15 protein-coding genes, 2 tRNA genes and 2 pseudogenes (2 of these 19 cut by a window edge) are annotated in these 57,671 nt (G+C 73.8%); 10 read left to right on the top strand and 9 right to left on the bottom strand.

Annotated features, from left to right (window positions below):
- From J2847_RS11485 to J2847_RS11460, 6 genes are all read left to right on the top strand, one after another.
- Positions 1 to 769 carry the 3' portion of an AAA family ATPase gene (locus J2847_RS11485; protein WP_209779159.1) on the top strand. 197 nt of this gene lie to the left of the window's left edge, so only the last 769 of its 966 coding nucleotides appear in the window; the start codon falls outside the window, past its left edge; it ends in the stop codon at positions 767 to 769.
- Between the two features lie 18 nt (positions 770 to 787).
- Entirely contained in the window at positions 788 to 1,690 is a 903-nt protein-coding gene (locus J2847_RS11480) for a DUF58 domain-containing protein (RefSeq protein WP_209779101.1), read from the top strand.
- Between the two features lie 92 nt (positions 1,691 to 1,782).
- Positions 1,783 to 4,521, top strand: a complete 2,739-nt coding sequence (locus J2847_RS11475) for a DUF4159 domain-containing protein (RefSeq protein WP_209779100.1) — start codon at positions 1,783 to 1,785, stop codon at positions 4,519 to 4,521.
- Entirely contained in the window at positions 4,522 to 6,630 is a 2,109-nt protein-coding gene (locus J2847_RS11470; protein ID WP_209779099.1) for a hypothetical protein, read from the top strand.
- A 92-nt stretch (positions 6,631 to 6,722) separates the two neighbouring features.
- Positions 6,723 to 6,797, top strand: a tRNA-Gln gene (locus tag J2847_RS11465).
- Positions 6,798 to 7,472: 675 nt separating this feature from the next.
- On the top strand, positions 7,473 to 9,281 hold the full coding sequence (locus J2847_RS11460) for an ABC transporter ATP-binding protein (protein ID WP_209779098.1): 1,809 nt from the start codon (positions 7,473 to 7,475) through the stop codon (positions 9,279 to 9,281).
- A 68-nt stretch (positions 9,282 to 9,349) separates the two neighbouring features.
- On the opposite strand, the gene J2847_RS11455 is transcribed toward J2847_RS11460, so the two are convergent.
- The 9 genes and pseudogenes from J2847_RS11455 to J2847_RS11415 form a co-directional block, all read right to left on the bottom strand.
- On the bottom strand, positions 9,350 to 18,046 hold the full coding sequence (locus tag J2847_RS11455; protein WP_209779097.1) for a non-ribosomal peptide synthetase/type I polyketide synthase: 8,697 nt from the start codon (positions 18,044 to 18,046) through the stop codon (positions 9,350 to 9,352).
- Positions 18,043 to 28,026 (bottom strand): non-ribosomal peptide synthetase, encoded by a 9,984-nt coding sequence (locus tag J2847_RS11450; RefSeq protein ID WP_209779096.1) that lies wholly within the window; start codon positions 28,024 to 28,026, stop codon positions 18,043 to 18,045. Before J2847_RS11450 ends, J2847_RS11455 begins: the two co-directional genes overlap by 4 nt.
- Positions 28,023 to 32,873 (bottom strand): SDR family NAD(P)-dependent oxidoreductase, encoded by a 4,851-nt coding sequence (locus J2847_RS11445; RefSeq protein ID WP_209779095.1) that lies wholly within the window; start codon positions 32,871 to 32,873, stop codon positions 28,023 to 28,025. Before J2847_RS11445 ends, J2847_RS11450 begins: the two co-directional genes overlap by 4 nt.
- The gene (locus J2847_RS11440) at positions 32,870 to 45,235 is read right to left on the bottom strand and encodes a non-ribosomal peptide synthetase/type I polyketide synthase (protein WP_209779094.1); all 12,366 of its coding nucleotides are present in this window, start codon (positions 45,233 to 45,235) and stop codon (positions 32,870 to 32,872) included. The genes J2847_RS11445 and J2847_RS11440 overlap by 4 nt, the downstream gene beginning before the upstream one ends.
- A 13-nt stretch (positions 45,236 to 45,248) precedes the next feature.
- Positions 45,249 to 52,199, bottom strand: a complete 6,951-nt coding sequence (locus tag J2847_RS11435) for a type I polyketide synthase (RefSeq protein ID WP_209779093.1) — start codon at positions 52,197 to 52,199, stop codon at positions 45,249 to 45,251.
- Between the two features lie 367 nt (positions 52,200 to 52,566).
- A pseudogene (locus J2847_RS11430) lies at positions 52,567 to 52,995 on the bottom strand (transposase); the annotation flags it as partial.
- Positions 52,992 to 53,177: pseudogene (locus J2847_RS11425) on the bottom strand (transposase); the annotation flags it as partial. The pseudogenes J2847_RS11430 and J2847_RS11425, both read right to left, overlap by 4 nt.
- 354 nt (positions 53,178 to 53,531) lie before the next feature.
- Positions 53,532 to 53,605 (bottom strand) — tRNA-Gly (locus tag J2847_RS11420).
- A 79-nt stretch (positions 53,606 to 53,684) separates the two neighbouring features.
- Entirely contained in the window at positions 53,685 to 54,242 is a 558-nt protein-coding gene (locus tag J2847_RS11415) for a gamma carbonic anhydrase family protein (RefSeq protein ID WP_233474467.1), read from the bottom strand.
- Positions 54,243 to 54,515: 273 nt separating this feature from the next.
- Between J2847_RS11415 and hppD the strand changes: the two genes are divergently transcribed.
- The 4 genes from hppD to J2847_RS11395 form a co-directional block, all read left to right on the top strand.
- Positions 54,516 to 55,643, top strand: a complete 1,128-nt coding sequence (gene hppD / locus J2847_RS11410; protein ID WP_209779091.1) for a 4-hydroxyphenylpyruvate dioxygenase — start codon at positions 54,516 to 54,518, stop codon at positions 55,641 to 55,643.
- Positions 55,644 to 55,660: 17 nt separating this feature from the next.
- A complete protein-coding gene (locus tag J2847_RS11405) occupies positions 55,661 to 56,062 on the top strand; it encodes a Rieske (2Fe-2S) protein (protein ID WP_209779090.1) in 402 nt (133 codons plus the stop codon).
- Positions 56,059 to 57,375 (top strand): homogentisate 1,2-dioxygenase, encoded by a 1,317-nt coding sequence (hmgA, locus tag J2847_RS11400; protein ID WP_209779089.1) that lies wholly within the window; start codon positions 56,059 to 56,061, stop codon positions 57,373 to 57,375. The genes J2847_RS11405 and hmgA overlap by 4 nt, the downstream gene beginning before the upstream one ends.
- Before the next feature lie 90 nt (positions 57,376 to 57,465).
- Positions 57,466 to 57,671: the 5' end (the start) of a lytic transglycosylase domain-containing protein gene (locus J2847_RS11395; RefSeq protein ID WP_209779088.1), read on the top strand. 316 nt of this gene lie beyond the right edge of the window; 206 of the gene's 522 nt are visible here — the first part of the coding sequence; the start codon lies at positions 57,466 to 57,468; the stop codon falls past the right edge of the window.

Here is a 57,671-nt window from a genome sequence, read left to right as displayed (position 1 = left end):
CGAAAAGCGCATCCAGTGCACGCCCGACCTGATGCCCGCCGACATCCTGGGGTCGGAGGTGCTGGAGGAGGGCGAGAACGGCCGCCGTTCCTTCCGCTTCCTGCCCGGCCCGGTGTTCAGCCAGCTGCTGATGGCCGACGAGATCAACCGCGCCAGCCCGCGCACCCAGTCGGCGCTGTTGCAGGCGATGCAGGAGCACCGCGTCTCGGTCGCCGGCCAGTACCACCCGCTGCCGCAGCCCTTCCACGTGCTGGCCACCCAGAATCCGCTGGAGCAGGAGGGCACCTACCCGCTGCCCGAGGCGCAGCTCGACCGCTTCCTGATGCAGATCGACGTCGACTACCCCGACCGCGAGGCCGAGCGCCGGATGATGATCGCCACCACCGGCGCCGCCGACGAACGCGCGGTGACGGTGCTGTCCGCCGCCGACCTCCAGGTGGCCCAGCGGCTGGTCCGCCGCGTGCCGGTGGGCGAGAGCGTGGTCGACGGCATCCTCGACCTCGTGCGGCGCGGCCGTCCCGACAGCTCCGATCTGGTCGAGGTGCGGCGCCACGTCGCCTGGGGGCCGGGGCCGCGCGCCAGCCAGGCGCTGATGCTCGCCGCCCGCGCCCGCGCCGTGCTCGACGGCCGGCTGGCGCCCTCGCTCGACGACGTGGTGGCGCTGGCCAAGCCGATCCTCAAGCACCGCATGGCGCTGAACTTCGCCGCGCGGGCCGACGGGGTGACGCTGGACGACGTCATCGACCGCCTCTGCGCGCCGCTCGCTTAACCTTCCACTGGACAGCCGATGCCGCGAAGCCCCGCCCCGCAAACCACGACGCTGCTGGCCCGCCACCGGGCGGAGGAGCTGGCCTCCGCCCTGCCGCCGTTGCTGGTCGCGGCGGAGCGGGTGGCGGCGACGGTGGCCCAGGGCGTCCACGGCCGGCGCCGGGTGGGCTTGGGCGAGACCTTCTGGCAGTTCCGCCGCTACCAGCCGGGCGACGCCCCGTCGATGATCGACTGGCGCCAGTCGGCCAAGACCCAGCCGGTCTATGTCCGCGAGAACGAGTGGGAGGCGGCGCAGAGCGTCTGGCTGTGGCGCGACCGCTCGGCCTCGATGGATTTCCGTTCGGCCGCCGGCCTGCCGACCAAGCGCGAGCGCGCCGACCTGCTGACGCTCGCCACCGCCGTGCTGCTGGCGCGCGGCGGCGAGCGGGTGGCGCTGCTCAACAGCGGGACGCGGCCCGACCACGGCAGATCGGCGGTCGACCGGCTGGCCCGCCTGATGACCGATCCGCAGGCCGCCGTGGCGCCGGAGCCGCTGCCGCGGGTCGAGCCGCTGCCGCGCCACGCCCAGGTCGTGCTGATCGGCGACCTGCTGTCGCCGCTTCCCGAGATTCACGCCGCCGTCGCCGGTCTGGCCGGGCGGGGGCTGCGCGGCCATCTGGTCCAGGTGCTCGATCCCGCCGAGGAAACCCTGCCCTACGACGGCCGAGTCGCCTTCGAGGGGCTGGAGAACGAGGCGGGTCTGCTGGTTCCCCGCGTCGAGGCGGTGCGCGAGGCCTACCGCGAGCGCTTGCAGGCGCAGCGCGACGGGCTGTCGGCGCTGGCCCGCACCACCGGCTGGAGCTTCGCCACCCACCGCACCGACCGTCCGCCGCAGACCGCCCTGCTCGCCCTGTGGGGCGCGCTGGCGCAGGAGCCGGTGTGAGCGGCGCGGCGGCCCTTGCCCCCACCCCGACCCTCCCCCGCCGGGTGGGGGAGGGAAGAACTGGTCCCCACCCCAGGTAAGAACCGCCGCCAATGCTGGGCTTCGCACCGATCGCTTTCGCCGCCCCCTGGGTCCTGACCGCGCTGGCCGCCCTGCCGGTGCTGTGGTGGCTGCTGCGCGTCACGCCGCCGGCTCCGCGCACGGTGCGCTTCCCCGCCATCCGCCTGCTGCGTGACCTGACGGCACCGGAGGAGACGCCGGCCCGCACCCCCTGGTGGCTGCTGCTGCTGCGCCTGATCGTCGCCGCCCTGGTCATCCTCGCCCTGTCCGGCCCGCTGTTGAACCCGCGCGCGGCGCTGCCCGGCGGTGGGCCGCTGCTGCTGGTCGTCGACAACGGCTGGGCCTCCGGCCGCGACTGGCCGGCCCGCAAGCGCGCGATGGACGAGCTGATCGCCCAGGCCGACCGCCAGACCCGCCCGGTCGTCCTGCTGACCACCGCCCCGCCGGCCGGCGGCGAGAAGCCGCAGCCGTCGCCGGTCCTGCCGGCGCCCGAGGCGCGGCGTCTTGCCCAGGCGCTGGAACCGCGGCCCTGGCCGACCGACCGCGCCGCCGCGCTGGAGTCCGTGCGCGCCCTCGCCAGCCAGCGCGCCCTCCAGGGCTCGGTCCACGCGGTCTGGCTGAGCGACGGGCTGGGCGACCCCTCCGCCCGCGCGTTGGCCGAGGCGCTGCAACGGCTTGGCTCCGCCGAGATCCTCGACGATTCCGCCGAGAAGCCGCCGCATCTGCTGCTGCCGCCGTCGACCGAGGGCACCGCGCTGACCGCCCGCGTCACCCGCGCCGATCCGTCCCGCCCCGAACCCGTCACGGTGCGGCTGAGCGCCGCAGACGGCCGGCTGCTGACCCGCCAGACCGTGGCCTTCGAGCCCGGCCAGACGACCCGCGAGGTCCGGCTCGACGTGCCGACCGAGCTGCGCAACGACGCCGCCAGCCTGCGCGTCGAGGGCGACACCACCGCCGGGGCCACCGTGCTGCTCGACGAGCGCTGGCGCCGACGCCCGGTCGGTCTCGTCTCCGGCCGGCCGGAAGGGGAGAGCCAGCCGCTCCTCTCCGACCTCTATTACCTCGACCGCGCCCTGTCGCCCTTCAACGAGGTGCGGCGCGGCAGCACGCTCGACCTGCTCAAGCGCGACCTCGCCGTGCTGATCCTGTCGGACATCGGCGCCCTGACCGCCGGCGAGGCGCAGGGCGTCGAGGAGTGGGTGCGCAAGGGCAACGTCCTGCTGCGCTTCGCCGGCCCGCGTCTGGCCCAGCACGCCGACCAGCTGGTGCCGGTGCGGCTGCGCATCGGCGACCGCGCGCTGGGCGGGGCGCTGTCCTGGTCGGAGCCGGCCAAGCTCCAGCCCTTCCCGCCCAAGACCCCGTTCGAGGGGCTGGCGATCCCCCCCGACGTCCAGGTCAACCGGCAGGTGCTGGCCGAGCCGGCGCTCGATCTGGCCGAGCGCACCTGGGCGCGGCTGGCCGATGGCACGCCGCTGGTGACGTCGGAGAAGCGCGGCGACGGCTGGATCGTGCTGGTCCACACCACCGCCAGCCCGGACTGGTCGAACCTGCCGCTGTCCGGCCTGTTCGTCGACATGCTGCGCCGGCTGGTGGCGCTCAGCGGCGGCGTCACCGGTGCGGCGCCGACGGCGTCGCTCGACCCGGTGGAACTGCTCGACGGCACCGGCCGCCTCGTGCCGCCGCCGCCGACCGCCTTCCCGATCCCCGGCAACGCGACCGCCTCGGTGATCGGCCCGCGCCACCCGCCGGGCTTCTACGGGACCGACGATGCCCGACGCGCGTTGAACCTGTCGTCCGCCGTCACGAGGATCGAGCCGCTGGGCGCCTTGCCCGGTGGAGTCGCCCGGTCCGGCTATGGCGGCCGGGGGGAGGTGCCGTTGAAACCGACTCTGCTGGGCGTCGCGCTGGCGCTGCTGACCGTCGACCTGCTGATCGCGCTGGCCCTGCGCGGCCTGCTCGGCCGCCCGACCCTGCGCCCGACCGCGCGAGGGGCGGGCGGGGCGACCGCCGCCGGCCTGCTGCTGGCCGTGGTGCTCGCGTCGGCTCCCGTCGGCACCGCCCGTGCCGCCGACGACGAGCAGTCCGTCAAGGTCACGGCGGAAACCTACCTTGCCTACGTTCAGACCGGGGACGGAACGGTCGACGACACCGCCCGCGCCGGGCTGGAGGGGCTGGTCGGCGTGCTGAACCTGCGCACGGCGGTCGAGACGATGGGCGCCGTCGGCGTCGATCCCGAACGCGACGAGCTGGCCTTCTTCCCGCTGCTCTACTGGCCCGTTTCGGACCAGCAACGGCCGCTCACCGATCAGGCGCGCACCCGCGTCAACGCCTATCTGCGCGGCGGCGGCACCATCCTGTTCGACACCCGCGACCAGTCGCCCGGCGGCGGCCCGGCGGTGCTGCAACGGCTGGTCGAGGGGCTCGACATCCCGCCGCTGGCCCCGGTGCCGCCCGACCATGTGCTGCGCAAGTCCTTTTACCTGATGGCGGATTTCCCCGGCCGCTCGGCCGGTGGCGAGCTGTGGATCGAGGCGCGCGAGGGGCCGGCCAACGACGGCGTCTCGCCGGTGGTGATCGGCGGCAACGACTGGGCCGCCGCCTGGGCGGTCGGCCGCACCGGCCAGCCGCTGTTCGCCGTCGTTCCGGGCGGCGAGCGGCAGCGGGAGATGGCCTATCGTTTCGGGATCAATCTGGTGATGTACGCGCTGACCGGCAATTACAAGGCCGATCAGGTCCATGTCCCCGCCATCCTGGAAAGGCTTGGACAGTAGATGCCCGTCGATCTGTTCTCCGGCACCTCCGTCGCGCTGGCGCCGCTGCTGCCCTGGGCCCTGCTCGGCCCGCTGCTCGGCGTGGCGCTGCTGGTGGTGCTGGTCGCGGCCGTCCGCCGGGCGCGCGGCGTGGCGCTGCGGCTGCTGGCCGTGCTGGTGCTGGCTCTGGCGCTGATCAACCCCTCGCTGGTCCAGGAGAAGCGCGAGCCGATCAAGGACGTCGCGGTCATCGTCGTCGACGATTCACCGAGCCAGGCCATCGGCGACCGCCGGGCGCGCGCCGAACAGGCGCTGGCCGGGCTGACCGAGCGGCTGAAGGCGTTCAATGACCTGGAGGTGCGCGTCGTGCGCGCCGGCGACGGGGCGGGCGACGCCACCGCCATCAACGAGACGCATCTGTTCGACGCGCTGAACCGCGCGATGGCCGACGTGCCGCGCCGCCGCATGGCTGGCGCCGTGCTGATCACCGACGGCCAGATCCACGACGTTCCGGAAAACGTCGCCAAGCTGGCTGAGATCGGTCCGATCCACACGCTGCTGACCGGCGACCGCGACGAGGGCGACCGCCGCATCGCCATCGTCCAGGCGCCGAGCTATGGCCTCGTCGGCAAGCCGGTCGATTTGACGATCCGCGTCGACGACATGCCGGGCCGCCAGTCCGCCGACGCGGCGGTGACGCTGCGCCAGGATGGTGGCGCCCCGCGCAGCATCCGCGTGCCGGTCGGCCGCGACATCCGCATCGATCTGCCGGTCACCCACGGCGGCCAGAATGTGCTGGAGCTGGAAGTCGAGGCCGCGCGGCAGGAACTGACGCTGGCGAACAACCGCGCCGCCGTGGTGGTCAACGGGGTGCGCGACCGGTTGCGGGTGCTGCTGGTCTCCGGCGAGCCGCACGCCGGCGAGCGGACGTGGCGCAACCTGCTGAAGGCCGACCCCTCGGTCGATCTGGTGCATTTCACCATCCTGCGCCCGCCCGAGAAGCAGGACGGCACGCCGATCCGCGAGCTGTCGCTGATCGCCTTCCCGATCCGCGAGCTGTTCGAGGTCAAGCTCGACGAGTTCGACCTGATCATCTTCGACCGTTACCGCCGGCGCGGCGTGCTGCCGCAGATGTATCTGGAGAACATCGCCGAATATGTCCGCAAGGGCGGCGCCCTGCTGGAGGCTTCCGGCCAGGGCTACGCGACGCCGCTGTCGCTCTACCGCACGCCGCTCGGCTCGATCCTGCCGGCGGCCCCGACCGGCCAGACCATCGACCGCCCCTTTCTGCCGAGCGTGACCGAGACCGGCCGTCGCCACCCGGTGACCGCCGGCCTGCCCGGCGATCGCGGCGCCGACTCCGCGCCGCAATGGGGCCGCTGGTTCCATCAGGTGGAGGTGACGCCGAACGGCGGCGCGGTGGTGATGCAGGGCGCCGACGAACGGCCGCTGCTGGTGCTCGACCGTGTCGGCAAGGGCCGGGTGGCGCAGCTCGCCTCCGACCAGATCTGGCTGTGGAGCCGCGGCTTCGAGGGTGGCGGCCCGCAGGCCGAGCTGCTGCGCCGCCTCGCCCACTGGCTGATGAAGGAGCCGGAGCTTGAGGAGAACGACCTGCGCGCGCGGGTCGACGGCAACCGCATCACGGTCGAGCGCCGCTCGCTGGAGCCCGACCCACGCCCCGTGACGCTGACCACGCCATCGGACGAGACCAGCCCCCTGACCCTGACCGACGACCGGACCGGCCGCGCCGTCGCCACGGTGACGGCGAGCGCTCCCGGCATCTACCGCATCTCCGACGGCGAGCGGACGGCGCTGGCGGTGGTGGGGGCGGTGAACCCGCCCGAACTGGCCGACGTCCGCACCACCGGCGACCGCATGGCCCCGGTGACCGAGGCGACCGGCGGCGGTGTCCATTGGATCACCGATACCGTGACCGGCCCGCGTCCGGGCGTGGAGATCCGCCGCACCCGTCCCGACCGCGACCAGACCGGATCGGGCTGGATCGGTCTGCGCGCCAACGGCGACTTCACGGTGACGGGGGTGACCGACATGCCTCTGCTGCCGGTCGGCGCGGTGCTGGCCCTGGTCCTGGGGGCGATGCTGATGGCGTGGCGGCGGGAGGGACGCTGAGCGTGAAATTTTTCGTTCGCAGCCTGTTGCGCTCGGCGGCCTCTCCGTCTATGGTGCCGCTCCTTCCGGCGATGACCGATCGCCGTGACGGTTGGGGCGTCGCCAAGCGGTAAGGCAGCGGTTTTTGGTACCGCCATTCCCAGGTTCGAATCCTGGCGCCCCAGCCAATTTCCAGATCCCTAGAAAATTTAAAGCTGAAACAACGGCTTGGGTTTCGTCGCCATTGCCATGATGGTCGTTCGAATGGACGGCTGGCGGGCAGCCTGGAGGCTGCTCGGTCGCATCGGAGCCGTGGAAGGCGAGGGCAAGGCGGCCGAACCTTTTTCACCACCGAATCAAAAACATGACGGAGCGGGTGTCCACTGCCTGCCGGGATGCCCGCGCAAACGGGTCGATTCACACCCACGCCCCAAGGGCCGGACTTCAAGGCAATTCCCGGTTGAGGCCCTGTCGGGCGAGACGGTCTGTGCGGCGCCGCCGGGGCCTCTCCCATCAAGCGCGTGAAAACGGATTTCCAGTAATCCGGAACCCATCGGTGGGGCGCTCGCCTATTACAAAAGGCGTATTGGCGCGAGCGGCCAACCCTGCTAAGCAAACAATCCGGTTTTCTTTTGGAAGTTGGGGGGCTGCATGCGTTCGAAATGCCTGCTGAAATCTCCCACACCGGCCAACCGTTAGGTCGTCCGACCGCAAGGTCCGACCGCGGGCTGCTTGAGCCCGGCAACGGTCATCGATATTCCCATTCATTGGACGGTGCCGACCGGCCCTGAACGCGCCATGGCCATGGCCGCGTCCCGGCCGGTCCGCCGTGGAGACGGCGCGTCGTCGCGCCGGACGTGATCATGGCTGTCTTGAAAAAATCCGGCCGGACGGATGCGATCCGTGCCGTTCTCGCCTTCACCTTTCAACACTGGCGCCGTCAGGTGCCGCTGGTGACCTGGATCGCCGGCACCATCGCCCTGGCGACGCTGGCCGACGTCTTCATGCCGCTGTTCGCCGGACGTCTGGTCGACGCCCTGGCGCTGCTGTCCGCCGATCGGGAGACGGCGCGCGACGCCGCCCTGAGCGCCTTCGCCGCCATGGTGGCGCTCGGTGCCGGCATGGTCGTGCTGCGTCACGTCGCCTGGAGCGGCGTCATCCCGCTGACCCTGCGCATCATGGCCGACGTCGGCCAGGACAGCTTCCACCGGGTCCAGCGCTTCTCGACCGACTGGCACGCCAACAGCTTCGCCGGTTCCATCGTCCGCAAGATCACGCGCGGCATGTGGGCGCTCGACACGCTGAACGACACGCTGCTGCTGGCGCTGTGGCCGTCGCTGGTCGTGCTGGCCGGGACGATGGTGCTGCTCGGCCTGCAATGGCCGGTGATGGGGCTCGTCATCGCGCTGGGGACGGCGGTCTACATCGGGCTGACCGTCGTCTTCGCCACCCTCTACATCGCCCCGGCGGCGCGGCTGTCCAACGCCTGGGATACCCGGCTGGGCGGCACGCTGGCCGACGCCATCGGCTGCAACGCGGTGGTCAAGGCGTTCGGCGCCGAGCCGCGCGAGGACGACCGGCTGGCCCGGATCGTCGGCAAATGGAGCCGCCGGACCAACCGCACCTGGACGCGCCACACCCGCCACAGCACCGCCCAGCTCGCCATCCTGCTGCTGATCCGCACCGCCGTGGTGGCCACCGCCCTGTGGCTGTGGTGGCGCGGGCAGGCGACGCCGGGCGACGTCGCCTATGTGCTGACGACCTATTTCGTCGTGCACGGCTATCTGCGCGACATCGGCATGCACATCAACCACCTCCAGCGCTCGATCAACGAGATGGAGGAACTGGTGGCCATCCACGCCGAGCCGCTGGGGGTGGAGGACCGGCCGGGCGCCGTGCCGCTCCGCATCACGGCCGGCGAGGTGCGCTTCGACCGCGTCACCTTCCGTTACGGAGGCCATGCGACGCCGCTCTACCACGACCTCTCGGTGACGATCCGCGCCGGCGAGCGGGTCGGGCTGGTCGGACCGTCGGGATCGGGCAAGACCACCTTCGTGAAGCTGATCCAGCGGCTGTACGACGTGACCGGGGGGCAGGTCCGCATCGACGGGCAGGACGTGGCGGGGGCGACCCAGCATTCGCTGCGCTCGCAGATCGCCATCGTCCCGCAGGAGCCGATCCTCTTCCACCGCTCCCTGGCCGAGAACATCGCCTACGGCCGTCCCGGCGCGACGCTGGCGGAGATCGAGCGCGCCGCAAGGCTGGCCAACGCCCATGATTTCATCGTGCGCCTGCCGAAAGGCTACGCCACGCTGGTCGGCGAGCGCGGCGTCAAGCTGTCCGGCGGCGAGCGCCAGCGGGTGGCGCTGGCCCGCGCCTTCCTGGCCGACGCGCCGGTCCTGATCCTGGACGAGGCGACCTCCAGCCTGGATTCGGAATCGGAGGCGCTGATCCAGGAGGCGATGGAGCGCCTGATGCAGGGGCGCACGGCCATCATCATCGCCCACCGCCTGTCCACCGTGCGCACCCTGGACCGCATCCTGGTCTTCAAGCAGGGCCGGGTGGTGGAGGAAGGGACCCACGCCGCCCTGCTTCACCGCCCGTCCGGCCTCTACCGCCGCCTGTTCGAACAGCAGTCGGCGCTGGAGCCGGGCCGACGGGTCGGCGGCTGAGGCAAGACCGGCGCCCGCGCTTCCGGGGCACCGGCCGGGAAGCAAGGCAGGGGCCGGAGCCGCCGGGGTCATTCCCCGGCGTCGCAGAACCCTTCCACCGCCAGCTCCTCCCAATGGCCGGCGATGAGCCGGGCCGAGGGATCGGCCAGGATCGAGAAATGGTCGCCCGGCAGCGTGCGGGCGGCCAGCGGGCCGTCGCTGTAGCGGCTCCATCCCAGATCGTCCCCGGCCAGCGCGGCCGGCAGGCGGTCGCGGTCCGGCCGCGCCAGCGTGTCCGCCGCCCGCAGCAGCAGCAGGCGGACCGGCCGGGCGTCGGCGGGGGCGTAGTCCATCGCGGCGCAGCTCCGCATGACCTGGAGCATCCCCCGCAGAGGCGCCCGGCCGATCGCGGGCATACCATGCTCCCGCATCACCGCCAGCGCCCGGTCGAGGGCGTCGTCGGCGCCCAGCCCGGCGAAGCGGTCGCGGTCGGCCGCCAGCGGCCGGCCGGCGGTGGCGGCCAGCTCCTCCACCAGCGCGGCCAGCCAGTCCGCCTCCCCGAGGGCGTCGGCGCCGGCCAGGGGGTTGGGGCCGGGGGCGTAGCCGTCGATGACGGTCAGCCGCTCGACCGTCTCGCCGTCGCGCAGCAGGCGCTGGGCGACGGCGAAGGCCACCTTGGCCCCGAAGGAGTGGCCGCCCAGCCAGTAGGGGCCGTGGGGCTGGACCGCGCGGATCGCCCGCAGCGCGCGATCGGCCATGGCGTCCATGTCGGGATCGGGCGGGACGAGACCGTCGAGCCCGACGGGTTGCAGGCCGTAGACCGCCCGTCCGCCGCCCAGATGCCGGGCCAGCGGGGCGAAGGCCATGACGCTGCCGCCGGCGCCGGGAATCCAGAAGCAGGGGGGAGTGTCCCGGCTTCCATCCCCGTCGGCCAACGGGACCAGCGGCGACCGGACCTCGTCCTCCCCGGCACCGTTGCCCTCCCCGACGCGGTGGCCGTCGCGGCGCAGCAGGGTGGCGAGCGCGCCGACCGTCGGATGCCGGAACAGGGCGGCGAGCGGCAGGGCGACACCGAACTCCCGCTCGATCCGCGCGATCATCTCCACCGCCAGCAGCGAGGTGCCGCCGGCGTTGAAGAAGCTGGTGGCCGTCCCGATGCGTGGGATGCCCAGCACCGCTTCCCACAGGGCGCAGAGGGCGGTCTCGACCGCGTCGAGCGGGGGGCGGTGTTCGTCGTCGGCGAAGACGCCGCGCGGGTCGGGCAGCCGGTCCCGGTCGAGCTTGCCGCTGGCGTTCAGCGGCAGGGCGTCCAGCGTCACGAAGAAGCCGGGGACCATGTAGTCGGGCAGCACCGCCGACAGGTCGGCGCGCAGCCGGGCGGACAGCCCGTCGGCCGGCACGCCGGGGCTCGGCACCAGATAGGCGGCGAGGTCGCCGGGTTCGTGGCGCGGATGGCCGACCACCGCCGCCTGGGCGATTGCCGGATGCCGTCGGAGATGGGCCTCGATCTCGCCCGGCTCGACGCGGAAGCCACGGACCTTGATCTGCTCGTCGATGCGGCCGAGGAACTCGATGGAGGCCGGGGCGCCGTCCTCCCTCCGCCGGAACGCCACCCGGTCGCCGGTGGCGTAGAGCCGTTCACCGGCCAGGGGGTGAAGGGCGAAGCGCTCGGCGGTCAGCTCGGGGCGCTCCCAATAGCCGCGCGCCAGACCGGCCCCGCCGATGTGCAGCTCTCCCGCGACACCGGCCGGAACCGGGTTGCCGGCGGGATCGAGGACGAAGACCGACCAGCCGGCGAGCGGGCGGCCGATCAGCGGCTTCCGCCCCTCCGTTCCGCAAGGGGCGAGCGTGGCGCAGACCGTGGTCTCGGTCGGGCCGTAGGCGTTGACGACGACGCGCCCCTCCGCCTCCCACCGGCTGGCGAGGTCGGTGGGCAGGGCGGCCCCGGCGGAGACCAGCAGGCGCAGGGCGGGCAGCGGCCGGTGCGGCAGGGCGGCCAGCGCCGAGGGGGTGATGGTCAGGTGGGTGACGGCCTGTTCGTCGAGAAGCCGGGCCAGCCCGGGTCCGGGCATCAGCGCCTCGGCCGGGGCCATCACCAGCTCGGCCCCCGCCCCCAGCGCCATGGCGAATTCCCACACCGAGGCGTCGAAGCCGCTGCTGGCCATTTGCAGCACCCGGTCGCCCGGTCGCGCGCCGAACAGCCGGCGCTGTTCCAACGCAAGGGCGAGCAGCCCGCCATGGGTCAGCATCGCCCCCTTCGGCCGTCCGGTCGAGCCGGAGGTGTGGATGATGTAGGCGAGTGCGTCGGGCGCCGGACCCGCCATGGCCGCCGTCGCCGCCATCGGGGCGGAAGGCGGCGGGGCGGACAGGATCGCGGCGACCAGATCGGCGGTCAGGGTCGGGGGGTGGCGCAGATCCTCCCGGATGCCCTCCAGCCGGGCGGCCGGCGCCGCCGGATCGAGCGGGGCGTAGACCTTGCCGGCCTTGAGGATGCCGAGGAAGGCGATCACCAGCTCCGGCGCGCGCGGCATCGCCACGCAGACCGGAGCCTCGTCGGGCAGGCCGAGGCCGTCGAGATGGGCGGCCACCCGCTCGGCGCTCCGCTTCAACTCGGCGTAGGTCAGGCGGCGTTCGCCGAAGCGGACGGCCACCGCATCGGGCTGGCCGGCGGCGATGCCGTCGAACAGGTCGATGATGTTGCCGTGTGGAGCGGCGGGGGGAGGCGGCGGGACGACACCCGCCGGGATGGGGGCCGGGTCGCGGCTCCAGCGCTCCAGAATGTCCCGCAGCTCGTCGGCGGGAAGCAGGGGCAGCCGGGCGAGCGGCGTGTCGGGAGCGTCGACCGCGCCGTCCAGCAGGGTGCGGTACTGCGCGGCCATCCGCTCGACGCTGTCCTGGCGGAACAGCTCGGTCGCGTATTCCAGGCTGAGGACGAGGTCGCCCCCCGCCCCGCTGCCCGCTTCCGTGGCCACCTCGGTGATTGAGCAGAGCAGGTCGAAGGGGCAGCCGTTCTTGCTCGCCTCGACGAAGCCGATCTCCAGCCCGTCCGGCGAACGGCTCTCGTAGGGCAGATTCTGTAGGACGAAGCCGATCTGGGCCAGCGGGTGCTGGTCGGGCCGCCGTCGCGGCCGCAGGGCCTCCACCACCGTCTCGAAGGGGACGTCCTGGTTGGCGTAGGCCTCCAGCGCGGTCCTGCGGACGTCGTCGAGCAGGGCGCGGAAACCGGTGTCGGGCCGGGGCCGCGCCCGCAGCACCAGCAAGTTGACGAAGAAGCCGAAGATCTCCTCCTGCCAGTGCCGGGTGCGGTTGGCGACGCTGATCGCCACCGCCTGGTCGTCGATGCCGGTGTGGCGGAACAGCAGGCTGTGGAAGGCCGCCAGCAGGACCATGAAGGGGGTCGCCCCCTCGGCCTGGGCGAAGGCGCGGACCCGGCGGGCGAGGTCGGACCCCAGCGGCAGGGTCACGGTGGCGGAGCGGAACGCGCGCTCCGCCGGCAGGGGAAAGTCGCCGAGCAGCCCGTGGCGCTCGGGCAGCCCGTCCAGCCGCTCCCGCCAGTAGGCCGACTGCCGCGCCAGGGTGCCGGCGTCCAGCCCGCCGCGCTGCCAATGGGCGAAGTCGGCGTATTGCGCGGCGGGCTCGGGCAGCGGCGAGGGACGGTCTTGCGCGAAGGCCTCGTAGAGCGCGACCAGTTCCTTCATGAGCAGGCTGATCGACCAGCCGTCGGTGGCGATGTGGTGCATCACCAGCAGCAGCACATGGTCATCGGCCCCGCTTTCCAGCAGGAGGGCGCGGATCGGCGGCCCGTTCTCAAGATCGAAGGGGCGGGAGGATTCGGCGTCCAGCGCCCGCCGCTCGGCCTCCGCCAGGGCGGCGCCGGCGAGAGGACGCAGGGACAGCACGGGCAGGGGCAGCGGGGCCGGCGCCAGGATCTCCTGACGCGGGGCGGAGTCGTGGACGGGGAAGCGGGTGCGCAGCGCCTCGTGGCGGCGGACGATCTCGTCCAGCGTCCGGCCGAGCGCGTCGCGATCCAGCCGCCCGCTCAGCCGCAGCGCCAGCGGCACGTTGTAGGCGGCGCTGCCGGGGGCGAGCCGTCCGGCGACCCAGAGCTGGCGTTGGCCCCAGGACAGGGGCACCGCTTCCCCGGCCGGCCGGCGGGGAGGCTCGGCGGTGTCGGCGGCGGCCGTGCCTGTGCCCGTGCCCGTGCCCGCCCGCGCCGCCTCCACGGCTTCGGCCATGGCGCGCACGGTGGGCGTGCGGAACAGGACGCTCATCGGCAGGGCGACGCCGAAGCGGTGGCGGATCTGGGAAAGGATCTGGGTCGCCAGCAGCGAATGGCCGCCGAGGTCGAAAAAATTGTCGTCCGGCCCGATCCGCTCGTGGCCGAGCAGCGTGCGCCACACCGCGGCGATGCCGCTTTGGACGTCGCCGCCGCCGGCTTCCGGGGCGGTGGGAGTCGTTTCCGTGGCGGCCGCTTCCTCGCGCGGCGGCAGGTCGACCCACTGCCGCAGGCGCGGCTCCAGGTCGCCGCGGGTGACGATGGTCTGCGCCGCCGTGCCGTGATGGAGAACCCGCAGGAAGGCGTCCAGCCCCTCCGCCGCCGACATCTCCAGCGCGCGCAGAAGCTGGCCCGGCCCGCGCCCGTCGTCGCCACGCACCTGCCAGCTGTCCCAGTTCATGGCGATCCAGCGGCCGGGGTCCCGCTGCCCGGCCTGCTGGGCGGCGGTGTCGAGCGCGGCGTTGGCGGCGGCGTAGGCGGCGAAGCCCAACCCGCCCAGCACCGACGCCATCGAGGACATCAGCACGCAGAAATCCACCGCGCGGCCGTCGGACGCGCGGTCGGCCAGCAGCCGGTCGAGCACCCGCACGCCGTCCAGCTTCGGGGCGAACTGCTCGGCGCATTGCGCCGGGTCGTGCTCGTCGAGCGGCTGGTGCATCCGTGTGCCGACGGCCCCGGCGGCGTGGACCACCCCGTGGACCGCTCCCCATTCCGCCTCGGTCGCGGCGAACACCGCCGCCATCGCCTCCAGCCGGCCGGCGTCGGCGCCATGCAGGCGGATCTCGGCCCCCGCCGCCTCGAACGTCAGCAACCGTTCGAGCAGCTTGCGGGTGGGGTCGTCGGGGCCGTGCGTGGCGATCCAGCCCTCCCAGTCGGCGCGGGCCGGCTGGACGCTGCGGCCGACCAGCACCAGCCGGGCCTGGACCGTGCGCGCCAGATGGCCGGCGATCTCCAGCCCGAGCCCGCCCAGACCCCCGGTGATCAGATAGACCCCGCGCGGGCGCAGCGCCCGGCACCGCGGGCCGGCGGCGTCGAGCCGCTGGGGCGCGAAATCGGGCAGCCAGCGGTGGGCGCCGCGCAGGCAGAGCCGCGCCGGCCGTTCGGCGGCGCGCAGCTCCTGGCGGATGAGGTCGGCCAGCGCCGCGGTCGCGGCGCGCGGGCCGCCGGCCTCGGGCGGCACGAGGTCGATCAGGTGGGTGCGCAGGCTGGGGTATTCCTGCGGGATGACCAGGGCCGGCCCGGCGATCAGGCTCTTGTCCGGGCACAGGATCTCGTCGCCGGTCACGTCGAACAGGCCCGCCGTCAGCACGGTGACGTCGTGCGGAGCCCCGCCTCCAAGCGCGCGGCCGAGCAGGGACAGGCTGTGGAAGCCGAGCCGCCGCTCGGCCGCCGACTCCGCGTCGCCCATCGCTTTCGGCGGCTGGATCAGCGACCAGGCGTGGACGATGGTCCGGGGGACCGGGCCGATGTCGGCCAGCAGGCGGCGGTGGTCCTCGGGGCTGTCGGGGCGCAGGGTGGCGGCGCCGTCGGCCGGGGGGGCGTAGGCGTCGCCGGGACGCACGCGGAGGACGGCGCAGCCGTCGGCCTCCAGCCGGGCGGCCAGCGCTTCGTCCAGCCCTTCTGCGTCGGCGCCGCCGGGGCCGGCGAACAGCAGGACCCGGTCCGGCCCGCCGCCGGTCGCGGCGGGCGGTGGGCTGCGGCGCCAGACCGGGGCGAGGAACCAGTCGGCCGGATCGTCCTTGCGGCGGACCCCGCCGGGCGCGCGGGCCGTGGCGCTTGGGGCGGCGCCGGGAAGGGCGGGCGTTTCCGGCGGGTCGATCCAGCAGCGGCGGCGCTGGAACGGGTAGGTCGGCAGCGGCACCTTGCGCCGCGCCGCGCCGGCCCCGCTGCCGCTCCAATCGACGGCGACCCCGGCCTGCCACAGCCGGGCGAGGGACTGGGCGATGACGGCATCCTCCTCCACCCCCTCCTGCCGCTGCTGGGGGTGGGGAAGCGAGGCCACCACCGGCCGCGCCGGATCGAAGCCCGGATGGGCGCGGGCGAAGGTGCCGAGCGCGTTGCCGGGGCCGACCTCCAGCAGCGCCGTGTCGGACTCCGCCAGCACCGTGCCGATGCCGTCGGCGAAGCGCACCGCGTCGCGCAGGTGCCGCACCCAGTAGTCGGGCCGCGAGACCAGCGCCGCGTCCGCCCGCCCGCCGGTCGTGCCGGAGACGTAGGGAATGCGCGGCGGGTGGTAGGCGACGGCGCCCGCCGCCTCGGCGAAGGCCGCCAGGATGCTGTCCATGGTGCAGGAGTGGGCTCCCCGCGACACCTGGAGCCGGCGCGCCTCCACGCCGATTCCGGCGAGCCGGGCCTGGAACGCCTCCAGCGCGTCCTCATGGCCGGACACCACGCACAGGTCGTGGGCGTTGACCACCGCCAGCGACAGCCGGTCGTTGAGGAAGGGGCGGATCTCGCTCTCGCTGTTGCGCAGCGCCACCATGCCGCCGGGGGCGGTCTCGTCCATCAGCCGGCCGCGCGCGGCGACCAGCGTCAGGGCGTCCTCCTCCGCCAGGATGCCGGCGAGGCAGGCGGCGGCGTATTCGCCGCTGCTGTGGCCGATCACCCCCTGGGGCTCGATCCCCCACGACGCCCACAGCCGGGCGAGCGCCATCTGGACGATGAACATCGCCGGCTGGCTGACGCCCATCCGCTGCAACTGCCGGTCCGCCCACTCCTCACGGCCGGGGGCGGGGTGGAGAACCGCCAACGCGTCGATGCCGGTCCTGGCGGCCAGGGTCGCGGCCCGCTCGCGCAGAGCCTCGCGGAAGACGGGTTCCGTCTCGAAGAGGCGGCGGGTCATCCCGACCGACTGCCCGCCATGGCCGGTCAGCAGGAAGGTGACGCCGCGCCCGGCCTTGGCCTCCGTTGCGGCGGGGGCGTCGCCGAGGGCGCGGCGCAACTCGTCGGCGGTGCGGCCGACGGCGGCGAGGCGGTGGGGGAACAGCCTGCGCCCGGCCTGGAGGGTGTGGGCGGCGTCGGCCGGGGCGGGCGCGTCGGCCTCGGCCAGCCGGGCGGACAGGTCGGCGGCCATGCGGGCCAGCGCCTCGGGCGTGCGCGCCGACAGGGGGAGGATGTGCCAGCGTCGCTCGTCCCGGCCGGTATCGGCAGCGGCAGCGGCAGCGTCGGCGAAGCGGTTCTCCGCCAGCACGACATGGGCGTTGGTGCCGCCGATGCCGAAGGAGCTGACGGCTGCCACCCGGCTGCCCGGCTCCGCCGCCCAGTCGATCAGCCGGTCGTTGACGAAGAAGGGGCTGCCGGCGAGGCCGAGCGCCGGGTTGGGCGCCTGGAAATGCAGGGTCGGCGGGATCTGCCGGTGCAGCAGGCAGAGCGTCGCCTTGATCAGGCCGGCGACCCCGGCGGCGGCCCCGGTGTGGCCCATGTTGCTTTTCAGCGAGCCGACCGCGCAGGTCCCGACACCGCCGCCGCGGGCGCGGAACGCCTTGGTCAGCGCCGTGATCTCGATCGGGTCGCCGAGCGGGGTGGCGGTGCCGTGCGCCTCGACGTAGCCGACCTGGTCCGGGTGCACGCCGGCGATGTCCAGCGCCTCGGCGATGACGCGGGCCTGCCCGTCCGGACCGGGCGCGGTGTAGCCGACCTTGCGGGCGCCGTCGTTGTTGACGGCGCTGCCCTTGATGATGCCGAGGATGGTGGAGCCCTGCGCCAGCGCGTCGGCGAGCGGCTGGAGCAGCACGACCCCCGCCCCGGCCCCGTTCAGGGTGCCGGCGGCCTGCGCGTCGAAGGGGCGGCAATGGCCGTCGGGGGAGAGGATCATCCCTTCCTGGTGCCGGTAGCCCAGGTCCTGCGGGGTGGAGACCGCGACGCCGCCCGCCAGCGCCAGATCGCATTCGCCGTTCAGCAGGCTCTGGCAGGCCATGTGGACCGCCACCAGCGAGGTCGAGCAGGCCGTCTGCACCGTCACGCTCGGCCCGGTGAGGTTCAGCTTGTAGGAGGCCAGCGTCGCCAGATAGTCCTTGTCGTTGGCCAGCATCACCTGGAAGCTGCCGAAGGTGTCGAGGATGTCGGCGTTGCCGGCCAGATTGTTGAGGAAATAGGTGTTGACCCCCGCCCCGGCGAAGACGCCGATGTCGGGTTTTCCGGTGTCCCGACCCTCCGCCTCCCCGGCGTAGCCACCGGATTCCAACGCCTCCCACGCGCATTCCAGGAACAGCCGGTTCTGCGGGTCGAGCAGCGCCGCCTCCTGCGGGGCGTAGCCGAACAGGGCGGCGTCGAACGTCTCGATGTCGTCCAGCACCGCGCCGCGCTTGACGTAGGCCGGGTCGGCGAGCAGCTCCGGCGGGACGCCGCGCGCCAGCAGCTCCGCGTCGGTGAAGTCGGCGATGGCCTCGACCCCGTCGCGCAGCATCCGCCAGAAACCGGCGATGGTGGGAGCGCCGGGGAAGCGGCAGGCCATGCCGACGATGGCGATCTCGGTCGCCTCCGGCTGCGGCGTCGTCGTCCCAGCGGTCATCGCGTGCCCTCTCCCAAATCCGGTGTGTCGGTGTCGGTTGCCCCGTGGCGCAGGGCGGTGCGGCGGCCGCGCGCCTGGGCGCGGCTCTCCTGGCGGGCGGCGCGGACCGCCGCCCGGTGGCGGATCGCCGGCCCTTCCCGGGATCCGTCGATCAGGCGGGCCAGGGCCTTGACCGTCGGGTGCTCGAACAGGCCGACCATGGTGACGTGCCCGGCGTCGGGGAAGCGCCGCCGGATCTCGGCCAGCACCCGCAGCAGCAGGAAGGAGTAGCCGCCGAGGTCGAAGAAATTGTCGTGCAGCCCGACCGGCGGCCCTTGCAGGACCGACCGCCAGATCTCGGCGACCGCCCGTTCGGTGGCGCTGCCGGGTGGGGCCGAGGGGGCGGCCGGCCGGGCGGCGCCGCTGCCGGGCGGCGGCAGGGCCTTGCGGTCGATCTTGCCGCTGCGGGTCTGCGGCAGGGCCGGCAGTGGCACCCACAGGGTCGGCACCATGTAGTCGGGCAGCACCGCCGACAGCCCGTCGCGCACCACGCGCGGGTCGCCCGCCTCGGGGCTGGCGGGGACGTAGTAGGCGACCAGCCGCTTCTCGCCCCGGTCGTCGGCCCAGGCGACCACCGCCGCCTCGCGCGCGCGGGCCTGGGCGACGATGGCGCGCTCGACCTCCTCGGGTTCGATGCGGTAGCCGCGGATCTTCACCTGCTGGTCGATGCGGCCGAGGAAGTCGATCTCCGGCGGCCCGCCCCCCTCGTCCCAGCGGACGCAGGCGAGGTCGCCGGTGGCGTACATCATGCCCCCCGGGGACTTCGGTCCGAAGGGGTCGGGACGGAAGGCGGCTTCCGTCAGGTCGGGGCGGCCGAGATAGCCGTGGCTGACCGCCGTGCCGGCGATCCACAGCTGCCCCGGCACGCCGGGCGGCAGGGGCCGCCCCTCCTCGTCGAGGATGTGGACGGCGGTGTTGGCGACCGGCCGTCCGATGCGCGGCAGCTCCGGCCAGACGGCCGGGTCGTCGGGCAGGACCAGCGCGGTGGCGACGTGGGTCTCGGTCGGGCCGTACTGGTTGACCAGCCGGCAGCCCGGCAGATCCCGGAACATCCGCCGCAGGGCCGGAGTCACCTGCAAGCGTTCGCCGGCGGTCAGGAGTTCGTGCAAGGCGGCCGGCCGCGCCGGGGCCAGGGGCCAGGCCTCGGCCATCTGCTGGAGGGCGGTGAAGGGCAGGAAGATGCGCTGGATCCCCCAGCCGGCGGCCGCGGCCAGCATCGAAGGGACGTCGCGGCGCAGCGCCTCGTCCATCAGCACCAGGGTGCCGCCCGACGCCCAGGTGGCGAACATCTCCTGGCAGGCGACGTCGAAGCCGAGCGTGGTGAATTGCAGGGTGCGCAGCCCCGGCCGGAAGGACGGCTCCGCCACCTGCCAGCGGATCAGGTTGACCAGCGCCCGGTGCGGCATCCGCACCCCCTTGGGCTGCCCGGTCGAGCCCGAGGTGTAGAGCACATAGACGAGGTCTTCCGGCGACAGGGGAAGGTCGGGGTTGCCGGCCTCGTCCGTCCCGCCGGGCTCCGGCCCGGCCGGGACGCCCCGCGCGCCGTGGGGCAGGGCGTCGAGCCCGCTTGGCAGGGGCGCGTCGCCCACCACCAGCTTCACCCCGGCGTTGCCAATGATGAAGTCCAGCCGCGCCGCCGGCAGGGCGGGGTCGAGCGGCAGGTAGGCGCCGCCGGCCTTGAGGATGCCGAGCACGGCCGCCACCATCTCCAGCGACCGCTCCTGCCGGACGCCCACCGGGTCCCCGGGCCGCAGGCCGAGGGCCAGCAGCCGGCGGGCCAGCGCGTTGCTCCAGCGGTTCAGCCGGGCGTAGCTCAGCCTCTCTCCGGCGAACTCGACCGCGACCGCCGTGGGGTGGCGGGCGGCGGCCTCCTCGAACAGGCGGTGCAGCGTCCCGTCGCCGCCGCCCGCCACCGCCGGTCCCCGGCAGGCGGCCAGCAGCCGGTCGCGCTCGGCGTCGGAGAACAGCGGCAGATCGCGCAGCCGCCGTTCGGGCGTCTCGGCCACCGCGCGCAGCAGGGCGACATACTGGTCGACCATCCGCTGGGCGGTCGCCGGGTCGAACAGATCGCTGCTGTATTCCCAATGGCCGTCCAGCCCGCCGTCGGTTTCGATCAGGCTGAGCAGCAGGTCGAACTTGGCGGTGCGGCTGTCGATCTCCAGCGGCGCGAGCGTCAGGCCGGGCAGCTCGACCGGCTCGACCGGCGTGTTCTGGAGGTTGAACATCGCCTGGAACAGCGGCGCGTGCGACAGGCTGCGCGGCGGGTCGAGCGCGTCCACCAGCTTCTCGAAGGGCACGTCCGGGTTGGCGAAGGCGTCGAGCGCCATGCCGCGCACCGAATCGAGGACGTCGCGGAATCGCGGGTTGCCCGCCATGCGGCCGCGCAGCACCAGGGTGTTGGTGAAGAAGCCGATCAGCCCTTCCAGCGCGGCGTCGGACCGGCTGGCGACCGGGGTGCCGACGAGGATGTCGTCCTGGCGGGAATGGCGGTGCAGCAGCACCATGAACACCGCCAGCAGCGTCATGAACAGGCTGGCCTGGACCGCCTGTCCGGTCGCCAGCAGCCGGCGGGTCAGGCCGGCGTCGATCTGGAAGCGCAGGGTGGCGCCGTGGAAGCTCTGGCGGTGCGGGCGCGGCCGGTCGGTGCAGAGGTTGAGGTGCGGCGGCGCGCCGGCGAGCTGGCGAGTCCAGTAATCGAGCTGCGCCGCGAAACCCGGGCTTTCCAGCCATTGCCCCTGCCACACGGCGTAGTCGGCGTACTGCACCGGCAAGTGGGGCAGGGGCGGTGGCGGGATGGCGGCACCGCCATCCCCGGCCAGTTCGGCGGCGTAGAGGGCGCCGATCTCGCGGACGAAGACGGCCAGCGACCAGCCGTCGGACGCGATGTGGTGCCACGTCAGCACGCCCAGATGCCGGTCCGGCGCCAGTTCGATCAGCGTGAATCGGAGCGGCGGCTCGCGCGACAGGTCGATCGGGCGGGCGGCCTCGTTCAGCGCCAGCTCGGCCAGCGCCGCGTCGTCGAGAGCGGTGCCGGCCGGTGCGGTCTTGCGGGCGAAGGGCAGCGGTCCGGGCGGCAGGATGCGCTGCCACGGCTCCCCGTCGCGCAGCAGGAAGCAGGTCCGCAGCGACTCGTGGCGGCGCAGCAGGGCGCCGAAGGCGCGGGCGAGGGCCGATGCCTCAAGCCGTCCGGTCAGTCGGAAGGCGCCGATGGTGGTGTAGGCCCGGCCGCCGCCCTCCAGCCGGTCGAGGAACCACAGGGAGCGCTGGGAGTAGGAGACCGGCATCAGCGCCGACCCGTCCGCCTCGGCCCGGCGGGGCAGCGCGACCAGCGGCGGGCGGGCGACGGCGGGGCGGTCCTGCTCCAGCCGGCGCGCCAGTTCGGCGGCCAGCTCGGCGACGGTCGGGAAATCGAACACGTCGCGCGCCGACGTCGCGACCGGCCAGCCGGCGCGGATGCGCGAGACCACCTGCACCGCCATCAGCGAGTGGCCGCCCAGCTCGAAGAAATTGTCGTGGACGCCGATGGGGCCGGTCTTCAGCACGCCGCGCCAGATCGCCAGCAGACGGCCTTCGACCTCGTTGCGCGGCGGCGTCCGTTCGGCGGGCGGGCCGGGCTCGGCCAGGGCGGGGAGCGCCATGGCCTCCAGCCGGCGGCGGTCGATCTTTCCGCTCGACGCCAGGGGCAGGGCGTCCACCGCGACGAAATGGGCCGGGACCATGTGGTCGGGGAGCGTGCGCTTCAGCGCCGCGCGCAGGGCGGCGGCGTCCGGGCCGTGTCCGGCGACGAAGGCCACCAGCCGATGGTCGGTGTCGCCGGGACGGCGAACGCCGATCACCGCGCTCTCGCGCACCGACGGGACGGCGTTCAGCGCCGCCTCGATCTCGGCGGTCTCGATGCGGAAGCCGCGCACCTTGACCTGCCGGTCGGTGCGGCCGAGGAACTCCAGCCCCTCCGGTCCCAGCCGCACGCGGTCGCCGGTGCGGTACATCCGCGCCGCGCCGCCCGCGGGGGGATCCGCGAGGGGGCCGGCGAAGGGATCGGGCAGGAAGGCGGCGGCGGTCAGGTCCGGCTCGTTGAGATAGCCGTTGGCGAGGCCGGCGCCGGCCAGGACCAGCTCCCCCGCCATGCCGTCCGGCACCGGCCGCAACCGCCCGTCCAGCACATAGGCCCGCAGATTGTCCACCGGCCGGCCGATCGGCACCGTGCCCTGCCGCAGCCCCGGCCGGCATTCGCGGAAGACGGCGTCGATGCAGGTCTCGGTCGGGCCGTAGAGGTTGAAGACGCGCGCTGGGGCCGCCTGGACCAGCAGCCGGTCCTGCAAGCCGGTCGCCAGCGCCTCGCCGCCGGAAATCACCACCCGCAGCGACGGGCAGTCCGCCAGCAGCTCCTCGTCCACCATCACCTGGAGCAGCGCCGGCACCGCCTGGAACAGGGTGATGCCGTTGGCGCGGATCAGGTCGCGAAGGACGGCCGGCTCCTTCTCGCAGCCCGGCGGGGCGACGACCAGCCGGCCGCCGCAGACCAGCGGCGCGAAGAACTCGATGACCGAGGCGTCGAAGTCGAAGGAGGTCATCTGCAACAGCGCGTCATCGGCCGACAGGCCGAACTGGCGGCGGAACCAGAGCTGGTGGTTGACGATCGCCCGGTGCGGCACCGCCACCCCCTTCGGCGTGCCCGTCGAGCCGGAGGTGAACATCACGTAGGCCGGCCGGTCGTCCCGCGCCGGCACCGCCGGCGGGCTGTCGGGGTGCTCGGCGATGGCTTCCGCCTCGGCGTCGGGATCCAGAAGAACGGCCGGGGTGTCGGGCAGCCGAAAGCCGGGCTCGATGACCACGATCACCGGCCGGGCGGCGCGGATCACCGTCGCCGTCCGTTCGGCCGGGTGGGCCGGGTTGAGCGGGACATAGGCGCCGCCGGCCTTGAGGATCGCCAGCAGGATCACCGGCAGGTCGAGCGAGCGCCGCCGCCAGACTCCGACCAGCCCGCCGGGCTCCAGCCCCAGCGCGATGAGGTGATGCGCCAGCCGGTTGGCCGACGCCTCCAGCGCGCCGTAGCTCAGAACGGCGTCGCCGTGGGACAGGGCGGTAGCCGCCGGGGCGCGGCGCGCCTGTTCGGCCACCAGCTCGTGCAGGCCGAGGCCGGGTGGGCGGGGGTGGACGCTTCCGGCCAGGCCGGGTGGGCGGGCGCGCTCCCCGGCGTCGCGCAGGTCGATGGCCTCGACCGGCTGGTCCGGGTCGGCGAGCACCGCCGCCAGCAGGATGTTCAGCCAGCGGCCGAAACGGGCGACGCTGTCGGGGTGGAACAGCTCGCTGTTGTACTCCAGGCTGCCGGCGAAGCCGCCGCCCGACGGCTGCACCGTCAGGGTCAGGTCGTGCTTGGCGAAGGGCGAGTCCCAGGGAACCAGCTCCGCCGTCACCCCCGGCAGGGCGAGGGCGGCCGGCGCCTCGTCCTCCACCGCCAGCATGACCTGGAACAGCGGGGTGGTGTCGAGCCGGCGGTTGGGCTTCAGCGCCTCGACCAGCGTGGTGAAGGGAAGGTCCTGGTGGTCGAACGCCTCCAGCACCGTGCGCCGTGCCCGCTCCAGCAGGGCGGAGAAGGGCTCGCCACCGCCGGCCGGGCTGTCCGGGGAGCTGTCGGGGGGGCCGTCCAGCGGGGTGCGCAGCACCAGGGTGTCGGCGAAGAAGCCGACCAGCGGCTCGACGCCCCGGTGGTGGCGGCCGGCGATCGGGGTGCCGACGCCGAAATCCGCCTGTCCGGTCACCCGGTGCAGCAGGGCGGCGAAGACGGCGTAGAACAGCATGAAGCGGGTGGCGCGCCGCTCCCGGCACAGGCGGTCCACCGCCGCCGGGTCGGCGTCGATGGCGAAGACCGCCGTCGCCCCCCGGTTTCCGGGAACCGCCGGGCGCGGGAAATCGGCCGGCAGTTCCAGCCCGTCGGGCATGCCGTCGAGCTTGACCCGCCAATAGCCGAGCAGCCGCTCCAGCCGCTCCCCTTGCAGCCAGCAGCGGTGCCAGTCGGCGAAATCCTGGTACTGCACGGCCAGCGGCGGCGGGGCCGGGTGGCCGGCGCACAGCGCCTCGACCTCGCGCAGGAACAACGCGACCGACCAGCCGTCGCACACCAGATGGTGCATCACCACCTGGAGGTAATGCTCGCACGGGCCGACCCGCAGCAGGGTGGCGCGCAGCGGCGGCCCGCGCTCCAGATCGAAGGGCGCCTCCGCCCCCTCGGCGAGCAGGCGGGGCGCCTCCTCGGCGGTGCAGTCGCGCGTATCCAGACGGAAGCCGGTGTCGGCGATGTGGTGGACGGGCCGCCCGTCCCGCTCGGCGAAGACCGCCGACAGGCTGTCGTGGCGGCGGACGACGGCTTGCAGCGCCGCTTCCAGCGCGGCGTCGTCGAGGGGGCCGAGCAGTCGGTACTGGCCCGGCACGTTGTAGGCCCCGCCCATCGGCAGCAGCTTTTCCAGCACCCACAGCCGTTCCTGGGCGTGGGACAGGGGCAGGTCGCGGCGGCCGAGGTTGCGCGGGGCCAGCAGCGGGCCGGCGTTCCCGTCGTCGCCGTCATCCTCCGCCGGGCGGTCGATGAGGCGGGCCAGCGCGTCCAGCGTGGGGTGCTCGAAGACGCTGCGCACCGGCAGCGCGTCGGGCCGGCCGGCGGCGGCCAACGCCTCGCGGACCCGCGCGATCATGCGGATCGCCGACAGCGAGTTGCCGCCGCGCTCGAAGAAGTGGGTGGTCCGGTGGACCGCCCCGTCCCCGAGGATGCCGGCCCAGATCCCGGCCAGCAGCCTTTCGGTGGGGCCGGCCGGGACCTCGCCGGCCGGTTCGGCGTCCACCCGGTAGCGGTCGGAGGCGAGCGCCTTGCGGTCGATCTTGCCGGCGGGCGACACCGGCAGCGCGTCGAGCGCCACGAACCGGCTGGGCAGCATGTGGTCCGGCAGGCGCCGGGCCAGGGCGCCCCGGTGGTCGGCGTCGGGCGCCGCGTCCGCCTTCGGCACGTAGTAGGCCACCAGCCGGGGCTCGCCCTCGTCGTCGCGGACGACGACGGCGCATTCGGCGACGCCGGGCAGGCCGTCGAGCTGCGCCTCGACCTCGCCGGGCTCGATGCGGAAGCCGCGGATCTTCACCTGCCGGTCGATGCGGCCGAGGATGTCGACGACCAGTTCGCCGGTGGCGGGGTCGGGAACCCAGCGGGCCAGATCGCCGGTGCGGTACAGCCGCTCCGACCAGCGCTCGCCGGCGAGATCCAGCTCCAGCGTGACGAAGCGTTCGGCGGTCAGCTCGGGCCGTTCGTGATAGCCGATGGCCAGCCCCTCGCCGCCGGTCAGCAGCTCGCCGGCCACGCCCGGCGGCACCGGGTTGCCGTGCGGATCGAGGATGTGGACGCTGGTGCCGGCGATCGGCCGGCCGGCCGGGAACAGCGCCGCCGGACCCTTGGGGAAACGGTGGCAGGTGGTGAAGGTGGTGTTTTCCGTCGGGCCGTAGCCGTTGATCAGCGTGGTGCCGGGCAGCCGGGCCAGCGCCTCCGCCGCGTGCCGGCGCGACAGGGCCTCGCCGCCGGTCAGCAATTGCCGAACGCCGCGCAGGTCGTCGGGCGCGGTGTCGATCATCAGGGTGAACAGGCCCGAGGTCAGCCACAGGGTGGTGACGCCGCCCTCGCGGACGATCCGCCCGAGCGCCAGCAGGTCGTTCTCCAGCGGCGGAGCGATCAGCAGGGTGCCGCCGTTCAGCAGGCTGCCCCAGATTTCGAAGGTCGAGGCGTCGAAGGACACCGGGGCGAGCAGCAGCATCACCTCGGACGCGTCGAGCCGGGCGTAGTCGGCCCCCTTCACCAGCCGGACCACGCCACGGTGGGGGACGACCACCCCCTTGGGCAGGCCGGTGGAGCCGGAGGTGTACATGATGTAGGCCGGGCTGTCGGGGCCGATGCCGGGTGCGATGCCGGGTCCGGGGCGGGGCCCGGCGGCGGGGGCCGGCGGGGCGTCGTCGCCGGTTTCGGGCAGGCCGTCCACCAGCAGCCGGGGAACCGCCGTCCAGCCGATGCCGGCATCCCCGGCGCTGTCGGTGACGAGCAGGCCGATGCCCGAATCCTCGGCCATCCAGGCAAGCCGCTCCGGCGGGTAGCCGAGGTCGAGCGGCACATAGACCGCGCCCAGCCTGAGGATCGCCAGCAGCCCGACGATCAGCTCCGGCGAGCGGTCGAGCGCGATGCCGACCCGGTTGCCCGGACAAACCCCCCGTTGCCGCAGCCGGCCGGCCAGCCGGTCCGCCTGCCGGTCGAGCGTCCGGTAGTCGAGCCGGCGGTCGCCGAACCGCAGGGCGGTGGCCTCCGGCGTCGCCGCCGCCTGCCGGGCGAACAGGCCGTCGATGGTGGTCCCGGCGAAGGGGCCGGGGCCGCGCGGACGGTTCGACGCCCGCAGCAGCGCCCGTTCGTCCTCGGGGGTCAGCAGGGCCAGCGCGTGGACCGGCCGTTCGGGGGCCGCCAGCGCGTCGGCCAGCAGAAGGGCGAAGCGGCGGGCGATGCCCGCCACCGTCGCCTCGTCGAACAGGTCGCTCTGGAAATCCCAGCAGAGCAGAGGCCCACCCGGCTCGTCCGGGAGGATGGTCAGCATCAGCGGGTACTTGCCGGTGTCGGCGCGCAGGGGATGGGGAGCGAGGGCGACGCCGCCGAAGGACAGCTCGGCCATCTCCACGTTCTGGAGGACGATCATCGCCTGGAAGACCGGCGGGTGCGACGCCCCGCGCTCCGGCCGCAAGGCGTCCACCAGCAGGCCGAAGGGCAGCTCCTGGTGCTCGTAGGCGGCGAGCGCCGTGTCGCGCACCCCGGCCAGCAGGTCGCGGAAGGGCGCCCGCCCGTCCACGTCGCTGCGCAGGGCCAGCGTGTTGACGAAGTAGCCGGGCACCGTCTCCAGATCCGGGCGCAGCCGGTTGGCGATGGGGGTGCCGAGGACGATGGTCTCCTGCCCGGTGATCCGGTGCAGCAGCGCCGTGAAGGCGGCGGTGAAGACCATGAAGGCTGTGGTCCCCTCCCGCCGGCACAGGGCGTCCACCCCGTTTTGCAAGGCGGGATCGAGCGGCATGGCGACGCGGCCGCCCCGGTAGCTCTGGCGGGCGGGATGGGGGCGGTCGGTCGGCAGGGCGAGCAGCGGCGGCGCGTCGGCCAGGGCTTGGCGCCAGTAGGCCAGCAGCGCCGCGCCGCGCTCCCCCGCCAGCCGCTCGCGCTGCCACCGCGTGTAGTCGCCGTACTGCGCCGCCGGGGCCGGCAGCGGCGACGGGCGCCCGTCTCGGGCGGCGTCGTAGAGGGCCGACAGCTCCCCGACGAGCAGGGCGATCGACCAGCGGTCGGTGATCACATGATGCTGGCTGAACACCAGGATCCAGTCGCGCGCGCCGGTGCGCAGCAGATGGACGCGCAGCAGCGGCGGCCGCTCCAGGTCGAAGGGCGCCCAGGCGATGGCGTTCACCCGCGTGTCGAGCGCCGCCGCGTCCAGGCCGGCGGCGTCCTCCACCGGGACGGGCACGGCCAGGGCGGGGGCCACCACCTGATGGAGGGCGCCGTCGCGCAGCTCCAGCCGGGTGCGCAGGCTGTCGTGGCGGCGGCACAGCGCGCCGACCGCCGACTCCAGCGCCGCGACGTCGAGGTCGCCGTGCAGCCGGGCCGCCCGCGCCTCGATGTAGAGGGCGGGGCAGCCGGTCTCCAGCCGGTCGAGCGACCACAGCATCTCCTGGTTGGCCGAGGCCGGGATCACCGCGTCGCGGGGCGTCTCCGGCGCGGCGGAAAGCCGGGCGATCAGGTCGGGCTTGCGGGCGATCAGCGCGTCGCGCAGGGCACCCTGGATCACCCCCTTGGGGGCGGAGAAGCGGAGCTGCCCCTCCTCCACCCACAGCCGGACGTTCAGGCTGTCCAGTTGCCGCAGCAGCGCGTCGAGCCCGTCGCTCATAGGGTTCCCTCTTCCCGGTCCTCGTCGGCGTCGCCGCCGGCCGGCGCGGGCGCGGCGGCGTCCTCGATCCGGCGGGCCAGCGCCTCGATCGTCGGACCGGCGAAGAAGGCGCGGATCTCCAGTGTGACGCCGTAGGTCTCGCGGATGTGCGACAGGATGCGGGTGGCGCCCAGCGAGTTGCCGCCCAGCTCGAAGAAGCTGGCGTCCGGAGCCGGGGGCGGGCCGCCGAGGATCCGTTGCCACAGGCCGGTCAGGGCGGTGCGCACGTCCACCGTCGCCGTCGCCGGTCCGCCGGTCGGAGCGGGCGCGGCCGGGGCGACCGCCGTTCCCGCTGCCGTCCCCGCCGCCGTTCGGGCGCGCGAGACCAGCAGTTGCGGGGCGATGCCGACGGGCAGCCTGCGGAAGAGGGCGACTCCCTCCTCCGGCGTGATGCTGTCGGCTTCGAAGGGGTTCCCGTGCAGCCCGTCCCGCGTGACGGCGGTGGGCGGCGTCGCTGGTTCGGCGGAGGGAGCGGCCAGTGTGTAGCCGTCGATCTCGGCCAGCGTGCGGCCCTCGCGGTCGGCGATCGCCAGATCCCAGCGCAGCGTCCCGGCGCCGGCGGGGCCGGCCGACGGGCGGGCGACGCTGACCAGATGCGCCCCCAGCGGCCGGAACACCCGCAGGCGGCGGTAGCCGACCGGCAGATGCAGCGAGTCCGGCGCCCGGAGATGGCCGTGGACGCTGGTCGCGATGTCCAGCAGCGCCGGGTGCAGCGGGGTCGCCGCCAGGTCGCCGTGGAAGCGGTCGTCCAGGCTCAGTTCGGCGACGCTGCGCGCCCCGCTCCCTTCATCGCCGCTCACCCGCGTCAGCGAGCGCCAGCGCGGCCCCAGCTCCAGATCGGCCGGCGCCTGGTCCGGCAGGGGGTACGGACGGGCGGCCTGGCCGACGGCCGTGGGCGGCGCCACGCCGGCCAGCGGGTGCAGGGTGCCCTGGCCGTGCAGCAGCGGGGCGGTGTCCGGCGCCACGCTCTCCACCCGGAAGGCGGTGCCCTCGGCGTCGGGGATCAGGCTGACACGGAGGACGGCGCCGCCATTGGCTTTCGGCGCCCAGGGGCGGACCAGCGCGACGTCGCGCAGCTCGACCGGCCGGAAGCCGTCCCCCTCCGCCCGGTCATGCTGGAAGGCCGCCAGGGCCAGCTCGACCACCCCGGTTCCCGGCAGGGTCGGCCGCCCGAACAGGCGGTGCTCGGACAGCCGCCAGTCCCGTTCCGGATCCAGGCGGGCGCGGTAGCGGATCTCGCCGTCGGGCATCCGGGTCCGTTCGGCGAACAGCGGGTGGTCGAGGGCGGCGGTCTCGGCTTGGCGGTTCCAGACGTCCTGCGCCATGCCGACCGTGCGCCAGGAGTTCCAGTTGACCGCGATCACCGGCATCGGGTTGTCCGGCCGCTGGGCCAGCGCGTCGAGCACGGCGTTCGCCGCGGCGTAATGGCCCTGCCCGACCGTGGGCGCCACGGCGGCCAGCGACGAGCAGAGGACCAGGAAATCCGGCGGGTCGTCGCGCAGCGCGTCGATCAGCGCGCAGGCCCCGGCCACCTTCGGCGCCATCACCGCCCGCACCTGCCCGGCGTCCAGCGCGTCCAGCGTGGTGGCGCCCGGCAGGCCGGCGGCGTGGATCACCCCGTCGATGCGGCCGAAGCGGGCGCGGGCCTGCGCCACGGCTTGGGCGATCTGGGCCGGTTCCGCCGCGTCGGCGGCAAGCGCCAGAACCTCCGCGCCCTGGGCGCGCAGCGCCTCCAGCCGGCGGGCCTTGTCGCCGGGCTCGTTGGGGGCGGGGACGCCGCGCGACAGCAGCACCAGCTTCGCCGCCACCGTCCGCGCCAGATGGGCGGCGAGCGTGTGGCCGATGCCGCCCAGCCCGCCGGTGATCAGATAGACTCCGCCCGGCCGCAGCATCCCGGCCAGAGTCTCGGCCTCCAGCGGCATGGGCTCGCTGGCCGGTGCCCAGCGCTGGCCCCCGCGCAGGGCGATCTGCGCCGGGGCGCCGTCGCCGGGGGGCAGGCGCAGTTCCGCCGCCAGGGCGCCGGCCGTCACGCCGGGGCCGGCGTCGAGCACGCGGAAGGTTCGCCGCCGATGCTCCTGGGCCGCCACCGCCGCCAGGGCCGGCAGCGTCGCCAGCTCCGGCCGGACCGCGTCGGCGCCGGTCACCTGGAACAGGCCGGAGGCGACGGCGTGGATGGCGAAGGGCTTGTCGGGCCACACCCCGTCCACCGCCCGGATCCAGCGGTGCAGGTCGAGGAAGCCGGCCAGCGCCTGCCCGGCGACGTCCGTTCCGGCCGGGTCGGCGCAGAGGATCAGCGCCGCCGGCTCCCAGATCTTCAGGCGGGTCAGCAGGCGGTCGAGCTGCTCCGGCCGGCCGGCGTCGACGGTGTAGCGCCGCTCGGCCGGGTTCGTCGTCTGCTCCCCGGCGGCGATGCGGATCACCGTGTCGCCCTGCGCCTCCAGCGCGTCGGCCAGCCTTTCGCCAAGGCCGGCGCGATCCAGAACGACGATGCGGCAGCACGCTCCGCCATCCGCCGGCATGCGCGGCGGCAGCCGGCGCCAGGACGGCACCAGACAGGCGGGGGGAGGTTCGGCGGTGGTGGCCGGCTCCGCCACGGGCGGCGTGGGGAAGGCTTCGTCCGCAACGCTCCCCTCGGATCGGGCCATTTCGGATTGGGCGTCGAGCCAGTGGCGCTCCCGCTCGAACGGGTAGGTGGGCAGGGCGAGGCGGTGGGCAACGGCGCCGTCATGGACGGCGCTCCAGTCCGGCTCCACCCCGGCGAGCCACAGCCCGCCCAGCATCCGGGCGAGCCCGCCGTCGCCATCGGCGCCACCGGGCAGTTCGATGGCGAGCCGCAGGTCGGCGGGATCCAGGGCGTCCGCCGGGGCCAGCAGCGGAAGGCCGTCAGGCCGGCCGGCGGGAAGGTCGCCCCGGCCGGCGAGCCGGGTCAGCGCCTCCTCCGGTTCGACGATCCCGGCGACGCAGCCGGCCGCCAGCCGGGCGGCGCCGTCGGCGCGCAGGCTGGCCGGCGCGATCCCCCAGGCGATCAGGCAGCGGGCCAGGGCCTGGTCGAACAGCAGCCGGGCCGCCGCGTCCGGCAACCCGTCGAGGATGTCGCCGAAGGGCAGGGCGCGGCCCTCGTCCAGCAGCCGGCGCAGGGTTGGGTCGCTCGCGTAGGCGGCGCGGGCGGCGGCGCGGTCGAGCGGCGCCTCGGAAAAGACGAAATGGACGGGCGGGTTGCGCCGGGTGGCGGTGGCGGTGGAATCCGGCGCCGCGTCGCGCAGCCGGCGCGCGACCTCGGCGGTGCTGCCGCCGACGACCAGCCGGCGGTGGTTGAAGCCGTGGCGGCCGGTCTGGAGGGTGCGGGCGACGGCGGCGAGCGGCTCGCCGGGATGGCGCTCCAGATGCCCGGCCAGCCGGGCCGCGACGGCGTCCAGCGCCGCGGGGGTGCGGGCCGACAGCAGGATCGGGTGGGGGCGGGCGCCATGGGGGTGGGCGGCCTCGGCCGGGCGGGGGCGCTCCGGCGCCTCCTCCAGCACCAGGTGCACGTTGGTGCCGCCATAGCCGAGCGAGGTCACGCCGGCCCGCCGGGGGCCGTCCGCCGCCTCCCACGCGCGGGTGCGGTCGTTGACGTGGAAGGGGGAATCCGCGAAGTCGATGCGCGGGTTCGGGCTGCGGAAGTTCGGCAGGCCGGGCAGGGTGCGGTGGCGCAGGCTGAGCGCCGCCTTGATCAGCCCGACCACGCCCGAGGCGCGGTCGGCGTGGCCGATGTTCGGCTTGGCCGAGCCGACGGCGCAGTAGCCGCGCCGCCCGGTGAAGACGCGGAAGGCCTTGGTCAGCGCCGCGATCTCGATCGGGTCGCCCAGCAGGGTCCCGGTGCCGTGGCATTCGACGTAGCCGATGCTGTCGGCCGGCACTCCGGCGTCGCGCAGCGCCTGGACCACCACGCGGGCCTGCCCGTCGACGCTGGGGGCGTTGTAGCCGGCCTTGCGGTTGCCGTCGTTGTTGGCGGCCGAGCCGCGGATCACCGCGTCGATGCGGTCGCCGTCGGCCAGCGCGTCCTCCAGCCGCTTCAGCAGCACGGCGCCGACGCCGTTGCTGAACAGGGTGCCGTTGGCCCCGGCGTCGAAGGCGCGGACCACCCCGTCGGCCGAATAGAGGCTGTCGGGCATGTGCCGGTAGCCCTGGGTCTGCGGCACCCGCACCGAGGCGCCGCCGGCCAGCGCCATGTCGCACTCCCCTTCCAGCAGGCTCTGGCGGGCGAGATGCACCGCCAGCAGCGAGGTCGAGCAGAAGGACTGCACGGTCAGCGCCGGCCCGCGCAGGTCGAGCTTGTAGGCGATGCCGGTGCTGAGGAAGTCCGGGTTGGCGAAGAAATCCAGACCGACGTCGAGCGCCGTCAGGTTGGGCGCCACGTTGTTGCGCCAATAGCTGTCGACGCTCTGGCCGAAGAACAGGCCGGTGCGGCCCGGCGTGCCCTTTGGGTCGTAGCCGGCCTGCTCCAGCGCCTCCCAGCAGCATTCGAACAGCAGGCGGTTCTGCGGGGCGAGGCATTCGGCCTCGCGCGCGGTGAAGCCGAAGAAGCCGGCGTCGAAGCGGTCGATGCCCTCCAGCACGCCGCCGGCCGGAACGTAGTCGGGGCGGGTGAACTCGGCCTCCGGCACCCCGGCCGCCCGCAGCTCGTCCGGCGTGAAGCGGGCGATGGAGCAGACGCCGTCGCGCAGGTTGCGCCAGAAGGCGTCGGGCGTGTCGGCGCCCGGCACGCGCAGGCCCATGCCGATGATGGCGATGGCGCCGTCCAGTTCGTCGTCGCTGCTGGTCATGCTCATGGCAGGAAATCGTCCCGTTTTCTGTCGCGCCGCGCCCGGCGGCTGTCCTGACGGCCGGTCTCGGCGGTGGCCGGGGGCCTCCGCGCCGGGGCATCTTCCGATGGAGCCGTCTCCGCCGGATCGAGCCGGCGGGCCAGGCTTTCCACGGTCGGGGTCTCGTAGAGGGTGACCGCCGGCAGGCTCGCCCCGAACTCCCGGTTCAGCCGGGCGACCAGCCGGGAGCCGACCAGCGAATCGCCGCCGAGATCGAAGAAATTGTCCCGGATCCCGACCGCCCGGATGCCGAGGATCTCCTGCCACAGCGCGGCGACCCGCCGTTCCGCCGGCGTGCCGGGGGCGACGAAGGAGGTGGCGAGGTCGGGACGTTCGTAGACCGCCGGTTCCGAAGACGGCCCTTCCTCCGGTGCCGTCTCCGTCCGCCCGGCGGCGGCGATCTCGCCCATCAGGGCGTTGAGGTCGGTCGGCGAGACCAGGACGTGGGGCAGGCCCGGCCGGCCCAGGATGCGGGCGAAGGCGTCGAGTCCCTCCGCCACGCTCAGCGCCTGGGCCGCCTGCTTGCGGCTGACCCCGCCCTGGAAGGCGCCGCGCGACAGGCCGGTGTCGGCCCAGGCGTCCCAGCCGATGGCGAGGGTCGGCAGGCCGGCGGCGCTGCGCCGGTGGGCGAAGGCGTCGAGGAAGGCGTTGGCCGCCGCGTAGTCGAGCAGCCCGGCCGCGCCCAGCACCGCGCTGCTCGACGAGAACAGGGCGAGGAAGTCCAGCGGGACGCCGGTCAGCGCGTCGGCCAGGGCCAGCGTTCCCTCCAGCTTCGGCGCCAGCACCCGCGCCATGCCCTCGGGAGTCTTGGCGGTGATGGCGCCATGGCCGCCGGTGCCGGCGGCGTGGACGACCCCGTGCAGCGCGCCGTGCTCGGCCAGGGTGCGGGCGACCAGCGCCGCCATGGCGCCGGGATCGGTGACGTCGGCGGCCACCACGGTGACGGCGGCCCCGAGCCCGGCCATCTCCCGCAGAACTTCCTGCCGGGGATCGTCGGGGGTCGGGGTGCCGCGTCCGCACAGGACCAGCCGGGCGCGGCAGCGCCTTGCCAGGAAGCGGGCGACCTCCAGCCCGATGCCGCCCAGCCCGCCGGTGATCAGATAGACCCCCTCCGGGCGCAGCCCGGCGGGAACGCCCTCCGGGTCGCCGGCAGCGCCGGCCTCGCTGGTCAGCGGCTGGAAATCCCGCACCCAGCGGCGGTTGCGGCGGTAGGCGACCAGCCGGTCGCCGCGCGGGTCGTGCAGTTCCGCCAGGATGTGTCCGGCCGTCCGTTCCGGGTCGTCCCGGACAGGATCGACATCGAGCAGCCGCGCCCCGACCCAGGGGCATTCGCGCGGAATCACCAGGGCGGGGCCGAGCAGCAGGGCGGCCTGGGCCGGAACCGGCTCGTCGGCCGCGACGTCCTGAACCCCGGCGCCGACGATGACCAACTCGACCGGCTCCTGGCTCGCGGCCAGCGCCTGCCCGAGGAACAGCAGGCTTTCCAGGCCCAGCGTCCGGACGCGGGTGGGCGGGCCGCCGAGGGTCCAGGCGTGGATGATCCGCCGCAGCGGTCCCTGGCGGCGCAGCGAGGCCAGCAGCGCCGCGTAGGCGTCGGCCCGGTGGGGCAGGGCTTCGGCGTCCGGGTGGACGGTCACGACCCGCCAGCCCTGCGCGCGCAACCGCAAGGCCAGCCTTTCCGCCACCCCGGCCGCGTCGGCGAAGATCAGGCAGAGATCCCCGTCCACGGTCCGGGTGGGCAAGGGCGGGAGCATGGGCGGCAGGGGCGTCGCGCTCCAGCGGGGAACGTAGAAGCGCCGGGCCGGGTCGGCCCGTTCCGGCAGGGCGGCGGGCGGCGGCGGGGCGGCGGCCTGTCCGGGCCGGGGAGCCTCCACCCAGTAGCGCTGACGGTCGAACGGGTAGAGGGGCAGCGGCACGCGCCGCCCCGCCGGCTCGTCGCCGGGCCGGCGCCACGCCACCTCCACCCCGGCGGTCCACAAAGCGGCCAGGGCGGAGAGCAGGCTGTCGCGGTCGTCGCGGGTCTCGCTTTCCCGGCGGGCGCTGGCGAGGATGAGGGGGGAGCCGTCTCCCGCCGTTCCCCGGCTCTGGACGATCCGCTGGGCCTGGGCGCTCAGGCTGCGTCCCGGCCCGACCTCCAGCAGCAGCCGGCCGGGGGCGGCCAGCAGGGTCTCCACCCCCGGACGGAAGCGCACGGTGCCGCGCAGCTGCCGCACCCAATAGCCGGGGTCGAGCGCCTGGGCGTCGCTCAGCCACTCCCCGGTCAGGCAGGAGACGATGGGCACGCGTAGCGGCCGGCGCTCCACCCCGGCGACCAGCCGGCGGAACTCTTCGAGGATCGGGTCCATCATCGCCGAATGGAAGGCGTGCGAGGTGGCGAGCGCGTGGGTGGTGACGCCCCGCGCGGCGAGGGCGCGGGCGGCGGCGGCGATGGCTTCGGCCGGGCCGGACAGCACGCATTGGGCAGGGCCGTTGTCGCCGGCCAGACCGACCTCGTCCGTCAGCAGGTCCGCGACCTCCGCCGCCGGCAGGTTGACCGCCAGCATCGCGCCGGGCGGCAGCCCCTGCATCAGCCGGCCACGGGCGGCGACCAACCGCAGGGCGTCCTCGTAGGCGAAGATTCCGGCCAGGGCGGCGGCCGCGTATTCGCCGACGCTGTGGCCGATCATCGCGGATGGCGCGACCCCGAACCCTTGCCACAGCCGGGCCAGCGCGTGCTCGACGATGAACAGGATCGGCTGGGTGTAGCGGGTCTGCCCGAGGAAGGCTGCGGCCTCCGCCCGGTGCTCGGCATCAGGGTGCAGCATGTCCCGCAGCGTCCCGGCCGGGGTGCCGTCGACCGCCGCCAGCAGCGACAGTCCCCGGTCGATCTCCCGCCGGAAGTCCGGCCATTCCCGGTAGAGCCCGCGCAGCATGCCGGGATGCTGCGCGCCCTGGCCGGGGAAGAGGAAGGCCACCTCGGGCGCGCCGTCCACCCGCTTGCGTGGTGCGCGGGCGAGGGCGGCCGGCGCCTCCCCGGTGGTGCGGACCACCACGGCGGCGCGGTGGGCGAAGGCGCTCCGCCCCTCCTGGAGCGTGAAGGCGGCGTCGGCGAGCGGCGGGGCGTCGGGACGTTCCAGCCGCGCCGCCAGATCCCGAAGGGCGGCGTCGAGTCCGGCGGCGCTGCCGGCCGACACCGGCAGCACCTGCCAGTCCTCTCCGCCGACACCGGACTCCGGACGCGGCGGCGCCTGCTCCACCACCACATGCACGTTGGTGCCGCCGATGCCGAAGGAGCTGACGCCGGCCCGCCGGGGCCCCGGCCCCTCCGGCCAGTCGCGCAGCTCCGCGTTGACGGCGAAGGGGGAGCCGGCGAAGGGGATCGCCGGGTTCGGGGTGCGCACATGCAGGCTGGGCGGGATGCGTCCGTGGCGCACCATCAGCACCGTCTTGATCAGGCCGGCGACGCCGGACGCCGCCCCGAGATGGCCGATGTTGCCCTTGACCGATCCCAGCAGGCAGGGAGTCGGCGGCCGGGGCCGGTCGCCCCAGGCCTGGATCAGCCCGGCCACCTCGATGGGATCGCCGAGCGGGGTGCCGGTCCCATGGGCCTCGATGCAGCCGAGGTCGGCCGGGGCGACGCCGGCGTGCGCCCAGGCGTCGGCCAGCGCCCGCGCCTGGGCGTCGGCGTTGGGGGCGGTGTAGCCCAGCTTGCGCGAGCCGTCGTTGTTGAGCGCCCAGCCCGCCAGCACGGCGTGGATGGTGTCGCCGTCGGCCAGCGCGCGGGCCAGCGGCTTCAGCAGCACCACCCCGACGCCGTTGCCGTTGACGGTGCCGCTGGCCCCGGCGTCGAAGGGCCGGCAATGGCCGTCGGCCGAGGCGACCATCCCCTCGCGGTGGGTGTAGCCCTGGATCTGGGGAAGCTGGATCGACACGCCGCCGGCCAGCGCCATGTCGCACTGCCCCGCCGCCAGCGCGTCGCAGGCCATCGCCACGGCGCTGAGCGAGGTCGAGCAGGCGGTCTGCACCGTCACCCCCGGCCCGCGCAGATCCAGCGCGTAGGAGGCGCGGGTCGCCAGGAAATCCTTGTCGTTGGCGAGGCTCAGCGCGTAGCCGCCGTTCATCTCCGCCGGGTCGAGCCGGGAGGCGAGGTTGAACAGCAGGTAGTTGCTGATCTCCGACCCGGCATAGACCCCGACGCGCGCCGCGAGGCCCCGGCGGCCGTAGCCGCCATGCTCCAGCGCGTGCCAGACGGTCTCCAGGAACAGCCGGTGCTGGGGATCCAGCGTCTCCGCCTCGCGCGGGGAATAGCCGAAGAAGCCGGCGTCGAACGCCTCCACCCCGTCGAGCACGCCGTTGGCCGGGACGTAGGCCGGATCGTCGAGCCGCGCCGGCGGCACACCGGCGGCCAGCAGCTCGTCGCGCGGGAAACGGCGGATGCTCTCCACCCCGCGGTTCAGGTTGTCCCAGAAGGCGTCGATGTCGGCGGCGCCGGGCAGCCGGGCGGCCATGCCGATCACCGCGACGGCGTGGGACCCGGCGTTGGCCCGCGCGGCGCGAGGCGTCGTCTCCGCCGCCGCCGCCGCTGCCTCCGCCGTTGTGGCGGCGGGCTTCCCGGCCGACAGACGGGAGGCGAGGCTGGCGACGGTCGGGTGGCGGAACAGCTCCGTCATCGGAATCTGGCCGAAGCCGGCCTCCTCCAGCCGCCAGCGCAGGCGGGCCAGCATCAGCGAGGTGCCGCCGAGGTCGAAGAAATGCGCGTCGCGCGCCACCGCCGGCAGGTTCAGCAGGTCGCGCCAGATCGCCGCCACCGCCGCTTCCGCATCGGTTGCCGGATTCGCGGCCGCCGGGCTCGCCGGTGTCGCGGCCGGCGCCGGGTCGGCCACGCGCCGGGCCAGCGCCGCGCGCAGGTGGCGGTCCACCGCCGCGCCGTCGATCTTGTCGTGGGCGGTCAGCGGCAGGGCCGGCAGGCTCACCCACAGCCGGGGCACCATCCAGCCGGGCAGGCGGTCCTCCAGGAAAGCCGCCGCCTCCCCGTCTCCCAGCCCGGCGTCCCCCAGCCCGGCGTCCGCCACGGGCACCACGCAGGCCCCGAGCAGCGGTTCGCCCGACGGCGCCTCGACCAGCCGCACCGCCGCCTGGGCGATGCCGGGGTGCCGGCGCAGGGCGGCCTCGACCTCGCCGGTCTCCAGCCGCATGCCGCGCAGCTTGACCTGATGGTCGGCCCGGCCGAGGAACTGGAGCGCGAGCCCGCCGTCCGGGGTGGCGACCAGCCGCGCCATGTCGCCGGTGCGGTAGAGCCGCGCCCCGGAGCCGGGGGAGGCGGGATCGGCGGAGAAGGGATCGCGGACGAAGGCCCGTTCCGTCAGGTCCGGCCGCCCGAGATAGCCCCGCGCCAGGCAGCGTCCGCCGATGTGCAGCATCCCCGGCACCCCGACCGGCAGCGGCGAGAGACTCTCGTCCAGCACATGGAGGCGGCTGTTGGCGATCGGCCCGCCGATCATCACCGCCGCGTCGCCGTCGGGATCGTCGGGGCAGGTCCAGGCCGAGACCAGCACCGTCGCCTCGGTCGGGCCGTAGACGTTCAGCAGCTTGGCGCCCGGCAGCGTCCGGCGGATATGGCGGATCAGCGCCGCCGGCAGCGGCTCGCCGCCGCAGGCGACCCAGCGCAGCGCGGTGCAGGCGGCGATCCCCGGCTCGTCCAGATAGACCCGCCATTGGGAGGGCACGCTGAAGACGGCGGTGATCCGCTCCCGCGCCATCAGATCGACCAGATGGGCGGGGTCGCGGTGGCCGTCGGGCTTGGCCAGCACCAGCCGGGCGCCGACGGTCAGCGGCCAGAAGATCTCGGTCACCGAGGGGTCGAAGCTGGTCGGCGTCTTGCCGAGCATGGCGTCCCCGGCGCCCAGCGGGTTGGCGTCCTGGAGCCAGTCCAGGCAATTGGCGACGCTGTCGTGCGCGACCATCACGCCCTTGGGCGTCCCCGTCGTGCCGGAGGTGAACAGCACATAGGCGAGGTCGTCTGCCGTGACCGTCGCCGCCGGGGCGTCGTCGCGCTCGTCCGCTTCGCCGCCCTCGCCGCCGGCCGGCAGGACGCGGTCCGGGCCGAGAGCCGCGAAGCGCTCCATGCGGTCGGGCTGAGCCAGCACCAGGGCGACGCCGGCCTCGCGCGCCAGCGTGGTCAGCCGGTCGGGCGGATCCTCGGGCGACAGGGGGACGTAGGCGGCGCCCGTCTTCAGCACCGCCAGCATCCCGACCACCATGGCCACCGACCGCTCGACGCAGATCCCGACCAGCGCGCCCGGCCCGGCGCCACGGGCGGCCAGACCATGGGCCAGCGCGTTGGCCCGGCGGTCGAGCGTGCGGTAGGTCAGGCTCTCCGCCCCGGCGGTCAGCGCCACCGCGTCGGGCGTGCGGCGGGCCTGGGCCGCGAAGCGCCGGTGGATGACGCCGCCGGCCGCATCGGCGCGGGTGCGCGCGGTGTCGTGCCAGCGCGCCAGCGCCGTCCGGTCGGACTCCGTCAGCAGGTCGATGGAGCGGACCGCCGCCGTTGGCCGCCGCAGCAGGTCGGACAGCAGCGCCACGTAATGCCCGGCCACCGCCGCCGCCGCCGCGTCGTCGTAGCGGCCGGTGTCGTGCTTGAGGACGCCGTGCAGTTGGCCCTCGGCCTTGAACCATTCCATGGTCAGGGGGTACTGCCCCTCCTGCTGGTCGAGGAAGAAGGGCTCGATCTCCAGCGGGCCGAAGGGGATGCGGGCGGTCCGGCCGGGGATGAAGGCGTTCCCGAACGGCCCCATCTCCTCCAGGTTGCGCAGGTGGAACAGGGTGGTGAAGAGCGGGTGCAGCCCGTCGCGCTCGGCCTCCGGGGCCAGCGCGGCGATCTCGGAGAAGGGCAGATCCTGGTGGGCGATGGCGTCGAGCACCGTCCGGCGCACCGTCCGCACAAGCTCGGGCCAGGATGGATCGCCGGACAGGCTGGCGCGGATCGGCAGCACGTTGACGAAGAAGCCCAGCGTGTCGGCCCAGGCGCGCTCGCTGCGGCCCAGCGCCGGGGTGCCGACGATCACGTCGTCCCGGCCGCTCAGCCGCCCGACCAGCAGCAGCCAGGCGGCGAGCAGCGTCACGGTCAGCGTGGCGCCGTTCTCCTGGCTCATCCGCTCCAGCTCCGCCGTCCGCTTGCGGTCGAGGGAGAAATGGAGCGACCGTCCGCCCAGCGCCGGCTGGCCGTCGGTCCGGCTGGCCAGCGGCGGGGCGGCGGCCGGGGGGGCGCCGGCCAGCCGCTCGCGCCAATGGTCGCGCAGAACCCGCCCCCGTTCGCCCGCCAGCAGGTCGCGCTGCCAGCGCACGAAATCGCCGTAGCCGTGGGCGGGTGGCGGTAACACCGCCGTTTCACCCCGAAGCAGGGCGGCGTAGGTGCGCTTGACCTCGTCCAACAGGCGTTCGAAGGACCAGACGTCGATGCTGATGTGGTGCACCGCGATCAGCAGGATGTGGTCGTCCTCCGCCCGCCGCCACAGCGCGACGCGCACCGGCAAGGCGCTGTCCAGCCGGAAGGGGCGGCGGTAGGCGTCGGCGACCAGGACCCGCAGCGCCTCCTCGTCCGCGTCGGCGGCCTCGGCCCGCTCGATGGCGAAGCCGTCCGCCGGGGCCGGCTCCTGGCGCGGGATTCCGTCGGGAGCGGTGAAGCGGGCGCGCAGCGCCGGGTGGCGGTCGAGCAGCAGCCGGAACGCCCGCTCCAGCGCGTCGACGTCCAGGGCGGAGCGGATGCGCGCGGTGAAGCAGGTGTGGAAGGCGGCGCTGTCGGGGGCGAGCTGCTGGAGGAACCACAGCCCCTGCTGCCCGGCGCTCAGCCGGGACTCGTCGTCGGAGCCGCCCGGTGCGACGGCCGGCGCCGGCCGATCCGCCGCCGCCGGATCAGCCGGCGCCGTGTTCGCGATGGCGTCGCACAGCCGGGCGATGGTCGGGTGATCGAACAGGATGGTGGCGGGCAGGCTGACCTCGAGTTCCCCTTCGATGGCGTTGCGCATCCGCAGCGCCATCAGGGAATCCAGCCCCAGCTCGAACAGGTCCTGGTCGGCGTCGATGGTGGTGCCGGGGGTGGCGCCCAGCGCCTCGGCCGCCGTGCGGGCCAGGAAGGCCGCCAGCCCGGCCCGGTCCGCCCCCACGCCCGTTGCCGCCGCCGCCAGCCTGGACGGCTCCGCGTCCGGCAGCACCCCCCGCAGCAGTTCCGGCACCGCACCGGCCGGCAGCGCGCGGCGGTAGCGCCGCCAGTCGACCGGCAGCGCCATCGCGTGGCTCCAGCCGGCCGTCAGCAGACGCTCCAGCGTGTCGAGCGCCGCGGCCGGGGGCAGGGGGGTGAATCCCAGCCGTTCCATCCCGCGCGCAACTCCGGCGTCGGCGGCCATCCCGTCTCCGGCCCAGGGGCCCCAGGCGACGCTGGCCGCCGCCAGCCCCGCCCGCCGGCGCCGCGCCGCCAGCGCGTCGAGGAAGGCGTTGGCGGCGGCGTAGTTGGCCTGCCCGGCGGCGCCCAGCACCGCGCTGGCCGACGAGAAGAACACCATCAGGTCGAGGGGCCGGTTCCGGGTCAGGCGGTCGAGATTCCAGGCGCCGACGGCCTTGGCCGCCATCGCCTCGGCCAGACGCTGCGGCGTGAGGTCGGGCAGCAGCCCGTCGCGCAGCACCCCGGCCAGATGGAACACCCCGGCCAGCGGTGGCATGCCGTGGGCGAGGGCGTCCAGCGCGGCGGCCAGTTCCGTCCGGTCCGCCACATCGGCTTGCAGGACGCGGATCTGGGCGCCCTTGGCGATCAGGGCGTCGATGCGGGCCCGCGCGGCCGGCGACGGGGGCCGGCGGCCCAGCAGGGCCAGATGATCGGCGCCGCGTGCGCTGAGCCACTCCGCCACCGCGAGCCCGAGCGCGCCGCAGCCGCCGGTGACGAGATGGGTGACGCCGCTCCGGACCGGCGGAGCCCCGGACTCGGGGCGTGCCGGCAAGGCGGCCGCCTCAAGCCGGGGCACGAAGATCTTTTCACCGCGCAACGCCCGCTCGCCCGGCCGCAGCGCCGCCGGCAGCCGGTCCCAGACGGCGGCGTCGGGATCGCCGGGCAGGTCCAGCAGCCCGCCCCACAGCCTGGGGCGCTCCATCGCCAGCGACCGGCCGAACCCCCACAGGGCGGCCTGGAACGGGTCGGCCCCATCCTCGGGCAGCACCGCCTGCGCCCCACGGGTGACGACCCACAGGCGTGGCGGGGTCTCCAGCGCGGCCAGGGTCCGCGCCACGTCCAGCAGCGGGGCAACGAGGGCGGGATCCTCGCCCCCCGCCAGCGCGTGCAGGCAGACGACGCCGGCAAGCCCGGCGCCGGCCTCGGCGATGGCGGCGCGCAGGCGGTCGCCGTCGGTGTCGACCAGGTGAATGGCGCCGGGAAGGGTGGCGGACGGATTGGCGGATGCGAGGACGATCCATCGCCCGGCCCCGTCCGCCCCCGTGCCCGCCCCCGTGCCCGTGGAGTCGCCGCCGGTCACGGCCGGGGCCGGGTGCCAGACGACGCGGTGGCATGGCACCGCCGGTTCCGTACCGGCCGCCCGGCGCAGGGCGTCGGCGGACATCGGGTGGCCGTGCACGCCGTGCAGGGCCAGCAGGAGGTGTCCGTTCCCGTCCAGGAGCCGCAGCCCGCCCAGCGTCTCGTCGCCCGTCTCCAGCCGCGCCGCCGCCCAGCGGCAGGGGGCGGAGGGAGCGCCGGGGAAATGCAGCCGGTCGATGCGGACCGGCACCAGCGCCTCGTCCCCCGCCCGTTTCCACAGGGCCGGCAACAGTTGCAGGCCGCCGTCGATCAGGCCGGGGTGGAGGGAGGGAGCCCAGCCGGCGTCGCCCGCCTCGTCGGCACCGTCCAGGCTGGCCAGCGCCTCGTTCCCCGACCGCTTCGCCCCCGTCACCCGACGGAAGGCGGGGCCGAGGGTCAGCCGTTCGCCCTGCCCCGCGAGCAGATCGTCGGCGGCGATGGTCCGGGACCAGGACTCCCAGCGGGCCGCGACCGGTTCCGCCGGTGTCTGCGTCGCGTCGGCCGGGCGCAAAACGGCGGTGGCGTGGGTGACGGGGCCGTCCCCGGTCAGGCGGGCCAGCCGCAGCTCCGCCCGCCCGTCCTCCAGCGGCCGCAGCCGCAGATGCAGCGTCACCGTTCCGTCGTCGGGCAGGACGAGGGCGGCCGGAAAAACGATGTCCTCCAGGTCGAAGGCCCGGCCGGGGGCGTGCCCGGCGGCGGCGGCCAGCAGCAGCGACAAGGTGGCGGCGGCCGGAACCACAGGCCGGCCGAACACCCGATGGTCGCGGAACAGCGGATGGCTGCCGAGCCCGATCGTGGTTTCCCACAGGGTCTCGCTGAGCAGCGGGCTGTTCCACGCCCGGCCGAGCAGCGGATGGGAGGGGGGGCCCGACGCCGCCGGTGCCGGGGCGGGGGTTGAAACCTGGGCCGGGACCAGGGGGCCGCCGGGATCGCCCATGTGGCAGGGGCGCCCGTCGAAGGCGGTGGCGGGCAGGGCGACGCGGCGGTAGCCGCCCGGCGGGGCCAGCGCGTCGACGTCGAGGTCCCGGCCCTGCCGGTAATCCTCGGCGGCGTCATCCAGCGGCGTCGGGCCGTTCGGGCCGAGCCCGTCCAGGGCGCGGATCAATTCGGCCGCGCTGGCGCCGGCCACGGCCAGACGGTGCGGGAAGCGGGTGCGGTGCCGCAGCGCGGTGGCGCAGACGTCGCGCAGGCCGACGCCGGCCGGCAGGGCGGCGAGATACGCGCGGAAGCGACGGGCGGTCTCCCGCAGCGCGTCCGGGGTCTTGGCCGACAGGCACAGGAGATGGAAGCCGTCGTCGGCAAGTGGGGCGGGTGGCGCGGCGGCCGGTTCCGCGCGCGTGTCCGCGCTCTCGTCCGGCGGGTCCCCCAGGATGACGTGCGCGTTGGTCCCGCTGAAGCCGAAGGAGCTGATTCCGGCGTGCCGCGTCCCCTCCCCCCGTGTCCAGCCGACCGGCGCGGTCGGCACGCGCAATCCGGCGCCGTCCCAGGGGATCAGCGGGTTGGGGGAGTCGAAATGCAGGTTGGCCGGAATCCGCCCGTGGCGCAGCGCCAGCAGCACCTTGATGAGGCCGGCCATGCCGGCGGCGGCCTCCAGATGGCCGATGTTGCTCTTGACCGCCCCCAGCACCAGCGGCTTGGCCGGATCGCGGTCGCGGCACAGCGCGTCCGCCAGCGCGTCGGCCTCGATCGGGTCGCCGAGCGGGGTGCCGGTGCCGTGGGCCTCGACATACTGGAGGTCGGCCGGGGCCAGCCCGGCCTTGTCCAGCGCCTCGCGCAGCAGGCGCTTCTGCGCGGCGCCGTTGGGGGCGGTGAAGCCGTTGCTGGCGCCGTCCTGGTTGACCGCCGTCGCCTTCACCACCGCCAGGATCGGGTCGCCGTCGCGCAGCGCGTCGGACAGCCGCTTCAGCACCACCATGCCGCCGCCCTCGCTGCGGCCGTAGCCGTCGGCCGAGGCGGCGAAGCTCTTGCAGCGCCCGTCGGGCGAGATCGCCTGGAGCCGCGAGAAGCACACATGGGTGGCGGGGGCGAGGATCAGGTTGACGCCGCCGACCAGGGTCAGGTCGGTCTCCCGCCCGCGCAGGCTCTGGCAGGCGAGGTGGAGGGCGACCAGCGACGAGGAACAGGCGGTGTCGACGGGGATGGCCGGCCCCTCCAGCCCCAGGAAATAGGCGATGCGGCCGGCGGCGGTGCTGGGGGTGCTTCCGGTGATCGAGTAGGCGTCGATCCGCGACAGATCGTCGGAATGGCGGTGGGCGAGGCTGTAGTCGTCGCCGGAGATGCCGACATAGACGCCGGTCCGGCTGCGCTTCAGCGTGGCGGGGACGATGCCGGCCGATTCCAGCGCCTCCCACGACAGCTCCAGCAGCAGCCGCTGCTGGGGATCGAGCGCGCGCGCCTCCTTGGGCGACAGGCGGAAGAAGGGGTAGTCGAAGCTTCCCAGGGCGACGTCGAGGAAGCCGCCCCTGGCGGTGGACATGGTGCCGGGGGTCGTCCCGTCCGGGTCGAGGAAGGCCGCCGCGTCCCACCGGTCGGGCGGCACCGTGCCGATGGCGTCGACGCCGCCATCGAGCAGCCGCCAGAAGGCATCCGGGTCGTTGGCCCCGCCGGGGAAGCGGCAGGCCATGCCGATCACCGCCACCGGTTCGGCGCCGTGGCCGTTCCCTCGGCCGCTCCCCGGGCCGGGAGCTTCGGCCAGCCGGGCCTCCAGCGCCTCGCGCTTCTGCTGTTCGGCCTTCAGGGCGCGGAACAGCCGCTTGATGGTGTCCTGCGCCGACGCCGGGGTTCCTCCGGTCACGATCCGCTCCGACTCAGCATGCGTCCAACGCGCGGTTCACCAGGGATTCCAGCTCGTCCAGGTCGAGGGAGTCGAGGTCGATCTCGTCGGTCCCGGCCCCGGCCTCGGCCCCGCTCCCGGCGGGCGGAGCCGTCTCGCGATCCAGATACGCGGCGAGATCCTCGACCGTCGGGTGCTCGAAGACCAGACTGACCGGGAAGCTGCGGTCCAGGGCCTCGTTGATGGCGGCGCGCACGCTGACCGATGCCAGGGAATCCAGCCCCTGCTCCATCAGGGGCAGCGTGGGATCGACCACGTCGGCTCCCGTGAAGCTCAGCGCGTCGGTGACCGTGTCGAGGACGAAGGCGAACAGCAGGCGCCGCCGCTCCTCCGGCCCGGCCTGGGCGAGCGCCGCCGCCAACCCGGCGGGCGCGGCGGGCGGCGGTGCCGTGACGGGGGTGACGAGGGAGCGGAACAGGTCTGCCCGCCCGCTTCCCCCGCCGCTCTGCTGGACGTAGCGGTCCCAGTCGCAGGCGATGGCGCAGACATGGGGAAGCCCGGACGCCAGCGCGGCGTCGAGCGCGCGGCGCCCCTGCTCGGCCGACAGGGGCTGGATGCCCAGCCGGGCGAAGCCGGTGGCGACCCGGTCGGCCGCCGCCATGCCGCCCCCGCCCCACGGCCCCCAGCCGACCGACAGGGCGGTCCGCCCCCGTGCCCGCAGGTCGGCGGCGAGGGCGTCGAGGAAGGTGTTGGCGGCGGCGTAGTTCGCCTGGCCCGGCTGGCCGAGGACCGACGCCGCCGAGGAGAACAGCACCAGCAGATCCAGGTTTCGCGCCTTGTCCGGTTGGGCCGCCAGCCGGGCGACGGTCAGCGCTCCCTCCATCTTCGGCCGGGCCACCGCGTCGAGGCGCGCGGGCGTCAGGCCGGCGAGGGCCGAATCGTCCAGCACACCGGCGGCGTGGATGATGCCGCGCAGGGCGGGCAGGGCGGGTTCCAGCCCTTGCCACGCCGTCTCGAAGCCGGCGGTGTCGGCGACGTCGGCGGCGAGCGGGTGCAGGACGACTCCGCGACGGCCGAGGCGGTCGGCCCGCTCCGCGTCGATCCCGCCGCTGCGGCTGGCCACCACGATGTGGCGCGCGCCGGCATCGGCCAGCCAGTCCAGCAGCACCCCGCCGAGCGCTCCCGAGCCTCCGGTGACGAGGTAGCAGGCGTCGGCGGTCAGCGGGACGCTCCGTGGCGCCGGCAGCGGCACCGCCCGGAGGGCCGGGGCGTGCCGCAGACCGCCGCGCCACGCCGTCTCGGGCTGGCCGGCGACGGACAGCTCGTCCAGCAGCCGGCCGGCATCCGCATCCAGGGCGTCCGCGTCCGGGGCTTCGCCGGCGGGGGCGAGGTCGATGGTCCGGCAGGGCAGGGCCGGATGTTCCAGGCGCAGCACCTTGGCCAGCCCCCACAGCGGGGCCTGGAGCGGCTGGACCGGCCCGCCGTCGACGGGCTGCGCGCCGCGCGTGACCAGCCACAGGCCGCCCGGCCCGGCGGCCGGGGCCTCGGCGAGGATCTGGGCGATCCGCAGCGCGCTGGCCGGCCCCAGATCGCGGGCGGTCTGCGGGTCGGTGCCGGCGGTGATGTCGAGGCTCCAGAGATGCAGCACCCCGACGCCCTTGCCGGCGGACAGCGCGCCGGCCTCGGCCAGGAGCGCCCGGTGCGCGGCGGGGTCGGCCGGGTCGAAGCCGTCCGCCCGGACCCGCAGGCACGGCACGGAGCGGGCGTCGAGGCGCCGGGCCACGGCGTCGCCGAGTCCGCCCCGGTCGGCGAGGATCACCCAGGCGCCCGGCGCCGGAGCGGTGCCGGCTCCGGGCAGCGGAGCGGCGTCCCAGGCGACGCGGTAGAGCGGGACGGGGGTGTCGGGGATGATCTGTGCCCGCCGCGCCAGCCGGCCGACGAGGCCGGCGATCTCCAGCACGGGCGTGCCGTCCTCCTCGCACAGGTGGATGTGGCCGGTGACGCCGCCGCCGTCGGCCTGCCGGGCGAAGGTCCCCCAGGCCCACAGGCTGTCCCCGCGCGGGCGGCGGTGGAAGCGCAGCGTCTCGATGCCGGACGGGATGAAGGTGTCCTCCACCTCCAGGTCCACGGCGGCGACCATCAGGCCGAAGCAGGAATCGATCAGCCCCGGATGCAGCCCGTAGGCGGCGTCGGTGGCGGCGTCTAGCCCCGCCGGACGGCGTAGCCGGCAGAAGGCCTGCCCCGCGCCGCGGGCCAGCGCGGTCATCCAGCGGTACTGCGGCCCCAGCGCGATGTGGCGCTCCTCCAATCGCCGGTGATGGCGGTCGAGATCCAGCGGTTCGGGGCAGGCGGCGGCGCAGTCGGCCAGCCTTGGAGCCGCCGTCGGCCCGCCGGCCGGAACGGTGGCCAGCGTTCCGGTGACGTGGCTGCGGTGGCTGCGGTCCTCGCCCAGGGAAATCAGGGTGAATCCGGCGTGTTCCGCCGCTTTCCCGCCGGCCTCCGGCCGAATTGCCAGCTGAACGCGCACCCCATCGGCCGGGACCACGAGCGCCTGGACGAAGGTGACGTCGCGGATGGTGAGTCCCGCGCCGGTCCGCGGCCTGGCCGCTGCGTCGCCGCCGACGCCCAGCAGCATCGACATGAAGCAGGCGCCGGACACCACCACTTCGCCATGGACCCGGTGATCCGCCAGCAGCGGCATCCGTGCGGTGTCGAGCCGGCCTTCGTAGAAGACGTCCGCGATCAGCGGAGACTCGAAACGGCGGTCGAGCAGGGGATGCGGGCGCGTCTCCTCCGCGACCGCCGGAGCGGCCTTGGGCGGATCCAGCCAGAAGCGGCGGGTCTCGAAGGGATAGGTCGGCAGCGGAAGCCGCCGCCGCCGGTAGGGGCGGTCGAAGCCGAACCAGTCGACCGTGCCGCCACGCGCGTGGAATCGTCCGAGCGCCTCCAGCAGCGGGCGCCAGCCCTCGGCGGTCATCTCCAGGACGACGGCGTCGCCGGGAACGGGAAGGGGGGCGTCGGCGATTTCGTTGCGGACGACCGCCTCCAGCGCCGTGTCAAGCGACTGGTTGCCGAGCACCCAGGCGGCCATCGGGCCGGCGACGGAACCGCCGTCGGCCCCATCCGTCTCCACCCCCCAGCTCCGCCACAGCTCGGCGATGGCGGCGCCGAGGCTGGCGGCGGCGGCGCGGGTGAAGGCGGGGTCGTCGGGCCAGCCGGCGTCGCCATACAGGCATTCGACGAGGGCGTGCGGCATGATCCCGCGCAGGATCGCGTCGCAGCGCTCCAGCGCCGCGCGGAAGGGCGGCGACGTGCGGAACAGCTCCTCCCCCAATCCGGGGCGGGCGTCGTCGCCGAAACGGAAGACCGCCTTGACCGAAGCCGAGGCCGGCGCCATGGCGGTCTGGCCGTCCGCCACCGCGTCCAGCGCGGCGCGCAGCCCTTCCAGGCTGTCGAAGACGAAGGCGCGGCGGTGCTCGAACGGCTTGCGCCCGCTGTTGGCGGTGAAGCACAGGTCGGCCGGATCGAGGTCGGGCCGTTCGGCCAGGGTGCGCCGGTAGGAGCGGGCCAGCGCCGCCAGGGCGGCCGGCGTCCGCGCCGACAGGGTCAGCAGGTGCAGCGGCCGGTCGTCGGGAACCGGCGCCCGCTCGACCGGCGGCGCCTCTTCCAGGATGACGTGGGCGTTGGTGCCGCCGATGCCCAGCGAATTGACCCCGGCGCGGCGCGGCACCCCGGCCGGCGGCACCCACGGCAGCAGGGCCGTGTTGATGCGGAAGGGGCCGTTCTCCAGGTCGATGGCCGGGTTGGGGCGGTTGAAATGCAGGGTCGGCGGGATTTCCCGGTGATGCAGCGCCAGCACCGTCTTGATGAAGCCGACGATGCCGGACGCGATCTGGAGATGCCCGACGTTGGTCTTGACCGAGCCGAGCGCGCAGGCGTTGCGCGGGGCGCCGGGGCTGTGCAGGGCGGCGGCGAGGCTCGACACCTCGATGGGGTCGCCGAGCGCGGTGCCGGTGCCGTGGGCCTCCAGGAAGGTGATGGTCTCGGGCGGCACCGCGGCGGCGGCCAGCGCGTCGCGCACCACCCGCGTCTCGCCGGCGCCGCTGGGCGCCATGAAGCCGACCTTGACGCCGCCGTCGTTGTTGACGGCGGTGCCCTTGATCACCGCGTAGACATGGTCGCCGTCGGCCAGCGCCGCCTTCAGCGGCTTCAGCAGCACCGCCCCGACGCCGCTGCCGAAGATGGTGCCGCTGGCGTCGGCGTCGAAGGCGCGGCAATGGCCGTCGGCCGACACCAGCATCCCGTCCTGCCAGAGATGGCCGGCCGCCTGCGGGCTCTGCACCGCCGCCGCCCCGGCGAGCGCCATCGCGCAGTCGCCGCTCAGCAGGCTCTGCACCGCCGCGTGGATCACCACCAGCCCGGTCGAGCAGGCGGTCTGCACGTTCAGGCTGGGGCCGCGCAGGTCCAGCTTATAAGAGGTGCGGGTGGCGATGTAGTCCTTGTCGTTCCCGACCATGGCCTGGAATCCGCCCATGGAATCCAGGGTGAAGACGTCGATGCGGTCGCGCGGGTCGAGCTTGTCGCGGTTGGGGTGGACGTTGTTGGTGAAGTAGGTGTTCATGCTGGCACCGGCGAAGACGCCGATGCGGCCGGTGGTGTGGAAGGGGTTGTAGCCGGAATCCTCCAGCGCCTCCCACGCGCAGTGCAGGAACAGCCGCTGCTGCGGATCCATCAGCTCGGCCTCGCGGGCGCCGTAGCCGAAGAAGGCGGCGTCGAAGCCGGCGGCGTCCTTCAGCACCGGGCTGGCGCGGACATAGTCGGGAGCCGACACCGCGTCGCGGTCGAAGCCGGCGGCGACCAGCTCCTCCACCGTGAAGCGGGCGATGGATTCGCGTCCCTCGCGCAGGTTGTCCCAGAATTCGGCGACGCTGTCGGCGCCGGGGAAGCGGCAGGCCATGCCGATCACCGCGACCTCCGTCTCGCCGTCGGTTCGGCGGCGCGGGGCTTCGGCCGGCGTGGCGGCGGCGTCCGGCTCGCGCAGGAAGTCGGCCAGCGTGCGGACGGTCGGGTGCTTGAACAGGTCGACCAGCTCCAGGCCGGGGAAATGCTCCTTCAGGCGGCCGTGGACCTGGATCAGCAGGATCGAATGGCCGCCGATCTCGAAGAAATTCTCGTCAGGCCCGATCTCCGGCAGGTCGAGGGCCGTCCTCCAGATATCGGCGATGACGGCGTCCTGGCCGCCGCCGGACCGGCGGGACGGCGGGGCCGGGTGCTTGACGTCGGCCGGAGCGGAGAGGGGCGCGGAGGCTGGCAGGGCGCGGTCGCGGAACTCGCCGCGCTCGAATCGCCGCTTCAGCTCCAGCCGCTGGATCTTGCCGATCGAGGTCTTGGGCACCTGATCGGCGGGCAGCGGCACCAGATGGGCCGGTGCCAGGCCGGTGCGGCGGGTCAGATGCAGCCGGATGCGCCGCCCCAGCTCCGCCAGGCCGTCCGGGGCCGGATTGGAGGGGCTGAACAGCAGCACCAGCTCCTCGGTCCCGTGCGTGGCGTTCCAGACGGAGAAGGCGGCGGTGAAGGACGGTGCGACGCCCTCGATCTCCTCGGCCGCCGCCTCGACGTCGTGGGCCGGGATGTTCAGGCCGTTGATGATGATGATCTGCTTCTTGCGGCCGGTGATGTGCAACTCGCCGCCGGCGATGTAGGCGAGATCGCCGGTGGCGAACCAGCCGCCGGGCTTCAGAGCCTCGGCGTTGGCCTCGGGATTGTCGGTGTAGCCGGCGGTCACCGACGGGCCGCGCATCTCCAGATGGCCGATCTCGCCCTCGGGAAGGACGGCGCCGTCGTCGTCGGTGACGCGGATGGCCGCCCCCGGAATCGGTGGGCCCAGCGAGACGCTGGCGGGGTTTCCGGCCAGCTCCGCCCGCGTCAGCCCGCGCGACCAGGTGATGCCCGAGCAGCTTTCCGCCATGCCGAAGGCCGGGCGCAGGGCGTTGTCCGGCAGGCCGTAGCGCTCCAGCAGCTCCAGTGCGGCGGCCGAGGTCGCCGCCGCCACCTGCTCCCCGGCGCTGACCAGGAAGCGCATGCAGGACAGGTCGAGCCGCATCCCGGCCAGCCGGTCGGCGCTGCGCCCGATCAGCGAGAAGGCGAAGTTCGGAGCCCAGGACACACTGGCCCGGTGGCGGTCGATCAGCTCCAGCCAGCGCAACGGGTCGGTCAGGATGTGGGAGGTCGGGGCATGGACCTGCCAGCCGCCGAGCAGGGCGGGCATCACGCCCAGGAAGACGTTGGCGCCGGGATGGTCGAGCGGCATCCAGTTCAGCGTGACGTCGGCGGTGGTGAAGCCGTTGGCCTGGATGGTGCCGGCCACCATCGCCAGTATGTTGGCGTGGGTCAGCCGCACCGCCTTGGGCATGCCGGTGCTGCCCGAGGTCAGCGGCATCATCGCCGGATCGCCGGAACTCACCGGTGGCAGCCGGGTCACGGCCCCGCCGTTCCACAGCGGTTCGGCCGGCAGGGCGCGGAAGCCTGTCCATCCCTGCGCCGCGGCATGGGCGGCGAGCGCGGCGGGCAGGTCGCCGTCGGCCACCACCACGGGCCGCGCCAGCAGCGACCACACGCCGTGGAGCTTGCGCAGCGCCGGAGCATCCTCCTCGACCAGCGGCGGCGGCGCCATCGGCACGGCGACGATGCCGCCCAGGAAGCAGGCCCACAGCAGCGGCAGGAGGGTGCCCACCCCCTTCACCGGCAGGATCACCCGATCCCCCTGGCCCACGCCGGCGGCGTTCAGCCCGCCGAGAATCCGCCGGGCCTCGTCCAGCAGGGTCCGGTAGGGCCGGCTGTGCGCGGCTCCGTCATCGTCCAGCCACACCAGGCCGCCATCGCCGTCCGCCGCCCGAAGAAGAACCTGCCCGACATTGTCCAGCCCGATATCGATCAGGAAGGCTCCGGCGGCGCTGGCGTGCGTCGTGTCTGGTGCTTGGCTCATTGTCCACCTGGATCTGGCAGGGATTCGGTGATGAATTCAGGCTGCGTTCTTCCGGACCGGGAAATCAGTCCACCGGAATTATCCCGCATACATAGTGGAATTCCTTCCAGCCGGCCTGCAAAGCCTGACCATATGAGTTAATCCAACAAGCTGCTGTCAAGTTGACTTTGCTGCGCACGACACTGGCGCTTGAAAAAGAATCCCGCATCTGAACCGCAGCGGGTGAACAGGTCCCGATTTCCGTGACAATCGGACAAGTCTGGTTCGCCCGGGAAGGAGGGGTGGAGCCGAAAACGGGGCGTCAGGCGACATCCCAATTTGGTCCTTCCGTGTTTTCGGTGAAGCAGCGTGGCTGGAGCGCTGCCGTTCAAGCAACCTCCAGGACCCGTTGACGCAGCAGGTCGAACTTGGCGCGGCCGCACATGGTTCGCTTGATGGTCTTCAATCGGCTGATTTGCCCCTCCACCGGCCCGGTGCTCCACGGCAGCGACAGCGCCGTGCGGATCGCCGCGAGATCACGCGCGAGCCCATCGGCAAACCCAGCCAGGGCGGTTTCCTTCGCCGCGGCCAACCATTCATCAAACCGGCCCGCCTGCTGACGGCGCGCCATGGTGCTGAACGCGCGGGCCAACTCGATGACCCTGGTGAGTCCCTCGGAACGGATGAGCAGGGCATCGACGAACCGTTGTTCGGCGGCATCGATCGTCTCTGGATCGGCCACCACCAGCCACGCCGCCCGGCGTTTCGAGGGCAGCTTCCATGGTCTCATCGTGCCGGCCGCGCCGTTTGCGTCCCGAGGCCGTACCCCATCTCAACGGGCAGGTATTCCCAGGGAATGCCGGTTCTCAGAACGAACACGATACCGGTCAGCGCGTCACGGTGACCAACCGCAGGACGCCCGTTGCTGCCCGCCGGCTTCGGCGGCGGCAGCAACGGTTCAATGATCGACCAAAGCCGATCGGGGACAAGGGGGGCCATATCCCTTCAACAACCAAAACGCCCTTTTGTTAGGTGCTCTAAGCGAACTGTCCGGGAAACGGGGGCCAGCTCAGCACGGGCGCCGATGTTCCCTGAGCCGCCTGCAATGCTATGGGAACTTTTTTTGCAACAGCCTATCCGCCGATGGCTGCCAGCGACAAACATCAAGGCTTGCGCAGCTGCGTAGCGCGCAGTGATGGTGTTGAGTTATCGGATAAATGTCGAGTACGCCGCCAGCGTTTATGTGCTTTTGGCCGCCCTCAAGGGGAGCGTGGCCGTTCGTCGGTGTTTTTCGTACCGATTCCGTACAGCACGCTTCAGGGGAAAGGTTGGGCGCTAAGCCCTTGAAAAACTTGGAGCGGGTGAAGGGAATCGAACCCTCGTCGTAAGCTTGGGAAGCTTCTGCTCTACCATTGAGCTACACCCGCGTCGCGATTGTTTATAAGTGACGGGCCGGCCGAATTCAAGCGCTTATCTGAAGCGCTGCAATGACGCCGGCACAAGCGGTCAAGCCTCCCGGTAGGTGCGGGCGAGGCCGGCGTAGTGGCGCACGTCGAAGGCCATGAACTCGATTTCCGCCGGGGTCACCTCGCGCAGCATTTTGGCGGGGCTCCCCGCCCAGAGTTGGCCCCGGCCGACCCTCTTGCGTGGCGTCACCACGGCCCCGGCCGCGACCATCGCGTCGCTCTCCACCACGGCCCCGTCCAGCACGATGGCGCCGATGCCGATCAGGCAGCGGTCCGCCAGCGTGCAGCCGTGCAGGCGGACGCCGTGGCCGAGGATGACGTCGGCACCGATCACCGTCGGATGCTCGTTCAGCATTACATGGATGATGGTGCCGTCCTGGATGTTGGTGCGCGGCCCGACGGTGATCGGGTTGTCGTCGCCGCGCAGCACACAGCCGAACCAGACGCTGGCCTCGGCTCCGATCGTCACGTCGCCGACGACGACGGCGCCGGGTGCGATGTAGGCGTCCGGCGCGATGCGGGGAAGGATTCCCTTGAAGGGCTGGATGATCGCGCCGGGATGGCGGCGGCGCAGATCGTTGAGGCTGTCGGTCCCCATCGGAGCGGCCCCCATGGGAGCGGCGGGCATCGGATCGGCGGGCATCGGTCTTCCTCTCGGCGCTGGCGGTCCGTCCGGTTCCGGCCGGTCCAGAGCGGTTCGGTCGCATCCTGATGCAATCGGCGGCTCCGGCCAAGCCCGCCGATGAGGACAAAGTCCGCACTTTGCAAAAGCACGGGATTATAGTTTCATACGCAACAGAATGGATGCCAAACCGTTGGGGGAACGAGGCGACGCCCGTCCTGCCGACGCTCCAACCCCGATGAGGAATCGATGACCAGCACCGTTTCCAGCGCGGCGATCTCGCAACCCGGCGATCCGCGCATCACCGCCGACAACCCGATGGGCACCGACGGCTTCGAGTTCGTCGAATATGCGTCGACGGAGCCGGAAAAGCTCGGAGCGCTGTTCGAGACGATGGGATTCAAGGCCGTCGCCCGCCACCGGTCCAAGGCGGTCACGCTCTACCGGCAGGGCGACATCAACTTCATCGTCAACGCCGAACCCGACAGCTTCGCCCGCCGCTTCGCCGAGGCGCACGGCCCCTGCGCCTGCGCCATGGCCTTCCGCGTCGCGGATGCGCGCTACGCCTTCGAGCGGGCGGTGAGCCTGGGCGCCACGCCGGTCCCCAACCCGGTCGGGCCGATGGAGCTGAACATTCCGGCCATCGAGGGCATCGGCGGCAGCCTGCTCTATTTCGTCGACCGCTACGGCGACCAGGGATCGATCTACGACGTCGACTTCCGCTGGACCGGGGAGCGCGAGGCCCATCCCGAGGGCGTCGGGCTGCTGGCCATCGACCACCTGACCCACAACGTCCGCCGCGGCAACATGGAAACCTGGGCCGGCTTCTACGAGCGGCTCTTCAACTTCCGCCAGATCCGCTATTTCGACATCGCGGGCAAGTTCACCGGCCTGTTCTCCAAGGCGCTGACCAGCCCCGACGGCAAGATCCGCATCCCGATCAACGAGAGCGCCGACGACAAGAGCCAGATCGAGGAGTATCTGCGCGACTACAGGGGCGAGGGCATCCAGCACGTCGCCTGCGAGACGAACGACATCTACGCCACCGTGGACCGGCTGGCGAAGAACGGGCTGGACTTCATGCCGGCCCCGCCCGACACCTATTACGACCGCATCGAGGACCGCCTGCCCAACCATGGCGAGCCGCTCGACCGGCTGCGCGAATACGGGCTGCTGGTCGATGGCGGCGGCGTGGTCGAGGGGGCGGAGACCAAGCTGCTGCTGCAAATCTTCTCCAAGACGGTGATCGGCCCGATCTTCTTCGAGTTCATCCAGCGCAAGGGCGACGATGGCTTCGGCGAGGGCAATTTCAAGGCGCTGTTCGAAAGCATCGAGGCCGACCAGCTCAACCGCGGCGTCATCGGTCCCGGCGCATGATCCCGCCGGCGGGGGCCGTGGAATCCGTGGAGGCCTGGCGCCGGGACCCGAACGCCCCGGCGCCGGGAACCCCGCTGGGGCCGCTCGACGCCATCCACGACGGCGGGGTGCGGGAGTTCCGCTTCGGCGAGGGGCGGCGGATCTTCTCGCTGCTGGTCGTCCGCCGCGGCGTCGAGGCCCGCGCCTACGTCAACGCCTGCCCGCATGTCTGGCTGCCGCTGACCTACCGGCACGACCGGGTGGTCAGCGGCGACGGGCGGCGGCTGATCTGCTCGAACCACGCCGCCGAGTTCGCGGTGGAGGACGGAAGCCCGCTCTCCGGCCCAGGCGCCGGTCCGGCGACGCCGGATTGCCGGCTGACGGCGGTTCCCGTCCACGTCGACGAACGCGGCCAGCTTCGCATCGGAAATCCGGCATGACCACCAGCGCACCGACCTACCAGTCCGGCTTCGGCAATGAATTCGCCACCGAGGCGCTGCCCGGCGCCCTGCCGGCCGGGCGCAACTCGCCGCAGCGGGCGCCCTACGGGCTCTACGCCGAGCAGCTCTCCGGCACCGCCTTCACGGCCCCCCGCGCCCGCAACCGGCGATCCTGGCTCTACCGCATCCGCCCGGCGGCGGTGCATCATCCCTTCGAGCCGCTGGAGGGCGCGCGCGGCAACGGCCGGCTGCTCAGCGTCTTCGACGCGGTGCCGGCCCCGCCCAACCAGCTCCGCTGGGATCCGCTGCCGATTCCGGAGGCGCCCGTCGATTTCCTCGACGGGATGATCACCATGGCCGGCAATGGCGGGCCGGAGACGCAGACCGGCTGCGGCATCCATCTCTACGCCGCCAACCGCGACATGGCCGGCCGCTTCTTCTACGACGCCGACGGCGAACTGTTGATCGTGCCGCAGCAGGGCCGGCTGCGGCTGGCGACCGAGTTCGGCGTGCTGGAGGTCGAGCCGCAGGAGATCGCGGTGATCCCGCGCGGCGTCCGTTTCCGCGTCGAACTGCCGGACGGCGCGGCGCGGGGCTATGTCTGCGAGAATTACGGCGCTCCGTTCCAGCTTCCCGACCTCGGCCCCATCGGCTCGAACGGGCTGGCCAACCCGCGCGACTTCCTGACCCCGACGGCGTGGTACGAGGACGTCGAGGGCGATTTCGAACTGGTCGCCAAGTTCCTCGGCAAGCTATGGAGCGCCCGCATCGGCCATTCGCCACTGGACGTGGTGGCGTGGCACGGCAACGACGCGCCCTACAAGTACGACCTGCGGCGCTTCAACACCATCGGCTCGATCAGCTTCGACCATCCCGACCCGTCGATCTTCCTGGTGCTGCAATCGCCCAGCGACACGGCGGGGGTGGACAACGTCGATTTCGTCATCTTCCCGCCGCGCTGGCTGGTGCAGGAGGAGACCTTCCGCCCGCCCTGGTTCCATCGCAACGTCGCCAGCGAGTTCATGGGGCTGATCGTTGGGGTCTACGACGCCAAGGAGGAGGGCTTCCTGCCCGGCGGCGCGTCTTTGCACAACTGCATGAGCGGCCATGGCCCGGACGCCGAGACCTTCGCCAAGGCGACGGCCGCCGACACCGGCAAGCCGCAGCGCATCGCCGACACCATGGCCTTCATGATCGAGACCCGCGCCGTCATCCGCCCGACCCGCCACGCTCTGGAGACGGCGCAGCTCCAGCACGAGTATTACCGCTGCTGGCAGGGGCTGGAGCGGCGGTTCGACCCGACGCGGCGGTGAGGGGAAACGGCGGAGGCCAAGGCGGGCAGTGAATTAAAGATATCTTAGCGGGAATCGTTTCTTCTGCCCGGCGAACGGTGGAGCGGAAGCGTGCGGACGGGATTCGCCAGACGGCTGCGGCAGAGGGGGATCGGGCTGGGCGCCCTGCTGGCCATCGCCATGGCGGGAACCGCTTCCCCCGTGCTGGCCGGGAAGCCCCCGGCGGGCATCGAGGCGGTGCCGCCGCTCTGCCTGGCCTACGCGGCGGAGGAGTGGGGCGTGCCGGTCGACGCCCTGCGGTTGATCCTGGCGGTGGA

Origin of the sequence: Azospirillum agricola (assembly GCF_017876095.1) — a bacterium.
Classification (GTDB): Bacteria; Pseudomonadota; Alphaproteobacteria; order Azospirillales; family Azospirillaceae; genus Azospirillum; species Azospirillum agricola.
This window is presented reverse-complemented; position numbering and strand designations above follow the sequence as displayed.

Excerpts from the sequence above, each read along its gene's own strand:
- J2847_RS11480 (WP_209779101.1), top strand. The coding sequence starts at position 788 with ATGCCGCGAAGCCCCGCCCCGCAAACCACGACGCTGCTGGCCCGCCAC.
- J2847_RS11475 (WP_209779100.1), top strand. The coding sequence starts at position 1,783 with ATGCTGGGCTTCGCACCGATCGCTTTCGCCGCCCCCTGGGTCCTGACC.
- J2847_RS11470 (WP_209779099.1), top strand. The coding sequence starts at position 4,522 with ATGCCCGTCGATCTGTTCTCCGGCACCTCCGTCGCGCTGGCGCCGCTG.
- J2847_RS11460 (WP_209779098.1), top strand. The coding sequence starts at position 7,473 with ATGGCTGTCTTGAAAAAATCCGGCCGGACGGATGCGATCCGTGCCGTT.
- J2847_RS11455 (WP_209779097.1), bottom strand. The coding sequence starts at position 18,046 with ATGACCGCTGGGACGACGACGCCGCAGCCGGAGGCGACCGAGATCGCC.
- J2847_RS11450 (WP_209779096.1), bottom strand. The coding sequence starts at position 28,026 with ATGAGCGACGGGCTCGACGCGCTGCTGCGGCAACTGGACAGCCTGAAC.
- J2847_RS11445 (WP_209779095.1), bottom strand. The coding sequence starts at position 32,873 with ATGAGCATGACCAGCAGCGACGACGAACTGGACGGCGCCATCGCCATC.
- J2847_RS11435 (WP_209779093.1), bottom strand. The coding sequence starts at position 52,199 with ATGAGCCAAGCACCAGACACGACGCACGCCAGCGCCGCCGGAGCCTTC.
- J2847_RS11415 (WP_233474467.1), bottom strand. The coding sequence starts at position 54,242 with ATGGGGACCGACAGCCTCAACGATCTGCGCCGCCGCCATCCCGGCGCG.
- hppD (WP_209779091.1), top strand. The coding sequence starts at position 54,516 with ATGACCAGCACCGTTTCCAGCGCGGCGATCTCGCAACCCGGCGATCCG.
- hmgA (WP_209779089.1), top strand. The coding sequence starts at position 56,059 with ATGACCACCAGCGCACCGACCTACCAGTCCGGCTTCGGCAATGAATTC.